Origin of the sequence: Clostridium lapidicellarium, from assembly GCF_041224415.1 — a bacterium.
In the GTDB taxonomy this organism is placed as follows: Bacteria; Bacillota; Clostridia; order Clostridiales; family Clostridiaceae; genus Clostridium_B; species Clostridium_B lapidicellarium.
The window spans coordinates 1-57,671 of sequence record NZ_JBGFFE010000005.1 but is presented as its reverse complement, the minus strand read 5'-3'; the positions used below and the strand labels follow the sequence as shown (position 1 = coordinate 57,671).

Sequence of the window (57,671 nt, the reverse complement as noted above, 5' to 3'; positions counted from 1 at the left end):
CGAGCTCATGACTACAGGAGATCTTGGAGACAAAATAGGAAAAGACAAAGCTGCCGGTCTTATAAATGATATAAAAACTCAAGTGGTGAAAGAAAAACCCAGCACAGAAGAGGGAGTTAGAAAAATAGTTGAAAATGTGACAAATAATTATAATTTAAATTTAAGTACAGGAGATATTGATAAGATAACTACACTTATGACGAAAATAAATGGGCTGAATCTAAATTTCAACGATATAAAGGGACAGCTTGGAGGCGTGGCGGATCAGCTTAAAGGAAGCTTGTCTAGCAGCGAAACCCAGGGATTTTTTCAGAAAATAGCAAATGCAATTAAAGAGTTTTTCTCAAATCTTTTTTGATATAGAGTACAGGATCACAGAGGGGGAATTATTGTGAAGACAGAAAAACCAGTTATAGGATTTATTGGATTAGGAGTGATGGGAAACAGCATGGCTTCTAATATTTTAAAAGCTGGTTATGATTTGCTCGTATATAACAGGACAAAATCAAAGAGTGACAGCCTGGTTGCAAAAGGGGCAAAATGGAAGGACAGCCCGGCGGATATTGCCGTGAATTCGGATCTTGTTATTTCCATGGTAGGATATCCGGGAGATGTGGAAGAAATTTATTTTGGAGAATGTGGAATAATTGAGAATATGAAAAAAGGCGGTATAATAGTGGATATGACTACATCCAAACCTTCTCTTGCAGAGAAGATATATGATGAAGCCAAAAAGAGGGGTATATATTCACTGGATGCCCCCGTTTCAGGAGGTGATATAGGTGCAAGAGATGGAACCCTGTCTATTATGGCTGGAGGCGACAGGAAAGTATTTGAAGAGGTACTTCCTGTTTTCAAACTTATAGGGAAAAATATAGTCTGGCAGGGAAAAGCCGGCTCGGGGCAGCATACAAAGATGTGCAACCAGATAGCCATAGCGGGAAATATGATGGGAGTATGTGAAATGCTTGCCTATGCAGAAAAAGCCGGATTGGATCCCAAAAGGGTCCTTGAGAGCATAGAGACCGGGGCTGCAGGAAGCTGGTCCTTGAGCAACCTTACTCCAAGGATGATAGATGGAGATTTTAAACCGGGTTTTTATGTAAAGCATTTTATAAAGGACATGAACATAGCTCTGGAGGAAGCACGCAGTATGCAATTGAATACACCGGCATTAAAACTTGCAAAATCTCTCTATGATTTGTTGGAAAAAGAGGGAAAGGGAAACTGCGGAACCCAGGTACTGTATGAGTTGATAAGCAGATACTGATCTTGTGTTTTATTAAAACTATGTGGAGGTGGGATCTGGTGAACTATAAGGTGTTTAAAATAGAGACATTTATACCGGAAAATTATGTTGACAGACTTCGGGAGAGGCTTAATTCCATTGGAGCTCTCAGTATTGGGGGAAATTATGACAATTGTATGTCTGTTTCCAAAGTCATGGGATGCTGGCGTCCTCTAAAGGGTGCAAAACCTTTTCTGGGAAATGTAGGAGAGGTTAGCAGGGAAATGGAATGTAAAATGGAATTTTGCTGTAAAGGCGGCATTGTGAAAAGAGCTGTGGAAACCATAAAAGACGTACATCCTTATGAGGAGCCTGTTATAAATATAATTCCCCTCAGCAATTTCACATCTATGTGAAGTTATAATATGGACATTTATCCGAACGCTGCCAGTGCTAATACTCCCAGCTTCTCAAAGCGGGAGATAAGCGCTGCTGCGCGCCTGGATAAGTTTTCCCCATGGACATAAAAACCACTTTATGCATAACTTTGATTTTTAGTAAATTTTATGATAACATATGATCTGTAAAAATATCTATTATTAAAAGATAGATATTGTCAGACATATGTTACTGTAAAATTTGAACTTATGCAGAGGGGTGTATTTATGAGAAAAAAATTAAAATACAATGAATTGGGCAGGAGTTTTTTAAAATCCTATTTGCAGTTTTTTCTACTGATTGTTTTTTCTGTAGTTCTGATAGGATTTATTTCTTTTTTTAGTGCAAAAAGTGCATTGACTACATTGGGACAGACTGCCATAAAAAATAAAGTGCAAATGGGACTTGCCATGATGAATGGTCTGGAAAATCAAGTTAAGAAAGGCAAAATTACAAGGGCTGATGCACAGGAAGTATTTAGAAGCGAGATGCTTAACCCGAAGAAATCCGGCGGAAAGACGAGAGGGCTGAATTCAAAACTTGAACTGGACGTACAGGCGTACATGTATGCCATAAACAGCAAGGGTATAGAAACGATGCACCCTTATAAGGAAGGAGAGGATATTTCAAAGGTGAAGGATTCGGACGGCAACAATTTAATGCAGCTTGTGATTAATGAGGCCAGAAATCCTAAAAATGGAGGAATAATTCATTTTAATTGGAAAAATCCGGGGGAGTTCCATGAACGCCCCAAGGTAAATGCAGTGGCATATTTTCAGCCCTGGGACTGGTACATAAATGTGGGATGTTACGATGAAGATTTTTACAGACCCGTATATAAGGTTTTGGCTGTGATAATCGGAATATCTGCAGCTATTATATTGATTTCCATATTGTATATAATGAAACTCATGAAGAAAAAGGTAAATCCGTTAAGTGAGATAGTGAACTCCATGGGCATGGCGGCAAAGGGAGATATGTCTGTGAAAGTCGATGTTACCGGCACGGACGAGATAGGTTATATAGGCAGGACATTTAATAATATGATAGATGAGATACGGGGGCTGCTGGCAAATATAAAGAAACTGTCTGACGATATAGATGAAAGGACTGCACTTATAACTTCATCCACTACTACTGCTTTTGAGAATTCCGACGGGATAAAGGAGGCTGTGGAAGAGGTTTCCTCTGCCATAAATGACTCGGCAAAGGATATGCAAAATAGTGTTGATAATATGGATATTTTATCAAAAAATATAGACGAAGTGAAAAAAAGCGGCATAGATATGAAAAGCAGAGCTTCAAATGCAGGCAAGCTGAATTCAAATATTGTAGATGTACTCACAGAACTGGGGAACAAGAGCTCACAAAATATTGATGCGGCCCGGAAGACAAATAGCAACATAAAACAGTTGATAAAAAAGTCCAGTGATATAGTGGGCATAGTGGGCACCATAGAAGAAATATCAAATGAGATAAACCTGCTTTCACTGAATGCTTCCATAGAATCAGCCAGGGCGGGAGAAGCAGGCAGAGGATTTGCCGTGGTTGCAGAGCAGATCAAAGAACTTTCCAACCAGACTTCTGATTCCGTTAAGCAGATCAATTCGCTCATAGAGGATCTTACAGATACTGTGAATATCTCGGCAAATGACATGGAAGCTTACGGGAAAATTGCCAGGTCGCAGGTAGACACCATAAACAGGACAAAACGGATTTTGGATAATGTAGTTGAATTTATAGAAGGTATACCGAAGACAATTGAGAAAAATGTGGATAAAATAAACGAAGTATATAAGAACAAGGATGTGGTGAATTCATCCATGGATTCAATACTTTCTGTAACTGAGGAAATATCGGCTTCTTCGGAAGAAGTAACTGCTTCGACATCGGAAGTAAAACAAAAAATGGGAAGTGTAAAAGATCTAGTAAAGGAACTGGATCAGTCCTCAAGAGCTTTGAAGGAAATGATGGGCAAATTTTCTTTATAAATAAAAAAATTTTAAATATGNAAAGATCTAGTAAAGGAACTGGATCAGTCCTCAAGAGCTTTGAAGGAAATGATGGGCAAATTTTCTTTATAAATAAAAAAATTTTAAATATGTATTGACATTGAAAATAATCTATATTATACTTAATGATAATTTAAAGTTGATATAAAAACTGAGATAAGGAATAGTAAACATGTCATGTATTTTAGAGAGAGCGGGAGAAGGTGGAAGGACCGTAAATAATGCGTGTTGAACTCACCTTTGAGTTGCAGGCTGAAATAACAGTAGGCTGTGCCGACAAATGCCGTTAATGGATTGAGTACAAAATTGGGTGGTACCGCGAACAGATTTCTCGCCCCATAGAGAAATCTGTTTTTTTTATATTAACTTATATAGATATTGACAAGCTGTGAAGGGAAGCAGTAGGTATAATTTCTATTTCAAAGAGAGCAGGTTTTTTGGTGAAAGCCTGTAAGTAGAGTTTGCTGAACTCGTCCTGGAGCTGGAAGCTGAAATTACAAGTAGGCTTTACCGGTTAAAAACCGTTATTTAATTGAGTATAAAATTGGGTGGTACCGCGAACAGACTTCTCGCCCCAAGGAGGAGCCTGTTTTTTTATTCCCTAATTTTAAATTAGAGAATATTGGGAATATTATAAAAATTATAGAAAATTTCAATTGGCCAGTTGAGATAATTCCAAGAAAATTATGAAAATAAAGTAGAGGAGAAATTATTATGAAAAATAATAAAATATATATTTTTGATACTACATTGAGAGATGGAGAACAGACACCCAGGGTAAGCTTGAATATGAATGACAAACTCAATATTGCAAGGCAGCTTGAAAAGCTGAATGTAGATGTTATAGAAGCTGGATTTCCAGCAGCTTCCAATGGAGATTTTGAGGCGGTTGAAGCTGTGGCAAGGGAAATTAGATCGCCATATATAGTAGCTCTTGCCAGAGCTTTGAAAGGTGATATAGAATCCGCTTGGAATGCAATCAAGGATGCTGAAAAACCGAGGATTCACGTTTTTATTGCCACTTCAGATCTTCACATGAAATATAAATTGAAAATGAAGCCGGAAGAGGTTTTGAAGAGGACGGTGGATATGGTCAAATATGCGAAAAGCTTGTGTCCAAGTGTAGAATTTTCACCGGAGGATGCCACGAGGACGAGGCCGGAGTTTCTGTATCAGGTCCTGGAAGCTGCAATAGATGCCGGTGCCGATATAGTGAATATACCTGATACCGTCGGATATTCCATGCCCCAGCAGTTCGGCACATTCATAGGGAAAATTAAAGATAATGTGTCCAATATAGACAGGGCGGTTATAAGTGTCCATTGCCATGACGATCTTGGCATGGCGGTGGCAAACTCGCTGGCAGCTGTGGAAAACGGCGCCAGGCAAGTGGAATGCGCTATGAACGGACTTGGTGAAAGAGCGGGGAATGCGGCCCTTGAAGAAGTGGTAATGGCAATTAAGACCAGGTCTGATATTTTTAGTTGCAGCACGGAAATTGTAACCGAGGAACTGACGAGAACCAGCAAGCTTGTAAGTCATATAACAGGAATGCAAGTTCAGAACAATAAAGCAGTAGTGGGTGCCAATGCCTTTGCACATGAATCCGGCATACACCAGCACGGGGTTTTAAACTGCAGGGAAACTTATGAAATTATGACTCCTGAATCCGTGGGGTTAAAAAAGAGTTTTATAGTACTTGGGAAACATTCCGGAAGACATGCTTTTGTCAAACGCCTTGAGGAACTTGGATATAAAAATTTGAATCAGGACAAGATAAATCAAATCTTTGAGGAATTTAAAGATCTTGCAGACAAGAAAAAAACTGTCTCTGATGAGGATATAGAAAGTCTTGCAAAAAATGAAATATTTAAAGTACCCGAAGTGTTCAAATTGAAATATTACCAGGTGTCTACGGGAAATACCACAGTGTCTACGTCTACTGTGAGATTGGAACGTGAAGGTAAAAGTGTAAGTGAAGCTTCCTGCGGCGACGGGCCTGTGGATGCCACTTTTAAAGCTATTGAAAAGGCTTCTGGAATTGAAGTGAAATTAAATGATTATTTTATAAAATCAGTGGGATACGGCAAGGATGCGCTGGGTGAAGCTACTGTAAAGGTGGAGAGGGACAATAAGATTTTTTCAGCCAAGGGATTGAGTACCGATATAGTAGAGGCCAGTGCAAGAGCCTTTATAAATGCAATGAACAAGATGTACCATGAAATTTCTTTGAAAAAGGCAGTTTCCTATTAAAACTTTAAAGGAGGTATATGTATGGGTATGACGATGACGCAGAAAATACTGGCCTGCCATGCGGGGGAGGATTCCGTAAAAGCCGGGCAATTGATAAAGGCCAAATTGGATCTTGTACTTGGAAATGACATAACTACGCCGGTAGCTATAAATGAATTTAATAAAATTGGAGTTGGCAGAGTTTTTGACAGAGGCAAGATAGCTATTGTCCCGGATCATTTTACTCCCAACAAGGATATAAAGTCAGCACAGCAGTGCAAATGTGTAAGAAAGTTTGCACGGAATATGAAAATTGAAAATTATTTTGAAATAGGACAGATGGGAATTGAACATGCTCTTATTCCCGAAAAGGGTCTGGCGGTTTGTGGAGACGCAATAATAGGGGCGGATTCACACACCTGCACCTACGGAGCACTTGGTGCTTTTGCCACAGGTGTTGGGAGCACGGACATGGCCGCGGGAATGGCCAAAGGAGAGGCATGGTTCAAAGTTCCCGGTGCCATAAGATTTGTGCTTTACGGGAAGCTCCCTGAATGGGTGAGTGGAAAAGATGTCATTTTACACATCATAGGGATGATAGGTGTAGACGGAGCTCTTTACAAGTCCATGGAATTTACAGGCAGGGGTGTAGGCGAACTCTCCATGGACGATCGCTTTACCATCTCCAACATGGCAATAGAAGCAGGAGCCAAAAACGGCATTTTCCCCGTGGATGACAGGACCATAGATTACGTCGGGAAACATTCAAAGAGAAAGTACAGTATATATGAAGCGGACAGGGATGCTGAATATGAAAAATCAGTGGATATAGATTTAAGCAATATCCGCCCTACAGTGGCATTCCCGCATAGCCCTGAAAATACCAGGACTATTGACGAGGTGGGAAACATAAAAATAGATCAGGTAGTTATAGGATCCTGTACCAATGGGAGAATAAGCGACTTGAGATCTGCAGCCAGTGTTTTAAAGGGAAGGAAAGTGAATAAAAATGTAAGGGCAATCATATTTCCTGCAACACAGAGAATATATCTCCAGGCACTGCGGGAGGGAATTATAGAAACTTTCATAGAATCAGGGGCTGTGGTGAGCACTCCTACCTGCGGGCCTTGCCTCGGGGGACACATGGGGATACTTGCAGAAGGGGAGAGAGCCGTTTCAACTACAAATAGAAATTTTGTGGGAAGAATGGGACATGTTAAAAGCGAGGTATACCTTGCAAGCCCCGCTGTGGCTGCGGCTTCAGCTGTAACTGGCAGAATTTCCTCACCGGAGGAGGTGGTAAAATGATAGGTGGAAAAGTGATTAAATATGGAGATAATGTGGATACAGATGTCATAATACCTGCCAGATATTTAAATACAAGCGATGAAAAGGAACTTGCCTCTCACTGTATGGAAGATCTGGATAAGGGATTTTCCTCGAAAGTCAAAAACGGTTCTGTACTGGTGGCAGGCAGGAATTTCGGATGTGGATCTTCCAGGGAGCATGCACCTATAGCTATAAAAGCGTCAGGTATTTCCTGTGTAATAGCAGAGACCTTTGCCAGAATATTTTTCAGGAATTCCATAAATATAGGCCTTCCCATAATTGAATGCAGGAAGGCGGCCCGTGAAATAGAAGAAGGTGACGAAGTATCGGTGGATTTGACCTCTGGAATCATAAAAAATATTACAGGGGGAAAAACATACAGGGCAGTTCCTTTTCCGGATTTTATGCAGGAAATCATAGAATCCCGGGGACTTATAAATTATTTGAGAAAAGAGGGGGCGGACAAGTGAAGATAGCTGTTATACCAGGGGATGGAATAGGTAGTGAAATAACAAAACAGGGAAAAAAAGTGCTGAGGACTGTTGCTCATAAATATAAATTTGATCTTGAATATGAAGATGTGCTTCTTGGGGGGAGCGCACTTGATGAAAAGGGGACGCCGCTTCCCGAAGAAACTATAAGGATATGCCAAAACAGCGAAGCTGTACTTTTAGGTGCAGTAGGGGGACCCAAATGGGATCATTTTCCCGGTAATTTGAGACCGGAGGCTGGACTTTTAGGTATAAGAAAAGCTCTTGGCGTATTTGCAAACTTGAGGCCTGCCATATTGTTTCCTGAACTTAAATCCGCTTCAAATTTAAAAGATGAAGTTCTTGGAAAAGGGCTTGACATAATGATAGTCAGGGAATTGTTGGGCGGAGCTTATTTTGGAGAAAAGAATACGGTAAATATAAAAGGGGGGCAAAAAGCGTGGGATACTATAAGTTATTCCAGCTTTGAGATAGATAGAATAACGAGAAAATCTTTTGAAATTGCGAGAAAGAGAAATAAAAAACTCACTTTGGTGGATAAATCCAATGTGCTTGAAAGTTCAAAACTCTGGAGGAAAATCGTCGGTAAAATTTCAAGGGAATACAGTGATGTTGAAGTCAGCTGTATGTATGTTGACAATGCCGCAATGCAGCTTATAAGAGATCCCGCCCAGTTTGACGTGATCCTGACCGAGAACATGTTTGGCGACATTTTAAGCGATGAGGCTTCAATGCTGACAGGATCTCTCGGAATGCTGCCTTCAGCCAGTGTAAGGGGTGATTCTTTTGGACTTTATGAACCGGTACATGGTTCCGCACCGGATATTGCCGGCTGTAATAAAGCAAATCCCATTGGTACGATCATGAGTGCTGCAATGATGCTTAAATATAGTTTCAACAGGGCGGATATTGCAGAAAATATAAAAAATGCAGTATCTGAAGTCCTAAGTGGGGGCTACAGAACTCCGGATATTGCTGTAAAAAATTCAAAAATCGTTGGGACAGAAGAGATGGGAGACTTGATATGTAAAAAAATATAGCTGAAATTGAAAATCAGGAAATTTTTCTAATATTTTCAAAACTGCTATAACCTAAGTTTTTCTTGTTTACTATTAGATCCATAACCATCATTGCTGTTGAAACGGCATAGACTATATCCCTGAAATAGGATTTATTTTCCATACTGTATTTTTCATGCATGTGGTATATGATGTCAGGTATGCTTTTTTCGGAGACATTCTGTGTATCCATGGTAATCTTAGATCTTTTGAATATAAAAATATTTATGGATGCAAAATGAAGACGCACTTCATACATGAAATGTTCAAAAAGGCTTTTGTCTCTGTATTCTTTTGTATGGTATAGACAAAAATAATCACAGATCAAATGACACACGATACCTAGAGTAAGGGAGTATGTTTTTATTGACATTTTGGTGTTGATAAGCTGGCTGCAGTAATCACACACTACGTCCATGCTTTCGTCCATGCAATGGTGGTAATTGGATTTACCACTTGTAAAATCCGGTTTTATATTGCCGTATAGAAAATTAAATTTATTCAATTTAGTGTCCAATTTTTTTGAGCAGTACTTGAATAGTACACGGGACATCAATAAATGTGTATTTGTTATCATTTTAAAATCACCCTATTTGATTTTGTTATTTTTAACTCATCTATATTATAATATATACGCTTATAAAGTTAAAACAAGGTTAAAATGGGGTTAATCTTAGTGCGGTTTAAAAATTTTATCGATATATTTGCATAATCTCATCTATATATATATAATAATTTTGAAGTTTAAACTTTAAATCTTATACCTTCTCCGGTGTTTCAGAAGGCTTTTTTAAATTCTGTTGAAATTGCTGTCGGCAAATGGGAAGGAATTTGCTGGCTATTATTGGAATATTATATGGGAATACGGATAGAAGATAATTATTTTGGAGGAAACTGTATAGATGAAAAATATGGATGAGAAAAATGAAGTTTATGATGTAACTTCCCTGACCTCTTTGGAAAAACTGGAACCGGTTCGTGTTAGACCGGGTATGTATATAGGTTCCACGGGGAGCAGGGGTCTTCATCACTGTATATGGGAAATATTGGATAATTCTATAGATGAAATTTCCAATGGGTTTGGAGACAGGGCCTGTGTGACATTAAACGAAGATGGAAGTGTGTCTGTAGAGGATAATGGCCGGGGGATACCTACCGGCATTCACCCTGTAAAAAAAATAAACGGAGTGGAAATGGTGTTTACGGAGCTGCATACCGGAGGGAAGTTCAACAATAAGGTTTACAAGACCTCGGGGGGACTTCATGGTGTAGGTGCAGCTGTGGTTAATGCACTGTCCAGATGGATGGAAGTGGAAGTGAAAAGGGATGGACATATATATGCACAGAGATTTGAATATGCCTATGACAGGCATTTCAAAAAAAATATGCCGGGCACCCCTGTGACTGATCTCAAGATAGTGGGCGACACTGGTGAGACAGGTACCAAAGTCACATTCATGCCTGATGAAAGGGTGTTTTCCACGGTGGAGTTCAAGCCGGACGTTATAGAAGAGAGACTTAGAGAACTGGCTTTTCAAAATAAGGGTATAACTTTAAAACTTGTGTGCGGGCTCCGGGGAAATGAAATGCAGAGAGAATATCATTCTGAAAGGGGTCTTCTGGATTTTATAGAATATTTGAACGAGAGCAAGACACCCCTTCATAAGAAACCAATATTTTTTGCGGGAAAAAGACATGTAGGTGATTTGACAATGGAAGGAGAAGTGTGCATCCAGTTTACCGACTCGACTAACTACCATATAGCAAGCTATGTCAACAATATTCCCACAACTGAATCGGGAACCCATGAAAGCGGTTTTAAGGCAGGTATGACCAGGGCTTTTAAAGAAGGGGCGAGAAAACTGAATTTACTTAAGGAAAAGGACAGGGAATTTGACGGGGATGATCTTCGGGAAGGAATGACTGCCATAATTAAAATAAAGATAAACAATCCCATATTTGAGGGCCAGACCAAAACCAAACTGGGAAATACGGAAGCCTATACCATGATGAATGACATTTCCTATACAAAACTTTCTGAATGGATAGAAGATAACAGGGATGTGGCTTCGAATATAATAAACAATGCCCTCGATACTGCTTTGAGAAGGGAAAAAATAAGAAAAATAAATGATGCCGAAAAGAAGAAAGTGGGTAAGGGAACAGCACCTCTTGCAGGAAAAATTGCGGTGTGTACTTTAAAAGATCCGTCCGAATGTGAATTTATAGTGGTAGAAGGAGATTCGGCAGGAGGTTCTGCAAAGCAGGCCAGAGACAGACGATTCCAAACCATAATGCCATCTAAAGGCAAGATAATGAATACCGAAAAACAAAAGCTGGAAAACGTACTTGGAAGTGAGGAACTGAAGATATTCAACACGGCTATAGGTACTGGCATACTTAAAAACTACAGGGAGGAGGATTTGAAGTACAACAAGATCATAATACTCAGCGATGCAGATGTGGACGGATATCATATAAGGGCGTTGTGGATGACTTACATATACAGATATATGAGGCAGCTTATATCAAATGGACATCTGTATATAGCACTTCCGCCGCTTTACAAGGTCTATAGAAGTGTTAGGGGAAAAGATGTGACAAAATACGCTTACAGCGATGAACAGCTTTTGGGGGCCAAAAAGGAAATTGGATCCGGGGCACTTGTTCAAAGGTACAAGGGTTTGGGAGAGATGAATCCGGACCAGCTGTGGCAGACTACTTTAAATCCCGAAAGCAGGACACTTCAGCAGATAACCATAGAAGATGCCGTAAAAGCCGAAAAGATGATATCGCTGCTTATGGGCGACGTAGTGGCACCGAGGAAAAAATATATGTACAAATATGCGCAGTTTTAGGCAATTTACAGTGGACAATGGACAATTGACAATTGTGGTTGATTTTTCGTAGAAAAATCTTCATTAATTGTAAATTGTCAATTGTAAAAAGGAGGTTTTTTACGTGGCAACTAAAACAGTAATTCCACAAGATCACAATATAATAAAAATTCCAATAGAAGAAGCTATGCCGGATAATTATCTTCCCTATGCGGTTGAGGTGGCAAAAGACAGGGCGCTTCCAGACGTCAGGGATGGTCTAAAGCCTGTACATAGGAGAATAATATACGGGAGTTACAAATTGAAGGCATTTCCCGACAGACCTTATTACAAATCTGCCAGAATAGTGGGTGACATACTTGGAAAATATCATCCTCACGGTGATACTTCCGTATATGATGCCATGGTTATACTGGCCCAGGGTTTTACTACCAGGATGCCCCTCATAGACGGACATGGAAATTGGGGGAGCCAGGATGGAGACAGCGCTGCAGCTATGCGTTATACGGAGGCAAGGCTTACTCCTATCGCCATGGAGATGATGAGGGATATAGACAAAGATGTGGTAAACATGGTAGACAATTATTCGGGTTCCGAAAAAGAACCTGAAGTTCTTCCGGCAAGATATCCCAATCTGCTGGTAAATGGAGCTTTTGGAATAGCCGTAGGCCTTGCCACTAATATTCCACCACACAACTTGAGAGAAGTGATTGAGGCTGCAGCGGCCTATATAGATAACCCTCACATAACTACTGAAGAGCTTATGGACTATGTAAAAGGTCCTGATCTGCCTACCGGCGGAATAATAATAGGTAAGAAGTCCCTCCTTTCCGCCTATGAAACAGGTGAAGGAAGAGTGACATTGAGGGCCAGGACATCTATAGAAAAGCTGAAAAACGGTAAATTGGCCATAGTTATAACCCAATTTCCATACAGGAGGAGCAAAGCAAAGTTACTCCAGACTATTTCCGAGATGACTGCGGACAAGAGACATGCAAAGGTGTTCGAACCTATATCCGATATAAGGGATGAGTCCGACAGGAGAGGTATAAGGGCAGTAATAGAGTTTAAAAAATCGGCGGATGTTCCACTTGTAAGGAAGATTTTAAAATATCTTTTCAAAAAAACGGATCTGCAGTGTAACCTGTCCTTTAATATGGTGGCTTTGGCTAATGGAAAGCCCCAGACTATGGGACTTAAGACTATATTGGGCTACTATGTGGATTATCAGAAGGAAATTGTAAGGAGAAGAACGGAGAAAGAGCTGGATGCGGCAAAATCGAGGTTTCATATTGTAGAGGGATTTATAAAAGCCATAGGTATAATGGATGAGATCATAAAAACCATAAGGGCTTCCAAATCCAAGAAAAATGCCGCCTCCAATCTCATGAATAAATTTCAATTTACGGCCCCACAGGCGGAAGCTATACTGGAACTCATGCTGTATAGGCTTACAGGACTTGAAATAGCATCTTTTGAAAAAGAATACAATAAACTTTTAAAGGCCATAAAGAGGCTTACAAAAATATTGGGCAGTGAAAGGGAAATACTTAAAATAATAAAGAGGGAACTGAAGAAAATAAGCGAAAAGTACGGTGATAAAAGGAAAACCGCCATTATAGCAGAGGATAGCAAGGCCAAAATAGATGAAGAAGAGATTATGCTGGATGAAAACATAGTTGTGACGATGTCCAATGAAGCTTTTATAAAGAGAATTTCTGAAAAAAGCTACAGCAGATCCAGTGGAAAAATTGAAGATATAAAATACAGGGAGGGCGATTTTAACAGGTATCTTATAAATGCCAATACAAAAGATACATTTATGTTCTTTACAGACAAGGGCAATGTCTATAACTTGAAGGGAAGCGGCATTCCCGAATTTAAATGGAAGGAAAAGGGTCAGCGGCTTGACAGTATAATAAAAAACCTCGATTTATCTGAAGAGAACATAACTGCGGTCTATAATATTGGAAACTTGAATTCAAAACAGGATTTTGTATTTTTCACCACCGGTGGGGGAATAAAAAGGACCAAATTGGAATCCTTCATTACAAATTATGTCAGAATTATGGCCCTTAAATTGAAAAAGGGAGAGAAACTTTTACGGATGAAACTCTTGGACAGAAATTCTCATATAGGACTTATAGAGATATCTACGAAAATAGGACTTCATTTTAAGTTGAAAGTGCCTGAAATGGCACCTGGAGATAGAAATATAGTCACTACAAGCCTCTTTACGCTGCCGGAGGGGGATGCGGTATTGGATGTGAAGTCCTGCGGCAAATATAAATATGGGGAATTTTATATAAACATGAATAAATCGGGAATGATCAAAGTTTCAAATACCGGAAGGTCAAGCAAAAATGTACTTACCAATTCAAAATCTGCTGTGCTCATGTTTACTGCAGATGGAAGAGTGTTTTCAATACCTGCATATATGCTCCAGGATATGGGAAATGAGGGAATACATATTACAAAACTTATGGGGAAGATAGATGTGAAAGATGTGCTTGCATTGATTTCCATAGAAAATTTTGACTCGGGGTACATGTACTTTTTTACCGGCGGCGGAATAGTTAAAAAAACCCCTGCTGCTGAATTTAAAGATATAAATTTATGGGATAGGGCATATAAATTTAAAAACAGGGAAGATTTCCTGATAGATGTAAAGTACAGCAGGGCTAAAAATCCTCAGGTGCTTCTGGTAAATAACAGTGGTATGGCAATAAAATTCAGGGGGGACTCCATAAGTGCCATGGGAAGGCTGGCTTCAGGGGTAATAGGAATGAGCCTTAGAGATGATCAGAAAGTTGTATATTCTTTTTTGGCGGACAGTGAAGACAAGATGAATCATGTTTTTATTTTAAATTCAATTAATGGAAATAGTGCAAAGGTGAAATTAAAAGATATGGCTCTTCAGAACAGGGCCGGCAAGGGTAAAAGCGTTATTTCAATGGATTTGGACGACAGAGTGGAAAGTATACGTTAAAGGATGGATTTTAATAAGATTTGCAATAATTTATAATTGTGTTGTAATATTGTGATTATTATATTATAATGTGTATATGAAAATCAATAAAGGGCAGAGAAGGGAGAGCCGCTTAAAAAAAAGTCAATATGCTTGACTTCTTTTAAGCAGGCTTTTTTTCAGGATAAATATCTGGTTTTTAATCTGTAATCGGTTTATCATGTTTTTGTTTTACAATTGTGATGTTAATTTAAATTAACATAATTATTAAGTTAGGGGGAATAATAACATGTCACACGTATTAGCAGAATTTGTTGGAACTGCATTGATGGTCTATTTAGGAGATAGTATATGCGCCAACTGTACCCTTGATAAAACTAAAGGGCACAATGCAGGATGGATAGTTATAGCAGCAGGATGGGGTTTTGCAGTAGGGCTTCCTGCGTACTTGTTCTCAAATTTCAGTAATCAGTTTAATCCGGCACTTACCATAGGGCTGGCCGTTGCCGGCAAGTTTCCGTGGGCACAGGTTCCAGGCTATATTGTAGCCCAGATGCTTGGAGGAATAGTCGGAGGTGTTTTCGTATGGCTTACATATTTACCACATTGGGCAGTCACGGAAGATAAAGCTGCAAAATTGGGTATATTCTGTACAGCACCGGCTATAAGAAATTATCCTGCAAACTTTTTGACAGAGTTTTTGGCTACAGCTACTTTGGTGTTTTCTATAGCTGCAATGGGGGGCGTTAAAGTCGCCGATGGAATGGGTTCCATCGTTGTTGTAAGCGCACTCATCTTTGTCCTGGGCTGTGCTCTTGGCGGTCCCACTGGATATGCAATGAATCCTGCCAGGGATTTATCACCGAGAATTGCACACGCCATACTTCCAATAGCAGGTAAAGGCGGTTCGGACTGGTCGTATTCCTGGGTTCCTGTGTTTGGACCAGTGGCAGGGGGAATAGCCGGGGCATTGCTATTTGTGTTAGTATTTTAGTGATAGTTGTTCAGATTAATTAAAAAGGAAGTTTTTGTCAATGCCTAAATTTGAAAAAGAACTCATAGAGAACCCTATTATAGCAGCTGTTAGAAATGAAGAAGATTTGGATTTTGCTGTTTTGAGCAGGGCGGCTATAGTATTTGTTCTCTATGGAGACATATTGAACATTCCAGATATATGTTCTAAAATCAGGGAAAAGAATAAAATGACTTTTATTCACGTTGATTTAATAGACGGATTGAAAGGTGATTTTGCAGGAGTAAAATATATAAAGCACTGTGCAAAACCAACAGGGATAATAAGCACCAAATCCTCCACTATCAGATACGGAAATCAGCTGAATCTGCTTACTATACAGAGAATATTCATGCTGGATTCGCTTTCCCTTAAAACGGGAATAAAGAGCATACGTGAAAACAACCCTGATGCGCTGGAAGTTTTACCTGGTATAGCAAGCAAGATAATAGGAGTCCTCAAAAGAGAGACAAAAATTCCCATCATAGCAGGTGGGCTTATAAAAGAGAAAAGGGATATAATGGAATCTCTATCTGCAGGGGCCATAGCTATATCTTCTACTACTCGAAAATTGTGGAATTTATAAATGGGAACCGCAGGGACTGCGGGGGTAGCCTGGTAAACGAGAGAAACAGCTGCTTGTAGTGCATGCACTGTAAGTTAAGTATTTTCTCTGTTCCCGGGAAGCTCTGACTTTACGTAAAACTAAGTCGGAGCGGTCCACTAAAATTAAAAAGGAGGATGTAAGATGGCAGAATACATTATGGCGCTTGATCAGGGAACGACCAGCTCCAGATGCATATTATTTAATAAACAGGGCCTGCCCGTGAGTATGGCTCAAAAAGAATTCAAACAGATTTTTCCGGAAAATGGGTGGGTAGAACATGATCCCACGGAAATATGGGCAACCCAGTTTGGAGTGGCAACAGAAGCTCTTTTGAGGGGAAATATAAGTGCTGAAGATATCAAGGCAATAGGTATAACCAACCAGAGAGAGACCACCATAGTATGGGATAAGAGGACAGGACTTCCCATTTACAATGCCATAGTATGGCAGTGCAGGAGGACTGCCGCCATATGTGACAAGATAAGGGCAAAAGGTTTAGACAAGATGATAAAGGAAAAGACCGGACTCATTCTGGACGCATATTTTTCAGCCACAAAGATAAAATGGATTTTGGACAACGTACCTGGTGCGAGAAAAGAAGCCGAAAGGGGCAACCTGGCTTTTGGAAATGTTGATACCTGGCTTATATGGAACTTGACCAAAGGCAGGGTCCATGTAACTGATTACACGAATGCATCCAGGACCATGCTATTCAATATACATGAGCTAAAATGGGACAAAGATCTCCTGGATATGCTCGATATACCTGAATCGATGCTTCCTGAAGTGAAACCTTCCAGCTGCGTCTATGGAGAGACTGACAAGAGCCTGTTCGGGGTAAGCATTCCCATAGCGGGAGATGCAGGAGATCAACAGGCGGCTTTATTTGGACAGACCTGCTTCCAGCCCGGCACTGCAAAAAATACCTATGGTACCGGATGTTTTCTCCTTATGAATACTGGAGAAAAAGCAGTGGAATCTAAAAATGGACTTCTTACGACTATAGCAATTGGAATAGATGGCAAAGTGGACTATGCCCTTGAAGGAAGCATATTCGTAGGCGGGGCGGCTATACAGTGGATAAGAGACGAACTTAGAATGATAAAGACTTCCCCGGAATCTGAAAAATACTGTGTTGCCGTAGAGGACACCGGTGGAGTTTATCTGGTGCCGGCATTTGTGGGCCTCGGTGCGCCTTACTGGGATGCCTATGCCAGGGGGACAATGGTCGGAATTACCAGGGCGACTAAAAAGGAACATTTCATAAGAGCCACTGTTGAATCCCTTGCATATCAAACTTATGACGTGCTTAAGGCCATGGAAGAGGATTCGGGAATTGACCTTAAAGTTTTAAAAGTAGATGGTGGAGCTTGTGCCAATAATTTTCTGATGCAGTTTCAATCGGATATACTGAATGTTCAGGTTGACAGGCCTCAGGTCATAGAAACCACTGCCCTGGGGGCGGCTTATCTTGCAGGTATTGCGGTGGGTTACTGGAGCAGCAGGGAGGAAGTTTCCAAAAACTGGGCTGTATCTAGAACTTTCAAACCGAATATGGAAGATAAAAAAAGGAAAAAGCTTCTGGACGGATGGCATGAAGCTGTAAAAAGATCCATGGGGTGGGCAAAGGAATCAAGTGATTCCTAGGACCAATTTCAATCCTGAGATGATATTACTGTCGTCTTGGGATTTTTTTTATAATCGTACAGTTATGGTATAATTTATTAGAGGTGATTTATTATGAAAAAAGCTGTAGTTTTACTTGCAAGGGGTTTTGAGGAAGTGGAAGCCCTTACTTGTGTGGATGTATTGAGAAGGGGCGGAGTACACTGTGTAACCTGTTCCATAAGCTCGGATCGTGATGTAGCCAGCTGCCACGAAGTACATGTGAGAGCTGATAATTTGTTGAAAGACATGCACACGGACAAATATGATGTAATTATAATACCCGGGGGTATGCCCGGTGCGGAAAATCTCAAGGATGACGGTGAAGTTGTAAATCTGGTAAGGAAATTCTATAGTAATAATAAAATAGTGGCGGCAATATGTGCTGGACCAATAGTGCTTGGAAAAGCCGGGATAATTGAAGGCAAAAAGGTGACCTGCTATCCCGGATTCGAGAAAGATCTCGGATCTATTGACTTCAGTCGTGAAATTGTAGTTCAGGACGGTAATATAATAACCAGCAGGGGTCCTGCTACAGCTGTTTACTTTGCCTTTAGAATACTGCAGAATCTTGCAGATGGGAACACGGTGGAAAATTTGAAAAAGGATATGCTGTTGAATTTGATTTAGCTTCAGGGTTTACCTGTAGGAAGAGAGGGCAAAAAGTGAGAGAATATGTGCTTGAAAATGGAGTGAAGCTCTTATACAAATACAGATCGGGAGTACTTACTTCACTGTGTGTGGGATTTAATGCCGGAGCTCTGGAGGAAATCGGGCAGTTTGATTTTGGAACGGCCCACGCCCTGGAGCATGTCATATCCAAGGGGACCAGACATAGGAACGAGAAGCAGATAAACGATGAACTTGACAGTGTATTCGGATTTGAAAATGCCATGACAAATTATCCGTACACCATATATTACGGAACCTGTTTTTCGGAGGATTTTGAAAGGGCGCTGGAACTTTACAGCGATGTGCTCCTGAACCCGGTTTTCCCTGAAGAAGGGTTTGGGGAGGAAATGGATGTAATACTTCAGGAGCGCAAGGATTGGGAAGATGACTTATACAGAAGATGTGAAGATGTCCTCTTTGAGAATTCGTTTGAAAAGAGAAGAATAAGGGAGCTCATAGTGGGAAATGAAAAGAGCATAAAGAACATTGATCTGGAAGAAATAAAAAGATTTTACAGCACATTTTATTTCCCTGGAAACTGTACTATGTGTTTTTGTTCTTCTCTGGATTTTAAAAGTATAATTTCCATTGTGTGCAGGTATTTCGAAAAGTGGAAGGGCATGCCTTTGTCTTGCAGTGCAAAATTGCCTCTGTATGAAAAGAACAAGGCAGGGGTATTTGTGGAAAAAGTGCCCGGGGATGCTGGTGCCAAAATCCAGTATATATTTGACATTCATGATTTAGATGAAAGGGAATTCAAGGCACTTTGTCTTTTTAATGCTGTTTTTGGTCAGGGAAACGGAAGCCTTCTGTTCAGCAGGCTCAGAACCGATGAGGGCATTGCCTATGACCTGGGAAGCACTATAAGAGACGAAAGAGGTGTAAAACTTTTTTCTATAAGAATGAGTACTTTGCCCGAACATATAGATAGTGCACTTGACATTATAGATGGTGCCGTAGAAAAATCAAAAAGATTGAAGGGATATTTCAGCGGCGATAGAATAAAGAGGATTGGAAGAAGTCTAAAATTGAAAAGGGAAATCAAGAGGGAAAAGTCCGTTGAATACTGCAAGGAAATCGTGGAATGGGAACTTATGTACAGGAGGTTTCACGACTGCTGTAATTCCTGCAGTGAAGTTCGGTGGGATGAAATTGATGATGCGGATATAGTCAGAGCTGTGAATAAGGCCCTGCGAAATCCCTCTGTACAGATATTGAGCTCAATTGACGATTGACGATTTATAATTGTCAACTGTAAATTGTCAATTGTAAATTGCTATAAGGCTGGTGTTGTTTTTGAATGCAAAGTGGATGCTGAGAAGATGCGGTAAAAATATAAAAGCTATTTCCAGAAGGACGGGAATAAGTGAAACTATGGCACAAATTCTTGCCAATAGGGGAATAACCGGTGCAGATGATATAGAAAACTTTATAAATCCGTCTCTGAACAAACTGATTGATCCTGCTATTATGAAGGACATGAAAAAAGGTACTGAAATAATATACAGGGCTATAGAAAAAAATAAAAGCATAGCTGTATACGGCGACTATGACGTGGATGGAGTTGTAAGCACCTATATATTGTACAGTGGACTTTTGAGGTGCGGTGCAAGAGTAAAATACCACATACCCGACAGGGTTAAAGAAGGATACGGAATGAATATCCACAGTGTGGAGCAGCTGAAAAGTGAAGGAATTGAAGTTATAATAACCTGTGACAACGGTATTTCCGCCCTGGATCAGATCAAAAGGGCAAAAGAACTTGGAATGACCGTGGTAGTTACGGATCATCACGACATACCATTTGATTACTCGGATGAGGGCATCAGGAAATTTCTCATACCATCGGCAGATGCTGTCATTGATCCAAAACAGAAAGGCTGTCCTTATCCTTTTAAACAGCTCTGTGGTGCGGGAGTGGCCTTTAAATTTATCCAGATGCTCTACAGGAGATTTGGGATGAGAGAGGAAGAAGCCTTTGGATTTATAGAATATGCGGCCATAGGTACCATATGCGATGTGGTGGATTTACTTGGAGAGAATAGGAGCATAGCTAAAAACGGTCTCAGGATGTTGAATAATACCAAAAATATAGGCATGAGGGCATTGATATATGAAACTTCCCTGAACGGAAAAATTATAAATTCCTACCATGTAGGTTTTATTATAGGGCCCTGCATAAATGCTACAGGAAGACTTGACAGCGCGTCTGTGGCCCTTGAGCTTCTGCTGTGCAGAAATTCTGCCAGGGCACGGGAACTTGCCCGAAAACTTCATGAGCTGAACCTTAAGAGACAGCAGATGACCAATGAAGGGCTGGATAAGGCAATTGAAAAAGTGGAAAATTCTGATTTGAAAAAAGACAAGGTACTTGTGGTCCGGGAAGATGATATACACGAAAGTATAGCAGGTATAGTTGCAGGGAGGCTCAAGGAAAGGTACAATGTGCCTTCTATAGTTATAACCAAAAGTGCGGACCAGTCTAAAGGCTCGGGAAGATCCATAGAAGGATACAATATGTTTGAGGAACTTTTAAAATGTAAAAAATTGATGAACAATTTTGGAGGACATCCACTGGCGGCAGGGCTGTCTATAGATACTGAAAATATAGATAATCTGAGGAAAAAACTTAATGAAAACTGCAAACTTACAGATGATGATATTGTACCTAGAATTAGAATAGACAAAAGGCTTCCCCTGGAAGATATATCTTTTGGTATGCTTAGGGACATGGGAAAATTGCAACCTTTTGGAAAGGGAAATCCGGCACCTATTTTTGGTGAAAAAAATATAGAGGTATTCAGAGTATATTTTTTAGGAAAAGATAAAAATGTGCTGAAATTATTTTGCCGACTAAAAAGCAGCCTGAAAAAAATCGACGCGTTGGATTTTAACGGAGGTAAAAAATTCAGGGAATTGATTCTCAGGACATATGGAGACAGGAAGGGAAACGAAATTTTAAACAATAATTTCCACAGCATAAGAATGGATTTTATATTTTCACCATCTATAAATGAATTTAACGGAAATAAAAGCATTCAGATCATAGTGAAGGATTTTAGATTGACTTCTTGAATACTGGCATTATGAATATTATATTTTGTAAGGGGAGGAAGTACGCTTTGAAAAAGATAATTCTGACGGGCGGAGGTTCTGCAGGACATGTTACGCCTAATCTGGCACTTGTGCCCAAGTTAAGGGAACTGGGATATGAAATACAGTATATAGGAACTGAAAATGGAATCGAGAGAAAGATAGTTGGGGATGAGAAAATAAAATACCATGTCATTTCAAGCGGGAAACTGAGAAGGTATTTTGATATAAAAAATTTTACAGATCCTTTCAGGGTACTGAAGGGAATATTTCAGGCCGCAATTGTAATGAAGAGGGAAAAACCCAATATAGTATTTTCAAAGGGAGGGTTTGTTTCAGTGCCGGTTGTTATTGCTGCACATCTGAACAAGGTGCCCGTTATAATCCATGAATCGGACATTACACCTGGACTTGCAAACAGAATATCCATGCCCTATTGTACAAAAGTCTGTGTTACATTTCCGGAATCCCTGAAAAATATAAAGGGACACGATGCAGTCCTTACGGGAACTCCCATAAGGCAGGAGCTTTTAGATGGAAGCAGGATAATTGGCAGGAGATTGTGCGGTTTTACAAACGACAGGCCAATTCTTCTTATAATAGGCGGAAGTCTCGGCTCCAGGTTTATAAATAATATGGTTAGGAATTCCTTGAATGAACTCCTTAGAACATTTAACATAGTTCATATATGCGGGAAGGGGAATACAGACAAATCACTGAACGTGAGAAAGGGTTATATTCAATTTGAATACATAAGCAAAGAGCTTCCTCATATAATGAATGCGGCGGATATAGTTGTATCTAGGGCAGGTGCAAATGTCATATTCGAACTGCTTGCACTTAAAAAGCCCAATTTGCTTGTTCCGCTGTCCAAGGCATCCAGCAGGGGGGATCAGATTTTAAATGCGGCTTCCTTTGAAAAGAGCGGATACAGCATGGTGCTGCAGGAGGAGGGAATGACCCGGGAAATATTTTTGGACAGGATACAGAAACTTTATGATTCCAGAAATAAGTACATAAATAACATGAAAGCGAGTCCGGCCCGACATGGAGTGGATAAAATCGTAAATCTGATAGAAAAGTACAGTATATGATCAGTTGACTTTGTGAAAAAAGTATTTATATTTTTGATTTCTGGCAGGAAAAACGGATCATGGTGTAGAAATATAAATAATATAGACTGCTGTGGTGTACTTGCTTGATAATAAAAAAGGGGAGGTAATTATATGAAAAATATTGCTGTAATATATTGGAGCGACGGTGGAAATGTGGAAGTATTGGCAAATAGCATCATAAAAGGTGCGGAAGGTGAAGGTGCAAAAGTTGCGGCAAAGCATGTGCAGGACGCAAAAGTCGGGGATGTAACTTCCGCTGACGCCGTGGCCTTTGGAAGTCCGTCCCTTGACAATAACAAAATAGAACAGGATTATATGGCTCCTTTTATTAAGGAATTCAAACTTATTCCCCTGCAGGGAAAGAAAGTTGTACTTTTCGGCTCCTACGGCTGGGATGAAGGAAAATTTTTGAAAGACTGGAAGAAGACTGTAGAGGATTATGGATTCAAGGTTGTCGGAGAGTTGGCAGTTAAAGAAGCCCCTACCGACGATGAACTGAAAAAGGCTGAAGAACTGGGCAAACTGCTTGCAAAATAGTCCGGAAACCCGCCAGATGGGATAGGTGGACGGGCAACCCCCGGGGGTCATGAACAATTTGTAAACAATTGATGAATAATTTGTAAATTAAGATAGATTGTCTATTTGTTAACGAAAGGATGATCTTTTTTCATGCCCGGTGATTTATCAGGATTCGGGCACTGCCGCCGTGCACCTGGGTAGTAAAGCAGTGCCCGACCTTTCATATTGCCGCCCGAAAATTATTGTATACAGGCTGTATTTTAAAAAAATTATATCTGTAGTACAGCTAAATCAGTCGAATGATGGATAATCGTATACAAAAATTTTTTAAAAATTGTTTTTTGTATTTAAAATTTTGTCGTTTTGCTGTATAGTAAAACTGTAGGGTTAAATAAAAAATAAAAATAAAACTGGATTTTGTACTTTTTAATTAAAATTTTCACTTGCAGTGCAATTGCTGTACTAATTGTGATATAATTACTGTATTAGTTTAAATAAAATTAAAAAGCACAAATATTATTCAAAATTTACAATAGTTAAAAAGGAGAGGAATTTTTATGAGTAGAATGAAGACTATGGATGGAAATACAGCAGCAGCTTATATTTCCTATGCATTTACTGATGTAGCAGCTATCTATCCAATAACTCCTTCATCTCCAATGGCAGAACATGTGGATGAATGGGTAGCCCAGGGCAAGAAAAACTTATTCGGGCAGCAAGTGAGAGTTATGGAAATGCAGTCAGAAGCAGGAGCATCTGGAGCAGTTCACGGTTCGCTTCAGGCAGGAGCTTTAACTACAACTTATACTGCATCACAAGGTTTACTTCTTATGATACCTAATATGTATAAGATTGCAGGAGAATTGCTTCCAGGAGTATTCCAGGTAACAGCCAGGGCAGTTGCAGCTAATTCACTTAACATATTTGGCGACCACCAGGATGTTATGGCCTGCAGACAGACAGGTTTTGCACTACTTGCGGAGAGTTCGGTACAGCAAGTTATGGATCTTGCCGGAGTAGCACATTTATCTGCAATAAAAGGAAGAGTTCCATTTTTAAACTTCTTTGATGGTTTTAGAACTTCCCATGAAATTCAGAAAATTGAAATGCTGGAATATGAAGATCTGGCAAAATTGGTTGACTGGGATGCATTGAATGCATTTAGAAGAAGAGCTTTGAATCCGGATCACCCTGTAACTCGTGGTACAGCTCAAAACCCTGATATATACTTCCAGGAGAGAGAAGCACCTAACAAATATTATGATGCTCTACCTGACATAGTTGAAGGTTATATGGGAAAAATAAGCCAACTTACAGGAAGAGAATATCACCTGTTTAACTATTACGGAGCAAAAGATGCAGATAGAATTATAATAGCTATGGGTTCCGTCTGTGAAGCAGTAGAGGAAGTTGTGGACTATCTGACTGCAAAGGGTGAAAAAGTAGGAGTACTTACAGTTCATCTGTACAGGCCATTCTCAATAAAACATTTCTTTAAATATATACCAAAGACTGTTAAGAAAATTGCAGTTTTAGATAGAACAAAGGAACCAGGATCAATTGGAGAACCTCTTTATCTGGATGTTAAGAATGCATTCTATGGCAAAGAAGGACAACCTGTTATAGTTGGAGGAAGATACGGATTAGGTTCCAAAGATACACTGCCATCACATATTCTTCCGGTATTTGAAAACCTTAAATTAGATAATCCAAAGAACGGATTTACTATAGGAATAGTGGATGATGTTACAAATACATCCTTGAATGTAGGAGAAGATATAGAGACAACTCCAAAGGGAACTACAGCTTGTAAGTTCTGGGGACTTGGATCCGATGGTACTGTAGGAGCAAACAAGAGTGCAATAAAGATCATAGGAGACCACACAGACATGTATGCACAGGGATATTTCGCATATGACTCCAAGAAATCCGGAGGTATAACGGTTTCCCACTTGAGATTTGGTAAATCACCGATAAAATCACCTTATCTTATAGATAAAGCTGATTTCATTGCTGTTCACAACCAGTCCTACGTTCATAAATACAATGTACTTGAGGGACTTAAAAAAGGCGGCAGATTCCTGTTAAATACAATTTGGACTCCAGAAGAACTTGAAAAGGAATTGCCTGCTTCGGTAAAGAGATATATAGCAAATAATGATATCGAATTTTATACATTAAACGCTGTGAAAATTGCCAATGATATAGGACTTGGCAGAAGAATAAACATGATATGTCAGTCCGCTTTCTTCAAGATTACCAACATCATACCTATAGAGGATGCTGTTAAATACCTGAAAGAAGCAGTTGTTACATCTTACGGCAGAAAAGGACAAAAAATTGTTGACATGAACAATGCAGCTATAGATCAGGGTGTTAAATCTGTAGTCAAGGTAGACGTACCTGCTTCATGGAAGAATGCTTCAGAAGAAGCTGCCGCTACAAGAGAAGTTCCTGAATTTATCAAGAAGATAGCAGATCCTATGAACAGACAGGATGGAGACAAACTTCCGGTAAGCACTTTCGTAGGAATGGAAGATGGTACATTCCCTGCAGGAACTGCAGCTTATGAAAAGAGAGGAATAGCTACATTTGTTCCGGAATGGCAGGTAGATAAATGCATAGAATGCAACCAGTGCTCATTTGTATGTCCTCATGCAGCTATAAGACCTATACTTACTACTGAGGAAGAAGCTTCCAAAGCACCTAAGGGATTTGATCACAAGGATGCCAACGGAGCAAAGGGACTTAAATTTACCATAGCTGTTTCACCGCTTGACTGTCAGGGATGTGGAAACTGTGCAGACATATGTCCTGCAAAAGACAAAGCTCTTGTTATGAAGCCAATTGAAACTCAGTTGTATAAATCAAAAGCTTGGGATTACGCTATGTCCGTATCACCTAAGAAAAACCCTATGAACAAATTCAATGTAAGAGGAAGCCAGTTTGAACAGCCGCTGCTTGAGTTCTCAGGAGCCTGTGCAGGATGTGGAGAAACTCCTTACGTTAAACTTGCAACTCAGTTGTTCGGAGATACAATGATGATATCCAATGCAACAGGATGCTCATCAATCTGGGGAGCTTCTGCACCAACAACTCCATACACTACTAATTATAGAGGACATGGTCCATCTTGGGCTAACTCACTGTTTGAAGACAATGCTGAATATGGACTTGGTATGGTCTTAGGAGTAAAACAGATAAGAGAAAGACTTAAGCTGAACATGCAGAAAGCCATAGAGGGCAACATAAGCGGAGAGCTTAAAGCTGCTTTGAAAGACTGGATTGAAAATATGTATGAAGGTGAAGGCACAAGAGAAAGAGCTGACAAGATAACAGCCTTACTTGAAAAAGAAAAAGGAAACGACCCCGTACTCAACAAAATCTATGATAACAGAGATTTCTTAATCAAGAGATCTCACTGGGTAGTTGGTGGAGACGGCTGGGCTTATGATATAGGATACGGCGGTTTAGACCACGTACTTGCATCGGGAGAAGATATAAATGTACTTGTACTTGATACAGAAGTTTATTCAAATACAGGTGGACAATCATCAAAATCTACCCCTGCAGCTGCTGTAGCTAAATTTGCGGCAAGTGGTAAAAAGACAAAGAAGAAAGATCTTGGAAGAATGGCTATGACTTACGGATATGTATATGTAGCTCAGATTGCCATAGGTTCAGACAAAGCTCAGGCAGTTAAAGCAATGAAAGAGGCAGAAGCTTATAAAGGACCATCTCTCATAATAGCTTATGCTCCATGTATCAACCACGGACTGAGAGCCGGAATGGGCAAGAGCCAGAGAGAAATCAAGAAAGCCGTTGATTGTGGATACTGGTCACTTTACAGATACAATCCTCAGTTGAAGGAAGAGGGCAAGAAAGCATTCAGCCTTGATTCCAAAGAGCCAACTGGAGATTTCAAAGACTTCTTGATGGGCGAAGTTAGATACTCTTCACTTGTTAAACAGTCTCCTGAAAAAGCAGAAGCTCTGTTTGCAAAGACTAAGAAAGATGCATTCGAGAGAATTGAAGGATACAAAAAGCTTGCAAATGAACAATAATAGTATTTGAAAATATCGGGCAGGAAATGCCCGATATTTTTTTTACTTTTAACTAAAAAAGGCTTTTATTATACTGCAATTAAGGGTAGAATTAAAATATAACGATAAAAAAGGAGGTGAATATCCCCGGTAGGATTATAACTACAAATTATAGCTTTTAATATACATGCCGGAAGATTTTACAGAAATTCCGCTGCGGTGTGAGCCCAGAACGAGGTTATAATGTTGATAGGATATCCACCTTTAAGGTTAACCGGGTATATATCATGGATGAAGATGAATTAAACAAACAAGGCTGCAATTGCAGCAGTGAAGATGAAAATGTTAATGATTGCGGCTGTGGATGCAGCAGTTGTGGAGACCATGAACCGCTGATAGTGAACCTGGAAGATGAAGATGGAAATATGGTTCCCTGTGAAGTAGTTGACGGTTTTGAATTCAAGGAAAATGAATATGCCATAGTTAAAAATCCACAGGATAGCTCTGTTTATCTATTTAAAGTTGAAGGCAATGAATCAGCAGCTGAGCTCGTTATACCTGAGGAAGATGAATTCAAGGAAGTTTCAGCTTATTATCAGCAGTTATCGCAGGAATAAACTCATATGAAACTGTAAAGTTCAAATTTGGTGAATTTTCAATTGAAAGTCACCAATATTTGAACTTTTTTTTGCTGGGTTGGCGGAGCTTCTGGGTTGCAGAGTGGTTGGGTGGCTTGGATGGCTCGGATGGCTCGGGTGGCCAAGCTACCCCCGGGGGTCATGAACAAATTGTAAATGAATTATGAACAAACAATGAATATAAAAACTGTAAATTCACTCTTTACTTCCAATTCAGCACCTTTATGTTATACGGATTATTTTTCTTGTAATTTATCAGATATGGATTTCCCACTGCATTGAATAATGGAAGATCCGCCAGGGAGTCAGAGAACATATATGAATTTTTGAAATCAACTTTTATGCCATCATTTTTCAGGGATTCCTTGAGCCTCCTCACTTTTTCATCCCCTTTGCAGTTTTTACCTATGATTTTATTGTAGTGTTTACCATTTTTGATTAAAAATGTGGTACCTATTATTTTGTCCACTTCTTTTATTCTATAAAGTTCTCTCAGGTAAAATTCTGCAGATGCAGAGATGAGATATATTTTGTAGCCCTTATTTTTAAATTTTTTCATTGTATCAAGGGCATCGCTGTAGAATATTTTGCACATCCTCTTTTTATAAAATTCTGCTGTTAAATGTTTCATTTTTTCTTCATTTATTCCATTTATGAATGAAATAAAATTTTCCTTGGCTCTTTTTGCACTGAATAAACCAATTATAAATAAAAAGGCAGATATAATTCCAAAAGGTGCGTACAATATGAGTTTTGGATTTTTTTTCAACATGAATGTGTAAAATTCCACAAGGGTTTCCCGGTTTGTTAAAGTAAAGTCAACGTCGAATATGGCAAGTTTTGTCAAAGAATCACCTCATTTGTTTTTAAGCTTTGAATTTTGTTCTTTTCTATAATATCATATAGGCAGTTTAAAGTTCAAACTTCTATTTTCTGGAGGTTACCTGGCTGGACAGTGTTTCCCACTCATGTTTAGTTCAAAATTCGGGGATATTGCAAAAAACCCATAAGTTTTAGCTGTGATGTGAATGTTGTCCTCTTGTATCTTTGAGATTATTTACCTGAGAATATTCTCGCGTTGGTCATACATAAATTGCATGATGTCCTATTTTGTTTACAGTTTGTTAACAGCCCCCGGGGGCTGTTAACAAACTGTAAACAAGAAGTACTCCAATCTGCAGAGCAGCTTGTTTTGCCAATTCAACATTTATTTTCCGCCCGTTCACTCATTTATATGCCAGCTGCTGCTCTGCATATTTTGCAGTCTTGTTTCCTCTGCAGTGGCATGGAATGTCCACTCGAGCAATTATCCCTCCGATCAATTATCTCCTTGTGGAGTCCTCTATCTGTAAAGTAGCCGCCTATCCAGATAATCTACATCTCCTTGTTGAAAGTTCTTTCTCCATAAGGCAGTCTTTTCCCTGTGTGGTGGCATGTCCCTCCGGCTTAGTTCTCTTTTTGAGGGGTAGGCATGTCTCCCCAAGCAATTTTTTGAACAGTAAGCAGTCCATCCGGGCAATTTTCTCTACGATGACGTGTCCTTTCAGCTAGTTCCCTCTTTGAAACGTTAGATGTGCCCAACTGGCAATTTTCTCTGTATAATGGCATGTCCCTCCGGATGTTTCTCTCTTTGGGATGGTAGGCATATTCACCAAAGCAATTTTCTCTTTATGATGCATGCAGTGCATGTCCGCTTAAGTAATTTCCTATCCTATTCTATGGTGGCATGTCCATCCGGGCAATTCTATTACGATGCACTGCATGTCCACCCGAGCAATTCTCTTTTTATGATGCAGTGCATGCCTCCGGCTAGTTCTCCATCTATAAAAGACAAGCTTTGTCCGGGCAGTTCTCTCTCCCTGTAGTTTATCGATTACTTCCCTATATACCGTGCTATATATTGATTTGCCCTGCTGTAGGTGGCATACTTTGTGACGGGTCGGAATATTGATTTGCCCTGCCGTAAGTGGCACACTTCGGCGGCCAGGATCCTGTTTTCAGCTCATGGATTATTTGCACTTTCATTTGCAATACTCCCGCGGAACTAAGTGGGAAATTGTCCGGGATAATGATAAAATATAAGTTGATATTTGATTAAATTTTAAAGAAGGTATTTATAATGGATGAGTGTTTCAGTAAATTCTTTTTAGAAGACAATGAGGTGAAAAACAAGGAGAAATTTAACGATGATGTGTTGGAAAAGGGGAAATCTCTCTATGAAGTAATCCGTATAATAGATGGGAAGCCTTTATTTTTAAAAGCTCATTTGGATAGGCTGGATAATTCTTTTAATGTAACTGGACTTAAATTGTGGCTTGGCAGGAGAGAAATTGCAGATGAAATACTTAAATTGATAGATATAAATAAAATCTATGCCGGAAATGTGAAACTTATATTTAATTTCTATAGAGGCCGCAGATTTTTAGCTTATTTCGTAGAACACCATTATCCCGTTCCCGAAGATTATAAAACAGGAGTAAGAACTGACTTTTTTCAAGTTGAGAGGGAAAATCCGAATGCCAAGGTGATAAATCAGGAGTACAGGGCACGGGTTGGCAAAAAGATAAGGGAAAGCAATATATTTGAGGCGATTCTTGTAGACAATAGTGGAAATATAACCGAAGGAAGCAAGTCCAATATATTTATGATAAAAGATGAAAAGGTTATAACCCCGCCCCTCAAAAGAGTGCTGCCCGGGACTACGAGGAGCATTATAATTAAGATCTGCGGCAGACTCGGGCTGGATGTATTGGAGAAAGATGTGAGCTGTGAGGATATAGATAAATTTGATGCGGTGTTTATATCGGGTACTTCTCCTAAGGTACTTCCTGTAAAAAGTCTGGGAAATATTAAATTTAATTCTTCAAATAATGAAATACTTCTCAAGATAATGCAGGCATACGACGAGGAAATAAAAGGGGATATAAATAATTTTAAGAAGACGAAATATGTCAGATGAAGATCAGGACAATTCGGAATTGAGGAGTGCCGGTGAATTTTGTGTTTATGTTGAATGGGGAAGTGATTGATTTATATGAAGAAAATTTTTCGGGGAATTTCGCTGGAAGATTGTTTGAAATCTGCCAGTTATGAGCTGAATAAGCCCAAGGAACAGTTGAAATACAGAATATTGAAACAGAAAAAATCTTTTTTTAAGAAAAAAACTGTAATTGAGGTTTTTCTGGATGATGCTGAAAGGAATATGGCACCCTTGAATCCTGATGAAAGCAGCGGCACTGTCAGGGTGGAGCAGGGAAGGATAATTGTAAAGGATCCTGCGGCAAAGGGCAGGCCTGCGGTAATTTGCAGAAGCAAATACATGTCGATTTTTGTAGATGGAGCTGAAGTTGAAAAAGGATGTGAAGTTTTTTCAAACAGTGATATAAAAGTGGTCTTTCAGGAGGAAGAAGCTAAGAGAGAGTTCAGCATACATGTACCTCACGATAAAATGAAGGCCTATGCTGAAGTTAGGTATACGCCTAAAAATGAGTATGCATTGAAAGACACGCCTGAAAGCTCCAGATTAACTCTTGAAGCCGGGGTGGTGAAGAGCACGCAGCCGCCTGAATATACTGCCGAGGAAATTAAAGAAGAGTTATCCAATAATAAAATAGTTTATGGTATAATAGAAGAAAATTTGAAAAAAGTAGTAAAAACCAATAAAAAAATACTTGTGGCACAGGGGAAAAAGCCGGTAGATGGAGAAGATGATCGGATAGAGGCGAAATTTAAAACTTTTGCAGATTTAAAGGAAGATATGGTAGGTAATGTGGATTTTAAAAGCATAGGAGCTGTGAATGCGGTTAGAAAAGGGGACGTAATTGCAGTAAAACATGTTGGTACCGAAGGCGAAAATGGCTGCGATGTATACGGGAAGATTATAAAATGTCAAAAAGGCAAAAAATTGAAACTTAAAGCCGGTACGGGATGTATTCTCAAAGATAAAAACACAGTTGAGGCAATTATTGATGGCAAACCTTCCGTACAGGGAAACACCTTTTATGTTCACCAGGTTCATGAAATAAACGGCGATGTGGATTTAAGTACTGGAAACGTGAAATTTATAGGGGATGTAGTCATACATGGTGGCGTCAAAGAGAGAATGAAAGTAAAGTGCGGAAATGATCTTGTCATAGACAGGGAAGTTGAAAGGGCCGATATAAGTGCGGCAGGCAGCATAACCATAGGCGGCAGTATTGTAGCGTCCAAGATATACGGCGGCGGAGACAATGTAAAAAAACTTCATGCGGTGGAACACCTGAAAAAATTCAACCAAAATTTGGATAAATTGATGCAGGTTGTGGATGAAATAAAATCATATAACTTACTTGGGTGCAACAAAAGCGATGGAGAGATAATAAAAATACTTCTGGAAAATAAATTCAAAATTCTTCTGAGGCTCGGAATAAATATAATTGCCGATTTGAATGCCCAGAATGAAGAGGATAGTGAAGACGATATAGTCAGGTACATAAAGACCAGACTTATGGGAATGGGACCTGTGAGCATAAAAAATTATCTTGAGCTGAATGAGCTGATAGATGGGGTAAATGGCAAAATAAAATATTTTGAAAATACACTCGGGCTTCCTGTAAATGTAAATATATCCTACTGTCAGGATTCGAATATACAGAGTTCGGGGAGCGTGCTTATTACAGGAAAAGGAGAGTACGTATCAACTATTGCAGGAAGTGACTCTATTGAGTTTGAAAGGGAAGGAAGTGTGGCAAGGGGAGGAATTTTGAGTTCTCAAAAGGAAGTCAGATGCAAGATTGTCGGCAGTATGGCAGGTGTGTCTACGACACTTCAGGTGGGAAGCAAAGGCAGCATATGGGCCGATGTAGCCTACCACAATACCATATTTAAAGTGGGGGATAGGGAAAAGGTACTGGAGTCCCCGGGTAAAAATGTACATGCCTATTTAAAGGATGGAAATATAATGGTAGATAAATTTGTACTATGAAATTTAATTTATTTTAATAATTAAGGAGGATTTTATAATGGGCAATAAGGAGATAAAAGTGTTGATATTTAGTATAGGCGATGAATACTATGCCACGGATATTATGGAGATAGAGAGAATTTTAGGGTATAAAGAAACCACAAAGCTGCCCGACTCACCTGATTTTGTGGAAGGAGTTATAAACTACGAGGGAAATATACTCCCTATAATATCCCTCTCTAAAAGATTTAGACTTGGCGCAGATCAGAAGGGGGATCAGTCGAAAATCATAGTCACAAAGCAGGACGGAAATAAAATAGGGGTAATAGTCGATGAGGTATCTGAAGTAAGAGATGTAAAGGAAAGCGATATAGAAGTACCTCCGGAGATAATAGCGGGAATATCAAAGAGATATGTTAAGGGGCTCATAAAGATAGACGAGAAGATAGTGATATTTTTGAACATGGCAAAAATATTGACGGATAAGGAAAAGGAACTCATATGACTTATATAATTTGAATTGAGAGGTTGCATGTTTATGGAGGTAAGCGAAATAAAGGAAATAAAGGTGGGAATAGCAGATATGAATACTGCAGGCTCTCCAAACAGGATCATAACTATCGGTTTGGGTTCCTGTGTAGGTATAGCACTATATGACGATAAATCGAACATAGGGGGTCTGGCACATATAATGCTGCCGGACAGTACCCAGTTCAGCAATAAGAAAAATCCCTTGAAATTTGCTGATCTGGCTATTCCCCTGCTTATAGAAAAATTGGAGAAATTAGGTGTAAATAGAAGAAATTTAAAGGCAAAAATAGCTGGAGGAGCATCCATGTTTAACTTTCCGGACAAAAGTGTGATGATGGATATAGGAAACAGGAACGGAAAAGCCGTAAAACACATGCTGGAAAAATGTTCTATCTCCATATTGGCAGAAGATCTGGGCGGCAATAAGGGCAGAACTATGATACTTGATACTTCGGACGGATCAGTTAAAATAAAGACAGTGGGAATGGGAATAAGGGAAATTTAGAATTGATGGAGTGATGACATTTTGAGAAATATTAAAGTTTTAGTGGTAGATGATTCTGCGTTTATGAGAAAGATAATTTCGGATATGATAAATGACGATCCCTGTATGGAGGTCATTGGCACTGCCAGAAACGGCGAGGATTTTTTAAACAAGCTTTCCTCAAATTTCTGGAAAGTGTATCCCGATGTAGTGACTCTTGACGTGGAAATGCCCAGGATGGACGGCATAGCTGCCCTCCGTGAATTGAAAAGGAGGGGAATTTTTATACCTGTGATAGTTTTAAGCAGCATTTCAAAAGAAGGCACTAAACTTACTATGGAGTGTCTTGAAGCAGGTGCATTTGATTTTTTGCCCAAGCCATCCGGCACCATATCGCTGGATATAGAAAAAATAAAAATTAATCTGATAAAGAAAATAAGGGCGGCTTGTAGAAATGTGAAAAAGTCGGTGAATGTTTCTGATGCGGTACCGGTATCTGCAGTGCATGGGGAAAACGGTGAAATTGGGGGAACCAGAAAAAATATAGATGCGGTGGTAATAGGTGCATCCACCGGAGGACCCAAGGCATTGTATTCAGTTATAACAAAATTTCCCGAAGATATGGGAGTGCCCGTATTTGTTGTGCAGCACATGCCTTCGGGGTTTACAAAAGCCTTTGCGGAAAGACTCGATTCCAATTCTGACATAAAAGTTATGGAAGCACAGGACAGTATGAATGCGGTCAAAAATACTGTTTACATAGCTCCGGGCGGATTTCACATGGAAGTCTGGAGAGACAAAAAAATACATCTCAATAAGGAACCTGCAATCTGGGGCGTAAGGCCTTCTGTGGATAAACTGTTTTTATCTGCTTCCAGGGTGTATGGAGGAAATATCATAAGTGCGGTTCTGACGGGCATGGGACGAGATGGTGCAAATGGAACCGTGGAGATCAAAAAAGGCGGTGGAATTACCATATCGGAAGCTGAATCCACCTGCACTATTTATGGAATGCCCAAAGCGGCTTATGCCACCGGCAAAGTTGATCTGGTCCTTCCTGTGGACAAAATAGCCAGCGAAATTTTGAAGATAATAAAACTTGGCAGGAGGTAGATCTATGGATGCGGATATGGATTATTTTGAAAGATGGGTATTGAGGGAATTTAATATAAACCTTTCTGCCTACAAACCCAAACAGCTTCACAGGCGGATTAGAAGCCTCATGTCCAGAGTCGGGGTGAATACCATAGAGGAGTATATAGCACTTTTGAGAAAGGACGGGGGCCAGAGACAGAAGTTTCTGGATTTTATAACTATAAATGTATCCGAATTTTTTAGGAACCCGGAAATATTCGGGGAATTCAAGCTAAAGCTGAAAGAAGAACTGCTTTCCAGGAGCGATTCTCTAAAAATATGGAGTGCAGCCTGTTCAATTGGAGCCGAGCCATATTCGGTGGCCATATATTTATATGAGTTGAACCCCGGCGGGAAACATAAAATAATTGCAACCGACATAGACAGCACAATAATAGAGAGGGCCAGAAAAGGAGAATATGCTTTATCGGAAATAAAAAATGTAAAAAAGGAATATTTAAATAAGTATTTTATAATAAAAGACGATAAATATATTATAAGCGATAAAATAAAAAAATTGGTTACCTTCAAAAAACACGACTTGATATTGGACAGTTACGATGACAATTTTGACCTGATAATATGCAGAAACGTGGTGATATATTTTAATCAGGACATAAAGGATAAAATATATAAAAAATTTAGCCGGTCTTTAAAAAAGGGAGGGCTGCTGTTTGTCGGGGCCACCGAGAGCATTTACAATTACAAGGACTATGGTTTTGAGAAGGCATCTACCTTTATGTACAGAAAGCTATAAGGAGGGAGAAAATGGATACATCACAGTATATGGATATGTTTCTTGAAGAGGCAATGGATAATTTGCAGACGCTGAATGAGTCCTTGCTTCAGCTTGAACAGGAACCAGATAATATAGATAAGGTGAATGAAATTTTTAGAGTTGCACATACCATAAAGGGAATGGCAGCCACCATGGGATTTAACAAGGTGACGGAACTCACCCATAAAATGGAGGATGTATTATCTGAATTTAGGGATGGACAGCTTAAAGTTACACAGGACGTTGTGACAGTGCTGTTTAAATGTCTGGATACCCTTGAGAAGATGATAAAAAATATAGAGGACGGGGTAGATGAAGAAGTACCTATTGAAGGCATCATGGGGGAACTTGAAAAGATTTCCGGGAATCCCCAGGCAGCTTCCAAAGGACAGGAAAATGTAAAAAAGGAAACTGCGGCAAAGCCCGAGCCCGGTGACAAGGATATTGTCGATTCTTCCGTAAAATTAAACGAATATGACATAAATGTAGTCAAGCAGGCGAAGGACAAGGGTTTTAATGCCTTTGCAATAAAGATCAACCTCAGTGAAAGTACGCTGCTTAAGTCGGCCAGGGCCTTTCTCATATTCAAGAACCTGGAGGAGATCGGGGAGATAATAAAGTCAGTGCCGGGTACTGAAGACATAGAGAGCGAAAACTTTGAATTTGAGATACAGCTTGTTTTCTTGTCTAAAAGCAGCAGGGAAAAAGTGTACAATACCATAAACAATATATCTGAAATAGAGAAGGTTGAAGTAGAGGACGTGGATATCAAGTCCATAAAAGCCGAGATGATAAAGGAAGACGCGGATAAGGAAGGCCAGATAAAGGCCAAAGTTGAAAAGTCCAAGGCTGACAAGGAAACTGCTGCCGCCGCCAAAAAGGAAAATAAAAAACCTGCGGCCAAGAAAAAAAGAAGAAAGGTTCACCAGTCTGTGAGGGTTGATCTGGAGAAGCTGGATAAATTTATGAATATGGTTTCTGAGCTGGTTATAAACAGGACAAGACTTGAGCAGATAAGCAGCAACTATAAATTAACTGAATTAAACGAGACACTTGAGCAGGTAGCAAGGACTACTTCGGATCTCCAGGACCTGGTCATGAAAATCAGGATGCTGCCTCTTGATACCGTATTTAGCAGATTCCCCAGGATGGTAAGGGATTTGTCCGTAGAGCTGGACAAAAAAATGGAACTTATAATTCAGGGTGCGGACACAGAACTTGACAGGACGGTAATAGATGAAATTGGCGAACCGCTTATCCATTTAATCAGAAACGCCGCAGATCACGGCATAGAGCCCAATGAGGAGAGAATTGCAAAGGGCAAGGATCCTGTGGGAAAGATAAGGCTCATTGCCTACCAGGAAGGCACCAAGGCAGTTATAAAAGTTGAAGATGACGGCGGCGGAATACCTGTGGACAAAGTCCGTGAAAAAGCGGAGGACATGGGTATAAATACTGAAGGAATGTCAGAAAGCGATATAAAAAATCTCATATTCATGCAGGGATTCAGCACCAATAAAAAAGTAACCGACATTTCAGGCAGGGGAGTCGGCATGGATGTAGTAAAGACCAAGATATCTTCCCTGGGAGGAAGTGTGGATCTCATAAGTGAAAAGGACAGGGGATCTACCTTTATAATAAGGCTTCCGCTTACACTGCAGATAATTCAAGTTCTGCTCGTGGGGGCCGGAAATGAAACCATGGCCATATCCCTTGGATATGTGGACAGGGTCATAGATTACAGTGACGATTTAGTTAAAAGGACAAGCAATAAGGAAGTTATAATATACAACGGAGATGTCGTACCACTTGTAAGGCTGTATCAGAAACTGGGAATTGAAAAATCGGACAGCAGGAAAAAATACATCGTCATAGTAAAAGTAGGGGAGAAAACTGTAGGACTCATGGTGGACGCGCTTTTCGGACAGAGGGAGATTGTCATAAAGCCGCTTGGGAAAACTCTGCAGAATTTGAAAGAATACATGGGGGCAACAATACTTGGTGACGGACTCGTAACGCTTATATTGGATGTTGCCTACCTGGTATAAGGAGAGATTTGATATGGACTATAAGGAGCTTACTCCCATACAGCTGGATGCGCTAAAGGAAGTCTGCAACATAGGCACGGGAAACGCAGCTACAGCTCTTTCCCAGCTTTTAAACAGGAAAGTCGATATGACGGTACCTTCTATAAATATAGTGCCTTTTCAGGAGATTTTTGACAACATAGGCGAAGACGAGGTAGTTGTAGGGGTGATAGTGAGAATACTGGGAGATGCACCTGGAAATATACTATTTATATTTAAAAAGGAGACTGCATTGAATCTTATATACATGCTTTTGGGGGAAAGGAAGGAATTTCTAGATGACATGGGTAATTCAGCTGTATGTGAAGTGGGAAATATAATAGCCAGTTCCTACATGACATCCATGTCCAAGTTTACAGGGCTTAATGTCATACCTTCCGTACCTGCAGTTACATGTGACATGCTTGGGGCGATACTTTCGACCACCTTTATAGAATCAATGCAGTTTGACGACTATGTGATTGATATAGAAACATTGCTTATGCAGAATAAAAGCAAGCTGAGCGGGCATTTTTACTATATTCCTATGCCCGGATCTCTTGAGAAAATTTTAAATGCCTTGGGAATAGGCTAAATAACAGTAGTATATAATTATTGGAGGGAAAAAAATGGCTAAAATATTAATTGTAGATGACGCTGCCTTTATGAGGATGATGATAAAGGATATATTAGAAAAAAATGGATTCGAAGTAGTGGGAGAAGCAAGCAACGGTGTAAAAGCTGTGGAATTATACAAGAAGGAAAAACCCGATGTGGTCACAATGGATATAACGATGCCGGACATGGACGGCATAGAGGCGGTAAAGGAGATAAAATCTTTTGATTCAAGTGCCAAGATAATAATGTGTTCTGCAATGGGACAGCAGACCATGGTCATGGATGCAATAAAAGCCGGTGCAAGGGACTTTATTGTGAAGCCTTTCCAACCCGACAGAGTGCTGGAGGCAGTTAACAAAGTGGTTAATTCATAGTGAAATGTAAAATTGGAGTTAAAATTTTATAACCAATATAAAGCTGATATGATTTATGACGAAGTAATTGAATAGTGTTAAATTTAGTGCTAAACTTTGATAAAGATGCGTATAAAACTGTGAAGTACATAGTTTATATGTCCATATTCACATGGAGGTGTAAATATGCAGGTTGTTATATTTAGATTGAATAACGAGCTGTTTGCCGTGGAAACGGCTAAAGTTCAGAGTATAAATAATGCCATGGGGATAACGAAAGTTCCCAAGGCACCAGCTTATATAAAAGGGCTTGTAAATTTAAGGGGAAATGTAATATCACTTTTGGACATAAATCTTTTGATGGATATTCCCAAAAGCGGCAAAAGTGAAAACAGTATAATAATACTTGAAATGGAAGATGAACTGGTAGGTGTTACTGTAGATCAGGTGGATGAAGTTTTGGATCTGGATGAAAATATTATTGAAAAGGTAAATGACGAGAAGAAAAAAGCTTATATAGAGGGAATAATAAATCTCGACAACAGAGTGGTTACGTTAATCAATATAGACAAACTTCTTTCAAATTAGAATTTTCGTGAGAAATGAGGGAATAGAATGGCAGATGTATTATCACAGAATGAAATAGATGACCTTTTAGCTGCCTTGTCTGCAGGAGAGCTTACTCCTGATGAAGTGCCCAAGGAAGATGAAAAACAAAAAGTAAAACCCTATGATTTTAGGAGCCCCCAGAAATTTTCTAAAGATCATATAAGAACTTTGGAACTTATCCATGACAATTATGCCAGGATAATCTCGAATTATTTAACCGCCCAGGTGAGGAGCAATGTCAAGGTAAAATTGGAATCGGTGCAGCAGATAACCTATGAGGAATTTATTCACTCTGTACCAAATCCAACTGTGCTTACCATATTTAAAATGCCGCCTTTAAGCGGTTCTGTACTGTTTGAAATAAATCCACAGTTTGTGTTTGAAATAATAGATCTCCTTTTGGGGGGAAGTGGAACGGGAAAGTATAGACCCAGGGAGTTTACGGATATAGATAAAAATATTATAAAAGTGATGAGCACGGGACTCATATCCAATTTGAAACTTGCCTGGGAAGATGTGATGCCGGTGGAGACGGAAGTTGAGAGCATTGAGACAAATCCTGCATTGAATCAGACTCTTGCCCCAAATGATCCTGTGGCCCTTATAACTTTTTCAGTAGAAATGGGTAAAAACAATACTTTTATAAATATATGCATTCCATACCTGAGCATAGAGAAAGTTTTAGATAAGCTGGTGGTGCAGTACTGGTTCCAGGACAATAACGAGAATACGGTAAATGAATCCAAGGAAAGACTCAGAGAAAGGCTGAATATAGTGGAAATGCAGCTTTCTGCCGTGCTTGGAACTACCAATCTTACGGTAGAGGAATTTTTAAACCTGAACATAGGGGATGTGATTACCTTGGATGAAAGTACTAAAAGCCCTGTGAAACTGATGGTGGAAAACAAGGTGTACTGTTATGGAAAGCCTGGTGTGATAGGAAAAAACATGGGCGTTGAGATACTAGATATTATAAATAAGGATGTGGAAAATGATGAATGATGGGAATGGTTTTCTTTCACAGGAAGAAATAGATGCACTTTTAAACGGCGGAGGGAATGAAGAGGGAAAAAAAGATGAGAATAAGGAAGACAAAAAGGAAGAAGAAAAGAAGACAGGATCTCAGGATGCCTCTGAGTTGTCGGATGTAGAAAAGGACCTGCTTGGGGAAATCGGGAATATATCCATGGGCTCCGCATCCACGGCACTTTCTACAATAATAAACCAGCAGGTGAACATAACTACCCCCGTAGTGACTCTGACCACTTTGAAAAAACTGAGAAATGAGTTTGAAATTCCAAACATTGCCCTTGAAGTCCAGTATACCAGGGGAATAATGGGTGAAAATCTTTTTCTGATGAAAGTTACCGATGGGGCTGTCATAGCAGATCTCATGATGGGAGGAAGCGGCGAGCCCAAGGAAGAAAAGCCCAAACTCAGCAAGATAGAAATGAGTGCGGTATCTGAGGCCATGAACCAGATGATAGGTTCTGCAGCTACTTCCATGGCTACCATGTTTATGAGGGAGGTAAATATATCCCCGCCCAAGTCAAAGATATGGACGGATCTTACAGAGCCCCTGTCGGAGCAGATAAGCGAAGAGGAACCTGTGGTGAAAGTATCCTTCTCACTTAAAATAGGCAGCCTGGTTGACAGCCATATGATGCAGCTGTTTCCACTGGCGACTGCAAAGAAAATAGTTTCCATAATGATGGGCCAGGAGGAAGGTGAGGAAAAAGTGGCAGATGAACCTAAAGACGAGGAAAACAAGAGTGAAGTACCTTCCAAAAAAGAGAGTGAAGCTGCTTCACAGACGGCAGCGGCTTCTTCAGCTCCGCAGCAGCAAAAACCGAAAGCTTCCGGCGGCATAAATGAAAAGCCCATAGAGACAAATGCCCATAAGAAGCAGGTACCGGTACATCAGGCAACTTTTCAACCTCTCGGTAAATCTAAAGCTGTGGAAAGCGTACCTAAAAATATAGACCTTATATTGGATGTGCCCCTTGAAATATCAGTGGTACTTGGAAGGACCAAGAAGAGTATCAAGGACATATTAAATCTTGGCACAGGCTCTTTGGTGGAACTGGATAAGCTTGCTGAAGAACCGGTTGAAATACTGGTAAACGGAAAAAAAGTGGCTTATGGAGAAGTTGTAGTTGTAGATGAAAACTTCGGAGTCAGGATAACGGGTATCGTGAGCAGCGAGGAGAGGATAAAATCCCTGAGATAGACTTTTTTAAAATTGAGAGCTGACAGTTGAGAGTTAATAGTTGTGGCTGATTTTTGGCAGGACACCGGAAATCTTCATTTGCTATTAACTTTTTGCTTTAAATCATGTAATTTCAAATACGCTTTTAATAGCGGTTATAATTGAATTGATATGTGCCGTTAAAGTAGGAATTTAGCGGGACTTTGGGCCTAAAATAACCTGCTTATCTTTTGATTGAAGTATAAATATTGGGTGTATGTACCCGATAATGTTAGTAATGGAAGGGAACATTGGATCTATTGATTTAAGGGAGTGTATTTATATGAAAATTAATGGGATCATTTTAAACCAGATAATAAATGTTTATGGAGGGAATAAAAAAGAGCATGAATCAGTTAAAGATGTAGATAAGAAAGATTCCATTGAAATTTCATCTACAGGAAAAAGTTTATACTCTTATTCCCCGGACGACAAATTCATAAATTCTAAGGAAAAAATAGAAAGCATAAAAAAAGCTGTGGAAAATGGCACTTATAATGTGGATAAAAAATTGGTGGCAGCTAAGATTTTAGATGCCATGAAGGGAAAAATTTGAGGTGATGTGTTGTGTCACTTGAGTTAAAAGGCATAATGGAAAAAGAATATTCAGTATTGCAGGAGCTTTTTAAGGTGCTGGTGGATCAAAACCATTATCTCCTGAAAAGAGATGCATTTAAATTGGACAGTGTGGTAAAGTCACTGGAAGAAAAGAGCAAAACCGTAGCCTTGCTGGAGATAAAAAGGAGAAAGCTGACTTCAAAAAGGCCAATGAGAGAAATCATAGCAGAAGAAAAAGATGAAAGCATGAAGATTCTCTACGACAATATAGTGGAAATACTGGGAAAGATACGGTTTCAGAGGGATACAAATGATGCGCTTATAAAGCAGGGACTTGTTTTTACAAATCAGATGCTGAGGGCCATTGCCCCCAGAAACAATACCTCTGCCGGTACCTATAATTCACTTGGAAAGAGCAGATAGTTAGGCAGTTGACAGTTGATAATGGACAATTGCAGATAGAAATTTTTAATGGAATTAAAAATTTTATCATTAATTGAAAACTGTAAATTGTCAATTGTAAATTGAAAAAAGGGGTTGATTAAATGCCAGGATTGTTTTCAATATTCAATACAGCAAAGAGCGGGCTTTTTTCACAGCAGACCGCAGTAAATGTGACGTCGCACAATATAGCAAATGCAAATACGGACGGCTACTCCAGACAGAGGGCGAACATGGTGACCACCACTCCATACAGCATTCCCAGCATGGATAATGCGGCAGGGGCAGGACAGCTCGGGACAGGTGTGGTTGTGGATTCCATAGACAGAATAAGAGATGCTTTTCTGGACTACCAGGTGAGAGTGGAAATGGGTGTAAACGGTCAGTACACAGCTAGGGACAAATATCTGACGCAGGTGGAAAATGCACTAAACGAACCTAGCGACAGTGCAATCTCTTCACTTATAGGGAAGTTTTTCAACTCCTGGCAGGATTTGTCCAAAAACACTCAAAACACCAGCGCCGTTGCCCAGCAGGCTTACCAGCTCACCAACAATATAAACAACACTTATTCAAAGCTTACGAGTATAAAGGAAAATACAAATACTGAAATAAAAAGCCTGGTTGTCAATGTAAACGGGATTCTCTCCCAGATATCCAAGCTAAACCAGCAGATAAAGGATATAAAGAGTTCGGGCCAGAACCCCAACGATCTTCTGGACAGCAGGGACGAACTTCTGGATAAGCTGAGCAGCGAGTTTGGCATAACCGTTACCCAGAAGGATCTGGACGGAATTGATGTCACTACTTCAGATAATGCACCTATTGGAACTGATGGAAAACCGCTTAATGTAGTCCAGTCTGCAGATCCAGACAGCCCTGACGTAGCCACTTTTTCTTATGTAAACAGCATAACACCTAAGGAAGTTGATAAAGACGGTAAAGGAACTTATACTGTTGTTTATTATAAAAAGGGTGACACACTCACCGATGCCAATAAAGTTACTCTTACGGTGAATATGACGGCAGAACAGGCAAAGGAGCTTGATGAAAGCAGAGTGATCTGGGCTGACAGCACGGGTATGGCTTACAAAGATACAAATAAAAATAATACAATTGATGGAAGCGGCAAAAAACTTGATGGTACTGAAACTGTGGATTTTGAACAACTTATGATTTTCAAACCGTCCAAGGGTGAGCTGAAAGGCTATATGTCAGTTCAGCAGGATGTAGACAATTATCAGGACACACTGAATAAATTTGCAAAGGCACTGGCACTTTCCGTAAATGCCATAATAAGCCAGAGCAGCAGCTGGGTTGCGGATGGCAGCGGCTCTCCCGAGGGCGGCATAAATAATTTCTTTGTCAATTCGACACCTGAGAAAGAAGGTGCCTATACTGAGAAAGACGAAAATAACATAAATGCAGCGAACATAACGGTAAATGTGGCCATTTTAAATGACTCTTCAAAGATAAAAACCGCCACCAAGTACGATTCAAAGGGGAATTCCCTAAATGATGCCACCGATGGAAACAGGGCCGCGGCAATAGCCCAGCTGGCGGATAGCCTTATGGACATACAGAGTGTAAATACGGATGCAGATACAAATACAGTTGATGGAAATGGTAAAGACGGCAGAGATGATAGAAGTACTTTGGTTAAAAATATATTTTCCCCAGATGGCAAATTGAATAATGTATATTCCGTAGGAAGCTCAGTAGGTGGTTCAACTATTGACAATTACTTTGACGATTTTGTAAACAAGGTTGGTATGCAAGAACAGGAAGCAGAGACTCAAGTAGGGAATGAAGCCAGACAGCTTTCCTATTATACCCAATCGAGAGAATCCACTTCGGGGGTTTCCATAGATGAAGAGGTTACAAATCTCATACAGTTCCAGCACTGCTATCAGGCAAATGCCAAGATGATATCCACGGTAGACGATTTACTGGATGTAGTAATAAACGGACTTAAAAAATAGTTACGCAGATGACAGTTGAAAATTTACAATGTACAGTTGACAATTGAAAACTATCAATTGTTAATTGAAGAAAGGATGGTGTGTTTTTTGAGAGTAACGAATAAATTGCTGTCAAATAATTTCCTGACAGATGTGCAGAGGAATCTTTTAAACCTGAATAAAATCCAGAGGCAGATGTCCTCAATGAAAAATTTTTCCAAACCTTCCGATGACCCTGTAAATGTACAGAGGTCAATGCAGCTCCAGAGTTCCATAGATTACAATGCTCAGTATGCAGTTAATATAAAAGCTGCCCAGGGGTGGATGAAAACCACGGATACATCTCTTATACAGTTGAATACCGTGCTTGGAAATATAAGAAACAACCTGGAAAAGGGCGGCGGCAACGGCGGTTATACACAGGATGAAATGGACAAGGTTAATGACGAGATAAATCAAGAAGTATCCCAGCTGGCACAGATTTTAAATACGAATTTTGAGGGAGAATATATATTCGGAGGTACCGCAGGACTTTCCAAACCTGTAAAAACTTCCATCTATGATATAACCCGCAGTGGTACGGATACCTATAAAAATTGTGTAAAATTAGAATATGCAGATAAAAACGGCAATACGGTAAATTATCTTCCAGATGTGGTGTCAAACGGGTTTGATATAAAAAATTGGACATCACATGGTATAACTTTTAATGTGAATGGGACTGATATATCTATAAATAATATATCAGGTTCAAACGTAGATGAGGTAGTAAAGAATCTGAATAGTAAAATACAAAATACCGATGGACTGGAAGATAAAATAAATGTAGTCAAGACCAATGATGGTAATATAAAATTTCTGGCTGTAGACAGCAATGATATTATTAAAATAAGTCATACTACTGTTAAAAATGATTTGACAGGAACAATTGGTAAGCAATTTTCGAGCATAGCTCAGGATAACATAGAAGCTTCCAAAAATATAGAAGTGTCCCAGGGAGTTGTACTTGATTACAATACAAATGCAGTGGATGTCATGAAATACGGCTCCGGAGATTATGATGACATAAGATTTTTAATGGACAGGATTGAGCACCATATGGCAGGACAGGTATTATCTGATAAGAAACAAGATGGTACTGCAGTTGTTTCTACAGATTCGGGTGCGATAAATATGCCGGATTCAGATGGAACAGCTCATTATTATGCGTGGATAAATAATCAGAGTGAGGCTAAAAAACAGCTTACAAATGAGGATATTACGGATATAGATGAGGCTTCAAAACAAGTGCTCAAAGCAGATTCCCAGATAGGTGCCAAGGAAACTAGAATGGATGGGCTGTCAAGTCAAAACTCCGCTTCTAAAGTGGATATGACCGACGTGCTTTCAAAGACGGAAGATATAGATATATCGGAGAAGACAATAGAATATGCTACTATGCTTACAGTTTACGAGGCTTGTCTTCAAACAGGAGGCAAGGTAATACAGCCTACACTTCTGGATTATGTTGATTAAGGTTTAAATTTTTAAACTCCGAACTTTGAAACAAAAGGTGGTAAATATGGAATTAAAAACGAAGTATCACGGCGTGAGGCATTATGATGAAAAAGATGTAATAATTTTTAAAAATGGCATTCCCGGACTGGAAAATTTAAAGAGATATATCATATTTCCCGCAGAAGAAAACAAATTATTTTATATACTCCAGTCTGTAGAAGATCTGTCTATAGGTCTTGTACTTGTTTCACCATTTAACATAATGAAAGATTATGAATTCAAGCTGGATGGTGATAAAGTCAAGGAGCTCGGCATAAATGATTCAAAGGATGTATTGGTGCTCAACACTGTGACGCTGAGTTCAAAAATAGAAAATATAACTGCAAATATGAAAGCCCCACTGGTTATAAATATAAATAAAAAGATTGGGGAACAGATAATACTGGATAATGAAAATTATCTTATAAAATACCCGCTTTTTAAGGAGGGAGCATAATTGCTGGTTATAAGCAGGAAAAAAGGAGAATCCTTTTTAATCGGCGACAATATAAAGGTTACCGTTTCAAAAATTGAAAATGGAACGGTCAAACTTTCTATATCTGCCCCCAGGGATGTAACTATACTCAGGAAAGAACTTTATGACGAAGTGAAAAATGAGAATAAAAATGCGGCAGCTTCAAATATGAATCTGCTTAAAAAATTTAAGAATAATTCTAATACTAAATAAATAAAGAGGTGTTTAGCATGGAAGTTGCAGGTATAAGTCAAGGAAGACAGATGCCTTTGAATTTAGATGTAAATGTATCTGATACAAAAGATGCAAGCAATATTATACAACCACTTCATAATTTGAAAAATCAGATAGCCAAGAGCAATCAGGATTTTAAAGATGCAAAAGATGCAGTGGATCAGGCAAATAAAATAATGGATGAAGCTAAAACCCACCTGAAGTTTGAAATTCACGGCAAATTCAAAGATATTGTAGTACAAGTACTTGACGATAATACTAATCAAGTTTTAAAAGAAGTTCCACCTACACAAATATTGGATATGGTAGAAAAGTTTTGTGAAATGGCAGGATTTTTTGTGAATGAAAAAGCTTGACTCAATGTAAAATTATCAATTGAAAATCGTAAATTGTAAATTGAATAAGGGGGTGTTGTCGTGGAATTCAGATTGAATAAAATAGACCCTGAAGTCAGACAGAGAGTTAGAGAAGCTACGAATGCCAATAAAGTTCATAATAAGAGAAAAATATTTGTAGATGGTAGTGATAATAAGAATAAAGAAAAAAAAGGCGGAGGAAGTTTTGAAACAGAACTTGGCAAATATAAACAGGAAAAAAGTAAAGAAGAAATAGTGGTGCAAGCCACCAGGACAGAAGAAGTAAAGGTCAATGCTTTCAGAGAGCAAGAGGGTTCAATTTCAATGACAGGCAGCAAGGGAAGTATTATAGATGTTAAAAAATGAATTGATAGTTAAGATGAGTTAAATCTATCCGGACTCTCAATTTTCAACTAGTAGAACAGGAGGGAATCTGTGTGTATACTGCTAATGCCTACAATATCTATAAAAACAACAGTATAAATTTTGCATCCAAGGACCAGCTGCTTTTGATGCTGGTAGACGGTGGAGATAGATTTGCGAAAATGGGAAAACAGGCAATACTGGATAAAGATATTAAAAAGGCACACGAAAATATAGTTAAAGCCGAGAATATATTCTACGAACTTATGGCGACACTTGATGTTTCAAAAGCCGGGAAATGGGGGAAATCCCTTATGGCCGTATATGATTTTATAGTGAGAAGACTTACGGATGCCAATTTGAAAAAAGATGCAGCAATAATGGACGAGGTAATTCCAATTATAGAAAATGTGAAAGACACTTGGGAACAGGCTTATAAGATTTCAAAGACAGGGAAAAACAATTCGCAATAGACAATTTACAGTTGACAATGGACAATTGACAACTAAAGGTTGAAATTTTTTAATTTTATTAAAAAATTTCCTTATAAACTGTCAGCTGTTAATTGAAAATTGTCAATTGAATAAAAGGAGGTATAAACATGGCAGATAGTACAAGCAGTATGCCTGTAGGGGCGACCGGTGCAGGCGGCGGGAACATGCTGAGGATTACAGGACTCAACACAGGGCTTGACATAGATGCAATGGTAAAAAAGATGCTGACGGCAGACCAGACGAAAGTGGATCAGGCAAAGCAGCAGCAGCAGCTTGTACAGTGGAGGCAGGAAGCCTACCAGAGCATAATAAAGGACGTAAAAGATCTGCAGAGTACTTATTTTGATATAACAAAAAGTGCAAGTTATCTGCTGTCTTCAGGAAGTTATAATAATATGGTAGCTGTAAGTGATAGCCCATCTGATATTTATGCAACGACTAATTCTAATGCTGTTGCAGGCAATTATAAGGTATTAGTTAAACAATTGGCAAGATCAGCGGCAGTAGCTGGTTCAGATATCGTTAAAACTTCATCAGGTGCCAATGCATCTACTTCTACTAAATTGACTGATATTGACTCAAGTTTATCGGGAGAAATAACATTACAGCTTAAATATAACGGCAATGAAAAAACAATAACTTTGAATAATTCAGGAAATGCGACGGTAAAAGATCTAATAGACAAAATAAAAAATGACACAAATGGAGCTGTTACTGCAAAACTTGACGATCTTACAGGTAAATTTGTAATTCAGACTTCAGATACGGGTGCTCAATCTACATTGGAAATTGAAAGCAGTGGTTCCAGCAGCAAGCTTCTTGAGAAATTTAATTTGACTTCACCTGATAAGATCGAGGGGCAAAATGCCATTGTTGGCATTAAAGAGCCGGGTTCAGACAGTTATGTTAAAACAGAGCAAAAATCAAATAGCTTTACCATAAATGGTGTGAATTACAATATATATTCAACTACCCCCAATACCGATATTGATACTTCTGATCCTACTAAGCTTGTAGGAGATAATCCTATTGGCATATCTGTTAACCAGGATACTTCAAAAATGCATGATCTTATTACAAGTTTCATTGACAAGTACAACAATCTGGTTGGAGAAATACAGGACAAGCTTAGTGAGAAGAAAGATTATGATTACTCGCCGCTTACAGATTCTCAAAAGAGCGGCATGAGTGATACGGACATAACAAATTGGGAAAACAAAGCCAAAGAGGGGATACTGGAAAATGACGATAATTTACAGCAGTTATTGGATGATCTAACCAGTGCATTTAATACTCCTGTGGTAGATGAAAATGGGAAAAGTGTATCCACAGTTTATTTTGGAAGCATAGGTTCAAGTGCTATAGGAATTGATACTTCAAATGATTATACGCAGGGTGGAAAACTCAGTATAACTGATGAACAGAAGTTTACGGATGCTCTCACAAATCATGCAGATGAGGTAATGAAACTCTTTACGACTACCTCTGACAGTACTAATTCAACAGATAAATTTAAACAGTCTGGTATATTTGAGAGGATAGATGATATATTAAACAAAAATGTTGGTATAGTAGGAAGTACTTCTTTAAATAGTGGTATACTTACGACATATACAAATTTCCAAGATGATTATACTGTAAACGGTGGCGGAGGAACGGGAACCCTTCCTGATCAGATATATCAGAAACAACTTCTTATAAATACGTTGACGGACAGGATGAATGATGATCAGACAAAATATTACAATCAATTTACACAGCTGGAGGTAGCCATGGAGCAGTTAAATGCACAGCAGTCAACTCTTTCAATGTACCTTAGCTAAGGAGTATTAGATTAGAGAACTTTTTATGTTTTTGGCTAAAATAAGAGGTGGTTCTGATATGAAAAGAAATGTGGAAGGGATATTGACGGATTATAAAAAATGTACGGAGAATATTATAGAAATACTTAAAAAAAGTGATTTTGATTCTCTTCAGAATGAAATGAAAATAAGGCAGTGTATTTTAGATAAACTCATTTTTAACGATGATAAGAAGGCTGAAGCTCGAAATGTTTACAGAAAATTAGATATAGGAAAAGTTGAAAATGAAGCAGAAAGTCTTATGAAGGAAAAAACTTTATCAATAAAAGAAAAACTTAAAGATATATCTGTAAAAAAAACTGCCAGCAATGCTTATGGAAATATTGGAGGTTCAGCAAAAATATTTAGCAAAAAGATTTAGAAAACTATAAAGGTAGATAGTGTAAAGTCGATAATAAAATTGGTGATAGTAAGAAGTAACTATAAATAAAATGGACAAGGATGTCCAATAAAAATCAAGGAGGAATAAAACATGATAATCAACCATAATCTTATGGCAAACAATGCACTTAGAAATATCAACATCAATTCAAACGGTGCAGCTAAAGCAATGGAAAAACTTTCTTCAGGTCTCAGAATAAACAGGGCAGGAGACGATGCAGCAGGTCTTGCAATATCTGAAAAAATGAGAGGCCAGATAAATGGATTAAACCAGGCTTCCACAAATGCTCAGGATGGTATATCACTTATACAGACAGGTGAAGGTGCATTAAATGAAACTACTGCAATACTTCAAAGAATGAGGACTCTTGCAGTACAAGCAGCAAATGATACAGAGACAACTGCTGACAGGGGTCAGATAGACAAAGAAATGCAACAACTTAAATCTGAGATAGATAGAATATCAAGTACTACTCAGTTTAACACTAAAAATTTGTTGGATGGGACGGCTAGTGGTTTGAAATTCCAGATCGGAGCCAATGCGCGCCAGATGATATCTTTAACTATAGCTACAATGAATACCACTGCATTATCATTAACTGCTATTTCTGTAAGTGGTAAAGGCGCTAGTGCAATAAGTTCAATGGTTACAACTATTAACAATGCCATAGATACAGTATCTACTGAAAGAGCTAAGCTTGGTGCTGTCCAGAACAGATTGGAACATACTATAAACAACTTGGGTGTTGCATCTGAAAATTTGACAACAGCTGAATCCAGAATCAGAGATGTAGATATGGCTTCAGAAATGTCCGAGTACTCTAAAGAAAACATACTTTCTCAGGCAGCTCAGGCTATGCTTGCACAGGCTAATCAGCAGCCGCAGCAGGTACTTCAGTTATTGAGATAGTAATGTATATGTGTGAAATAAAGAGTAGATAAATGTCTACTCTTTATTTTGTAGTAACAAACTATTTTAAAGAGGTTGGATTATGAATTCTATAACTGAAAATACTGTAGATCTGGTGAACAATTACAATCTAAGTTCTAGCCAGGCAAATTGTAAAATTGAGATCAGCAAAGATAATAAAAAAATTATAAGGGTATGTAAAAATGGGAAATGGATTTATCTTGGAAGTAAATACAATGTGACTAGGGATATAAATAATATTTTAAATAAAATTAAAGATACAGATTCAAAAACTTTGATAGTAATATTTGGGTTGGCTTCTGGTGAGTATATAAATGAACTAGTTAAATATATAAAAGAAGACAATAAAGTTTTAATTGTAGAACCAAGCATTGAGATAATAAAATTGTTTTTGAAAGAGAACGATCGAAATTTACTTGAGGATGAAAGAATATACTTGGTTAATTTTAGTAAAAAGTTAAGGGATCTATTAAGTGGTATTATTAAAATAGAAAATTTGTATGATATGGTTCCTATTATATATCCGGTTTACGATAGAATTTTCTCAAATGAATGTATTGAATTTCTAAAATATTTAAATAGTGCTAGAAATGATTTGATGATAGAATTTAATACTACCTTGGCAATTTCGAAGAATATTTTTTATTCAACTATAAGAAATATAAGATCTATTTCAAATTCTTTACCTGTTAATAAATTTAAAAATAAATTTAAAGGAATGTCTGCGATAGTAGTGTCAGCAGGGCCTTCACTTGAAAAAAATATAGATTATTTAAAGAAAATTCAAGATGATTTTATAATTATTTCAGGACTTAGAAATTTGAAAGGACTTTTGAAAATAGGAATTGTACCTGATTTTTTGTGTATTTTAGATACATTAGACATAAATTATAGGTTTATTGAAGGGTGCACTAATATTAATATACCTATAGTATTTCATGAAGCTTCCAGTTATAAGGTAATTGATAAATATACAGGACCTAAGATCTTATTTTTGCGTAATCCCAAATTTTCTGAATTTTTGGGAAAACAAGTAGATGGTCTATATCAAGGGGGTTCTGTGGCCCATATATGCACATCTTTTGCTGTCTATATAGGATGCAGTACTATAATATTTGTAGGGCAGGATTTAGCTTATACGAATGATAAATTTCATGCTAAATCTGCAAGTTTTGAGGATGAAGTAGAGGTACATGAAGATGAAAAAAAGTATGATTTAGTTGATGATATATATGGCAATAAGATAAAAACAGACAGTGTGTTTAATATGTTCAGAGAAAAATTAGAAGACTTTATAAAACATAATAAGAATATAAAATTTATAAATAGTACCGAGGGCGGAGCAGATATAAAGGGTACTTCGGTAATGTCATTGAAGAAATCGGCCTCGATGTATGGTATAAAAGGAAAACGTGCTATTTTATCTAATACGAAAGATCTATATAAAAATGAATTTGATAAATTGAAGTTAAAGGAATCCATCTTAAAAAATAAGAAAGACCTTGAAAATATCAGAAGTTATATAGATAAGAATGAACAAAATATAAATAAATTTCAATTGTATTATAATGGGGCTACCAGTTTGAATATAAATAAAATAATGAATAATTTAGATAAACTTGATAAGTTTATAGAGAAAAGTTGTAGTGAATTTGTCCTGATAAATGATTTGTTGGCACCTATAACACTGGAAGCCATGTACAGGAGAGATTTAAGTGTTTATTCGGAAGATAGTGATAAGGATAAAGGAAGGAAAATAGCTAAAAAATACAAAATACTGTACAGCAATATTAAAAATGGAATAGATCTTGCTGTTCCATTATTTGAGAATGCAGCAAATGGCTTGGATTAAAGGTGGTGAATTTATATTATGAATGAAAAGATTGATGCTTTAAAAACTGCTGATGAGTACATGTATAATCTTAAAAGGGGTATAAAATCTGTGGTTGATAAGTTTCAGAGCGGTAAGGAAAATGATGCATTAAATTTATTGCCACTTGTAATTGACGGATTACAGTGGATGGCTCAGATTATAGTTCTTACCAAAGATGTTCAAAAGAGGGAAATAAATTTATCTAAATTTAATTGTAAATTAAAAGAAACTGTAAAAGCTATAGAAAATGAGGATTATGTACTGATAAGTGATATTTTTGATTATGAAATAATTCCGATCCTTGAGGATACACATAAGGTTATTAAGAACAGTATTGCTCTGTATGGTTGTAAGGATATTAAATATGAGAAAAATTAATGTAATTAAAAGTAAAAATGGTGCAAGATCAATTTCTGTAAATGGGATATTATTACACAGTAGATATGATCCTTATAGAGCAGCAGAGGCATTTGCAGAAAGCAATATTGAACTTTTAAAGAATGGAGTTGTGATCTTGTATGGAGCAGCTTTTGCATATCACATTAAGTCCATGTTAAATTTTATGGATAAATATAGTAAGTTATATGTTTTTGATATGGATGAGGAAATAGTAAAAGTAGCAAATAAATTTAAAATGTATGAAAATATAAAGAAAGATCCAAGGGTAGAATTTAATTTTGGGTGTTCCTATAAATTAATGAAAAAATTTACGAAATTAATTGATCATGTAGAAGATATTATAATATATAGACCTTCTTTAAAAGTACTTCCCAATCGTTATGATAAATTTAAACAGATATTGGTAAATTATGATATAGCTAGAATTGGCATAAATAAAATGGCGCCTATAATGAGTGAGAATGCTAGAATAAACTTGAGTAAAAATTATCCTTTTATTGATGAGTTTTTTAATAAATATAATTTTAATGGAAAACCGATTGTTGTCACTGCTTCTGGTCCATCATTAGATTATGATTTGAATAATTTGAAAAAGTATAGAAAATATGTCAGTATATTTTGCGTAGGAAGTTCGCTGAGAACATTAATGGATGAAGATATAGTTCCAGATGCCATATTTTTAATAGATGGTGGTGAAATTGTAAAATATCAATTGCAGGGTTTTGAAAATTTAGATATACCGTTATGTTTCTTAAATACGGCTTCAAGATGGGCAGTTTCCAGTTATAGGGGCCCTAAATATGTTTTTTTTAATGAAGCTTCAAGTAAAAGTGAATTTATAATAAATACAGGTGGAACTGTAGCACTTGCTGCAATTGATATTGCAGTAAAATCACTTGCCAGAGAAATTATTATGTTAGGTCAGGATCTGGCTTTTATAGGTAATAAAAATCATACAGATGGTTTTAATAAAATTTACAATAAATTACATACAAATAATAAAATAGATAATAATAAAACTTTGTATAAAAAAGTTAAAAGTATAGACGATAAAATATTATATACTACATCTGGATATTTAAGATTTAAGTATTATATAGAAAGAGAAATCAAATGTAATAAATCGGTAAGATTTATAAACTGCAGTAAAGGCGCTAAGATATTAGGTGCTGAATGTATGACTTTTGAAGAATGGGTTAAAAAGTATGTCAAAATTAATATATAGATTATTATTTTTTATAAAGAAAAGTTTAGGGAAAATTATAAAATTAATAACTATAAAGGATCATGTTTATAGTGCTGATTTGCTTAAATATGAGATTAGCCCTATACTGGGAAAATGGAAGGATATGCCTAATTTATAAAAATCTAATGAAACCTAAATAATTATAAATATTATAGAAAGGTGAAATAATATGAAGCATTTAGAACAATCTCATAATAATATTAATATTATGAAATATTTTAGGAAAATTAATAAAACTAATTCAAATAGTCTTGAAGCAATTTTATATTCATATGATTTACAAGCCGGAAGTTATAGAAATAATTATTATAATAAAATTTTAGATCGTATGCATGTAAATGGCAAAAAGATTACAATACAAGCAAAAAAATTTTATGAAGAGTATGGAAAAGAAATAGCTAATGTTTTTGATAAGCTGAATTACTCAAGTATATTAGAAGTAGGGGTTGGAGAGGCCACTACTTTAAGTAATGTAATTAAAAATATTAATAATAAATATGCAAAAATTAAGGGTATTGATATATCATTTTCAAGAATAGGATATGGAAATATATTTTTAAAAGAGCAATTAATAGATAATGCATCTCTTGGTGTAGCTGATATGTTTAATTTGCCTTTTAAAGATGAAGCTTTTGATATAGTATATACATCTCATTGTATAGAACCTAATACAGATGGTGCAGAAAATGCTATAAAAGAGTTATATAGGGTAACTAACAAGTGGTTAATTCTTATAGAACCAGCTTTTGATTTAGCCAACGAAGAAAGTAAGAATCATATGATAGAACATGCATATTGTATAAATTTGATTGATATTATAAAAAATATGAATTTGAATATAGTTGAGCATAGTTTATTTAAACTTGGAACATATAATAACCAAGCTGCAATTACAATTATAAGAAAAGATTCAAGTAGTAATTCTAATGTAAATTGGTGTTGTCCTATATGCAAAGATGAATTAATAAGGGAAGATGGAAACTATTTTTGTAAAAAATGTTCTTTTATATTCCCCATTATAAAAAAGATTCCATGTTTGAATCAAAATTATGCAATTTTAGGTAGTAAATATTTATTATTCTAGAATAGACATATGATACAAGGTTTTAAACTAATAATTGAATATTAGTTAATACTTAATTATTTAAGAAATGAAAATAATCTATGAGTGATAGAAAAATGGACAGCTGAATTTGGTAAAGAATATACAGATAGAAATGTCTATGATCCAGGAGAATTAGATGAATTCTATAAAACCAATATGGAATTACAAGAACTGAAATGAACGAAGAATTTCTAAGTATATACCTAGACAAAAATTCTAAAATACTTGAAGTTGGCTGTAATGTAGGTAATCAATTAAGGTTATTACAAGAAAGAGGATATAGTAATTTATAAGGCATAGAAATTCAAGATTATGCGGTAGAGATGGCTAAAAAATTTACTGATGGTATAAATATTATAAGGGGAACCGCAGATGATATACCATTCAGAGACGGGTATTTTGATTTAGTTTTTACTAGTGGTGTTTTAATACATATAAATTCGCAATCTATAGGTAAAGTTTTAAGAGAGATTTATAGGTGCAGTAATAGTTTATATTTGGGGTATGGAGTATTATTCAGATGGTTATGAAAAGGTAATTTATAGAGGAAATGATAATTTATTGTGGAAAGCTGATTTTTCTAAAATGTATCTAAATGAATTTGAAGATTTAAAGAGTTTAAAATATAAAAGGTATAAATGTATTGATAATTTTAATGAAGATTTGATGTTTTTGTTAAAAAAGATAATTTAGTATTTATTAAGATTTGAATATTTTAAAAGTCAAAAATTATATATCGGTTAAAAAATGAGGATGATTTATATGAATATAGTATGTATAGTACAAGCAAGAACAGGCTCTACAAGATTGCCGGGGAAAGTATTAAAAAAAATATGTGGTAAGACAATTTTAGAACATGATATTGATAGATTAAAAAGATCTAATGGTATAGACAAAATTGTAATTGCAACGACAACTAAGGAGCAGGATGATATTATAGTTGAAATTGCTGAAAAAGCCTTGGTTGGTTATTTCAGAGGTTCGGAACAAGATGTTCTGTCAAGATATTATTATGCGGCAAAACAGTATGATGCGGATATAGTAATAAGAGTTACAAGTGACTGTCCTCTTATTGATCCAAAAATTATAGATAATATGGTAGAAAAATTTAAGAGATTAAATAAAACAGAAAATATAGATTATTTGAGTAATAAGATAAAGCCAACATATCCAAGAGGTCTTGATGTAGAAATTTTTACATTTAAAGCATTAGAAAAATGTTTTAAAGAAGCAGATAAAGATTATGAAAAGGAACATGTTACTCCTTATATTTATTTAAATCCTGATAAATTTAAATTTAAAAATTATGAGAATAAAAAAGATTATTCCAAATTTCGCTGGACTTTGGATACTAAAGAGGATTTAGAACTTATAGAAATAATATACAATAATTTGTATAAAGAAAATAGCTTTTTTTATTTTGAAGATATTCTAAAATTTGTATTGGATAATCCAGAAGTTTCAATAGTAAATGAAAATGTTAGACAAAAAGAACTTGCAGATTAGTAAAGTAATTGAGTAAATACAAGTATTAAATAATATAGTCTGCAATGAGGTGAATTTAATGGAATAGGTAATAAGTAGAACAATTAGTAATTCAAAAGACAACAGAAATGAACAATGGATATATAAAGATTCCGAAATAGAGAAAAGTTTCAAAGTTGAAGTTAATTATGGAAAACCTATAAATATTGATGCTAGAATAAAAATAGTACAAAATAAATTGAGAAAGTTCC

The 57,671-nt window shown here is 37.8% G+C and carries 55 protein-coding genes and 2 other annotated features (1 of these 57 running past the window's edge); of the genes, 51 read left to right on the top strand and 4 right to left on the bottom strand.

The features are described from left to right. The 8 genes from AB8S09_RS05460 to leuB form a co-directional block, all read left to right on the top strand. On the top strand, nt 1–358 hold the end of the coding sequence (locus tag AB8S09_RS05460) for a DUF1002 domain-containing protein (RefSeq protein WP_294181908.1). Its footprint begins 512 nt before the window's first position; the window shows 358 of its 870 coding nt (coding positions 513–870); the start codon falls outside the window, past its left edge; it ends in the stop codon at nt 356–358. A gap of 27 nt (nt 359–385) precedes the next feature. Beyond that, nucleotides 386–1,270, top strand: coding sequence for an NAD(P)-dependent oxidoreductase (locus AB8S09_RS05455; protein ID WP_369868667.1), 885 nt, complete (start codon nt 386–388; stop codon nt 1,268–1,270). A gap of 38 nt (nt 1,271–1,308) precedes the next feature. Continuing rightward, nucleotides 1,309–1,644, top strand: a complete 336-nt coding sequence (locus tag AB8S09_RS05450; protein WP_294181910.1) for a YqfO family protein — start codon at nt 1,309–1,311, stop codon at nt 1,642–1,644. Between the two features lie 249 nt (nt 1,645–1,893). Then, nucleotides 1,894–3,657 carry a methyl-accepting chemotaxis protein gene (locus tag AB8S09_RS05445; RefSeq protein WP_369868626.1) on the top strand — a complete coding sequence of 588 codons (1,764 nt, stop codon included), beginning with the start codon at nt 1,894–1,896 and terminating at the stop codon, nt 3,655–3,657. 165 nt (nt 3,658–3,822) lie between these two features. Then, nucleotides 3,823–4,020: a binding site (T-box leader), on the top strand. Nucleotides 4,021–4,057: 37 nt separating this feature from the next. Next, nucleotides 4,058–4,258 (top strand) — a binding site (T-box leader). Nucleotides 4,259–4,392: 134 nt separating this feature from the next. Further along, complete coding sequence (locus tag AB8S09_RS05440; RefSeq protein ID WP_294181915.1) at nt 4,393–5,931, top strand: 2-isopropylmalate synthase; 1,539 nt, start codon at nt 4,393–4,395, stop codon at nt 5,929–5,931. Nucleotides 5,932–5,952: 21 nt separating this feature from the next. Then, nucleotides 5,953–7,218, top strand: coding sequence for a 3-isopropylmalate dehydratase large subunit (gene leuC, locus AB8S09_RS05435; protein WP_294181917.1), 1,266 nt, complete (start codon nt 5,953–5,955; stop codon nt 7,216–7,218). Further along, the gene (gene leuD / locus AB8S09_RS05430) at nt 7,215–7,709 is read left to right on the top strand and encodes a 3-isopropylmalate dehydratase small subunit (protein ID WP_294181919.1); all 495 of its coding nucleotides are present in this window, start codon (nt 7,215–7,217) and stop codon (nt 7,707–7,709) included. The genes leuC and leuD overlap by 4 nt, the downstream gene beginning before the upstream one ends. Further along, nucleotides 7,706–8,770, top strand: coding sequence for a 3-isopropylmalate dehydrogenase (leuB, locus tag AB8S09_RS05425; RefSeq protein WP_294181920.1), 1,065 nt, complete (start codon nt 7,706–7,708; stop codon nt 8,768–8,770). The genes leuD and leuB overlap by 4 nt, the downstream gene beginning before the upstream one ends. A gap of 13 nt (nt 8,771–8,783) precedes the next feature. Here the strand turns inward: leuB and AB8S09_RS05420 are convergent, their stop codons facing one another. Further along, entirely contained in the window at nt 8,784–9,365 is a 582-nt protein-coding gene (locus AB8S09_RS05420) for a zinc dependent phospholipase C family protein (protein ID WP_294181922.1), read from the bottom strand. Between the two features lie 334 nt (nt 9,366–9,699). On the opposite strand from AB8S09_RS05420, the gene AB8S09_RS05415 reads away from it, so the two are divergent. The 12 genes from AB8S09_RS05415 (at nt 9,700) to AB8S09_RS05360 (ending at nt 27,936) form a co-directional block, all read left to right on the top strand. Continuing rightward, nucleotides 9,700–11,646 carry a DNA gyrase/topoisomerase IV subunit B gene (locus AB8S09_RS05415; protein ID WP_294182024.1) on the top strand — a complete coding sequence of 649 codons (1,947 nt, stop codon included), beginning with the start codon at nt 9,700–9,702 and terminating at the stop codon, nt 11,644–11,646. A gap of 103 nt (nt 11,647–11,749) precedes the next feature. Next, nucleotides 11,750–14,614 carry a DNA topoisomerase IV subunit A gene (locus AB8S09_RS05410; RefSeq protein ID WP_369868625.1) on the top strand — a complete coding sequence of 955 codons (2,865 nt, stop codon included), beginning with the start codon at nt 11,750–11,752 and terminating at the stop codon, nt 14,612–14,614. A gap of 268 nt (nt 14,615–14,882) precedes the next feature. Then, nucleotides 14,883–15,587, top strand: coding sequence for an MIP/aquaporin family protein (locus tag AB8S09_RS05405; RefSeq protein ID WP_294181927.1), 705 nt, complete (start codon nt 14,883–14,885; stop codon nt 15,585–15,587). Nucleotides 15,588–15,627: 40 nt separating this feature from the next. Continuing rightward, nucleotides 15,628–16,191, top strand: coding sequence for a glycerol-3-phosphate responsive antiterminator (locus AB8S09_RS05400; protein ID WP_294181929.1), 564 nt, complete (start codon nt 15,628–15,630; stop codon nt 16,189–16,191). 162 nt (nt 16,192–16,353) lie between these two features. Further along, a complete protein-coding gene (gene glpK, locus AB8S09_RS05395) occupies nt 16,354–17,859 on the top strand; it encodes a glycerol kinase GlpK (protein ID WP_294181931.1) in 1,506 nt (501 codons plus the stop codon). 93 nt (nt 17,860–17,952) lie between these two features. Beyond that, nucleotides 17,953–18,507 carry a DJ-1 family glyoxalase III gene (locus AB8S09_RS05390; protein ID WP_294181933.1) on the top strand — a complete coding sequence of 185 codons (555 nt, stop codon included), beginning with the start codon at nt 17,953–17,955 and terminating at the stop codon, nt 18,505–18,507. Nucleotides 18,508–18,542: 35 nt separating this feature from the next. Then, complete coding sequence (locus AB8S09_RS05385; RefSeq protein ID WP_294181935.1) at nt 18,543–19,784, top strand: M16 family metallopeptidase; 1,242 nt, start codon at nt 18,543–18,545, stop codon at nt 19,782–19,784. 61 nt (nt 19,785–19,845) lie between these two features. Then, complete coding sequence (gene recJ, locus AB8S09_RS05380; RefSeq protein ID WP_294181937.1) at nt 19,846–21,624, top strand: single-stranded-DNA-specific exonuclease RecJ; 1,779 nt, start codon at nt 19,846–19,848, stop codon at nt 21,622–21,624. An 11-nt stretch (nt 21,625–21,635) separates the two neighbouring features. Next, the gene (gene murG / locus AB8S09_RS05375) at nt 21,636–22,736 is read left to right on the top strand and encodes an undecaprenyldiphospho-muramoylpentapeptide beta-N-acetylglucosaminyltransferase (protein WP_369868624.1); all 1,101 of its coding nucleotides are present in this window, start codon (nt 21,636–21,638) and stop codon (nt 22,734–22,736) included. Between the two features lie 132 nt (nt 22,737–22,868). Next, complete coding sequence (locus tag AB8S09_RS05370) at nt 22,869–23,294, top strand: flavodoxin (RefSeq protein WP_294181942.1); 426 nt, start codon at nt 22,869–22,871, stop codon at nt 23,292–23,294. Nucleotides 23,295–23,833: 539 nt separating this feature from the next. Continuing rightward, complete coding sequence (gene nifJ, locus AB8S09_RS05365) at nt 23,834–27,340, top strand: pyruvate:ferredoxin (flavodoxin) oxidoreductase (protein ID WP_294181944.1); 3,507 nt, start codon at nt 23,834–23,836, stop codon at nt 27,338–27,340. Nucleotides 27,341–27,606: 266 nt separating this feature from the next. Continuing rightward, nucleotides 27,607–27,936 (top strand): DUF1292 domain-containing protein, encoded by a 330-nt coding sequence (locus tag AB8S09_RS05360; RefSeq protein WP_294181945.1) that lies wholly within the window; start codon nt 27,607–27,609, stop codon nt 27,934–27,936. Between the two features lie 223 nt (nt 27,937–28,159). Here AB8S09_RS05360 and AB8S09_RS05355 read toward each other — a convergent pair whose 3' ends face one another. Together AB8S09_RS05355 and AB8S09_RS05350 are read right to left on the bottom strand one after the other, a co-directional pair. After that, entirely contained in the window at nt 28,160–28,804 is a 645-nt protein-coding gene (locus AB8S09_RS05355) for an HAD-IB family hydrolase (RefSeq protein WP_294181948.1), read from the bottom strand. A 514-nt stretch (nt 28,805–29,318) separates the two neighbouring features. Beyond that, entirely contained in the window at nt 29,319–29,468 is a 150-nt protein-coding gene (locus tag AB8S09_RS05350) for a hypothetical protein (RefSeq protein ID WP_294181949.1), read from the bottom strand. A 159-nt stretch (nt 29,469–29,627) separates the two neighbouring features. Between AB8S09_RS05350 and AB8S09_RS05345 the strand changes: the two genes are divergently transcribed. After that, nucleotides 29,628–29,822: a hypothetical protein gene (locus tag AB8S09_RS05345; RefSeq protein ID WP_294181951.1), complete on the top strand. Its 195-nt coding sequence runs from the start codon at nt 29,628–29,630 to the stop codon at nt 29,820–29,822. Between the two features lie 28 nt (nt 29,823–29,850). Here the strand turns inward: AB8S09_RS05345 and AB8S09_RS05340 are convergent, their stop codons facing one another. Beyond that, on the bottom strand, nt 29,851–29,982 hold the full coding sequence (locus AB8S09_RS05340; protein WP_294181953.1) for a hypothetical protein: 132 nt from the start codon (nt 29,980–29,982) through the stop codon (nt 29,851–29,853). A gap of 94 nt (nt 29,983–30,076) precedes the next feature. Between AB8S09_RS05340 and AB8S09_RS05335 the strand changes: the two genes are divergently transcribed. The 30 genes from AB8S09_RS05335 to AB8S09_RS05190 all read left to right on the top strand — a co-directional run bounded on the left by AB8S09_RS05335 (nt 30,077) and on the right by AB8S09_RS05190 (nt 57,441). Continuing rightward, complete coding sequence (locus tag AB8S09_RS05335; RefSeq protein ID WP_294181955.1) at nt 30,077–30,916, top strand: aminotransferase class IV; 840 nt, start codon at nt 30,077–30,079, stop codon at nt 30,914–30,916. A 75-nt stretch (nt 30,917–30,991) separates the two neighbouring features. Further along, the gene (locus AB8S09_RS05330) at nt 30,992–32,920 is read left to right on the top strand and encodes a flagellar assembly protein A (RefSeq protein WP_369868623.1); all 1,929 of its coding nucleotides are present in this window, start codon (nt 30,992–30,994) and stop codon (nt 32,918–32,920) included. Nucleotides 32,921–32,957: 37 nt separating this feature from the next. Further along, the gene (locus tag AB8S09_RS05325) at nt 32,958–33,404 is read left to right on the top strand and encodes a chemotaxis protein CheW (protein WP_294181958.1); all 447 of its coding nucleotides are present in this window, start codon (nt 32,958–32,960) and stop codon (nt 33,402–33,404) included. 33 nt (nt 33,405–33,437) lie between these two features. After that, entirely contained in the window at nt 33,438–33,935 is a 498-nt protein-coding gene (locus AB8S09_RS05320; RefSeq protein ID WP_294181960.1) for a chemotaxis protein CheD, read from the top strand. 21 nt (nt 33,936–33,956) lie between these two features. Beyond that, nucleotides 33,957–35,027, top strand: coding sequence for a protein-glutamate methylesterase/protein-glutamine glutaminase (locus AB8S09_RS05315; protein ID WP_294181962.1), 1,071 nt, complete (start codon nt 33,957–33,959; stop codon nt 35,025–35,027). 4 nt (nt 35,028–35,031) lie between these two features. Further along, nucleotides 35,032–35,805, top strand: a complete 774-nt coding sequence (locus AB8S09_RS05310; protein WP_294181964.1) for a CheR family methyltransferase — start codon at nt 35,032–35,034, stop codon at nt 35,803–35,805. Nucleotides 35,806–35,816: 11 nt separating this feature from the next. Continuing rightward, nucleotides 35,817–37,874 (top strand): chemotaxis protein CheA, encoded by a 2,058-nt coding sequence (locus tag AB8S09_RS05305; RefSeq protein WP_294181966.1) that lies wholly within the window; start codon nt 35,817–35,819, stop codon nt 37,872–37,874. A 13-nt stretch (nt 37,875–37,887) separates the two neighbouring features. Next, entirely contained in the window at nt 37,888–38,487 is a 600-nt protein-coding gene (locus AB8S09_RS05300) for a chemotaxis protein CheC (RefSeq protein WP_294181969.1), read from the top strand. A 34-nt stretch (nt 38,488–38,521) separates the two neighbouring features. Next, nucleotides 38,522–38,884, top strand: a complete 363-nt coding sequence (locus AB8S09_RS05295; protein ID WP_294181972.1) for a response regulator — start codon at nt 38,522–38,524, stop codon at nt 38,882–38,884. A 165-nt stretch (nt 38,885–39,049) separates the two neighbouring features. Continuing rightward, nucleotides 39,050–39,451, top strand: a complete 402-nt coding sequence (locus AB8S09_RS05290; RefSeq protein WP_294181974.1) for a chemotaxis protein CheW — start codon at nt 39,050–39,052, stop codon at nt 39,449–39,451. 27 nt (nt 39,452–39,478) lie between these two features. Continuing rightward, on the top strand, nt 39,479–40,474 hold the full coding sequence (gene fliM / locus AB8S09_RS05285; RefSeq protein ID WP_294181976.1) for a flagellar motor switch protein FliM: 996 nt from the start codon (nt 39,479–39,481) through the stop codon (nt 40,472–40,474). Then, nucleotides 40,464–41,702: a flagellar motor switch phosphatase FliY gene (fliY, locus tag AB8S09_RS05280; RefSeq protein WP_369868622.1), complete on the top strand. Its 1,239-nt coding sequence runs from the start codon at nt 40,464–40,466 to the stop codon at nt 41,700–41,702. The genes fliM and fliY overlap by 11 nt, the downstream gene beginning before the upstream one ends. A gap of 301 nt (nt 41,703–42,003) precedes the next feature. Continuing rightward, nucleotides 42,004–42,276, top strand: coding sequence for a flagellar biosynthesis anti-sigma factor FlgM (gene flgM, locus AB8S09_RS05275; RefSeq protein WP_294181978.1), 273 nt, complete (start codon nt 42,004–42,006; stop codon nt 42,274–42,276). Nucleotides 42,277–42,287: 11 nt separating this feature from the next. After that, nucleotides 42,288–42,701: a flagellar protein FlgN gene (locus tag AB8S09_RS05270; RefSeq protein WP_294181981.1), complete on the top strand. Its 414-nt coding sequence runs from the start codon at nt 42,288–42,290 to the stop codon at nt 42,699–42,701. Between the two features lie 122 nt (nt 42,702–42,823). Further along, nucleotides 42,824–44,701, top strand: coding sequence for a flagellar hook-associated protein FlgK (flgK, locus tag AB8S09_RS05265; protein ID WP_369868620.1), 1,878 nt, complete (start codon nt 42,824–42,826; stop codon nt 44,699–44,701). Between the two features lie 87 nt (nt 44,702–44,788). Continuing rightward, entirely contained in the window at nt 44,789–46,195 is a 1,407-nt protein-coding gene (gene flgL, locus AB8S09_RS05260) for a flagellar hook-associated protein FlgL (RefSeq protein WP_369868619.1), read from the top strand. Nucleotides 46,196–46,241: 46 nt separating this feature from the next. Then, entirely contained in the window at nt 46,242–46,673 is a 432-nt protein-coding gene (fliW, locus tag AB8S09_RS05255) for a flagellar assembly protein FliW (protein WP_369868618.1), read from the top strand. Next, entirely contained in the window at nt 46,674–46,904 is a 231-nt protein-coding gene (gene csrA, locus AB8S09_RS05250; protein WP_294181993.1) for a carbon storage regulator CsrA, read from the top strand. It abuts the gene before it with no gap. Nucleotides 46,905–46,921: 17 nt separating this feature from the next. Next, nucleotides 46,922–47,281 (top strand): flagellar protein FlaG, encoded by a 360-nt coding sequence (locus AB8S09_RS05245; protein ID WP_294181995.1) that lies wholly within the window; start codon nt 46,922–46,924, stop codon nt 47,279–47,281. A gap of 60 nt (nt 47,282–47,341) precedes the next feature. After that, a complete protein-coding gene (locus tag AB8S09_RS05240; RefSeq protein WP_294181997.1) occupies nt 47,342–47,647 on the top strand; it encodes a hypothetical protein in 306 nt (101 codons plus the stop codon). A gap of 71 nt (nt 47,648–47,718) precedes the next feature. Continuing rightward, nucleotides 47,719–48,117 carry a flagellar export chaperone FliS gene (fliS, locus tag AB8S09_RS05235; RefSeq protein WP_294181999.1) on the top strand — a complete coding sequence of 133 codons (399 nt, stop codon included), beginning with the start codon at nt 47,719–47,721 and terminating at the stop codon, nt 48,115–48,117. Nucleotides 48,118–48,245: 128 nt separating this feature from the next. Continuing rightward, entirely contained in the window at nt 48,246–49,961 is a 1,716-nt protein-coding gene (gene fliD, locus AB8S09_RS05230; RefSeq protein WP_369868616.1) for a flagellar filament capping protein FliD, read from the top strand. A gap of 58 nt (nt 49,962–50,019) precedes the next feature. Beyond that, a complete protein-coding gene (gene fliT, locus AB8S09_RS05225) occupies nt 50,020–50,361 on the top strand; it encodes a flagellar protein FliT (protein ID WP_369868615.1) in 342 nt (113 codons plus the stop codon). A 111-nt stretch (nt 50,362–50,472) separates the two neighbouring features. After that, nucleotides 50,473–51,291, top strand: coding sequence for a flagellin N-terminal helical domain-containing protein (locus tag AB8S09_RS05220; RefSeq protein WP_369868614.1), 819 nt, complete (start codon nt 50,473–50,475; stop codon nt 51,289–51,291). 82 nt (nt 51,292–51,373) lie between these two features. Next, nucleotides 51,374–53,164, top strand: coding sequence for a motility associated factor glycosyltransferase family protein (locus tag AB8S09_RS05215; RefSeq protein ID WP_369868613.1), 1,791 nt, complete (start codon nt 51,374–51,376; stop codon nt 53,162–53,164). A gap of 18 nt (nt 53,165–53,182) precedes the next feature. Beyond that, nucleotides 53,183–53,563, top strand: coding sequence for a DUF8042 domain-containing protein (locus AB8S09_RS05210; RefSeq protein WP_369868612.1), 381 nt, complete (start codon nt 53,183–53,185; stop codon nt 53,561–53,563). Beyond that, complete coding sequence (locus AB8S09_RS05205; protein WP_369868611.1) at nt 53,550–54,809, top strand: motility associated factor glycosyltransferase family protein; 1,260 nt, start codon at nt 53,550–53,552, stop codon at nt 54,807–54,809. Before AB8S09_RS05210 ends, AB8S09_RS05205 begins: the two co-directional genes overlap by 14 nt. A gap of 190 nt (nt 54,810–54,999) precedes the next feature. Then, nucleotides 55,000–55,914: a methyltransferase domain-containing protein gene (locus AB8S09_RS05200; protein WP_369868610.1), complete on the top strand. Its 915-nt coding sequence runs from the start codon at nt 55,000–55,002 to the stop codon at nt 55,912–55,914. A gap of 344 nt (nt 55,915–56,258) precedes the next feature. Beyond that, a complete protein-coding gene (locus AB8S09_RS05195) occupies nt 56,259–56,465 on the top strand; it encodes a methyltransferase domain-containing protein (RefSeq protein WP_369868609.1) in 207 nt (68 codons plus the stop codon). A 232-nt stretch (nt 56,466–56,697) separates the two neighbouring features. Further along, nucleotides 56,698–57,441: a cytidylyltransferase domain-containing protein gene (locus AB8S09_RS05190; RefSeq protein WP_369868608.1), complete on the top strand. Its 744-nt coding sequence runs from the start codon at nt 56,698–56,700 to the stop codon at nt 57,439–57,441. Nucleotides 57,442–57,671: the final 230 nt, after the last annotated feature.

Coding starts and splice junctions, on each gene's coding strand:
- AB8S09_RS05445 (WP_369868626.1), top strand. CDS start 1,894: ATGAGAAAAAAATTAAAATACAATGAATTGGGCAGGAGTTTTTTAAAA.
- AB8S09_RS05440 (WP_294181915.1), top strand. CDS start 4,393: ATGAAAAATAATAAAATATATATTTTTGATACTACATTGAGAGATGGA.
- leuC (WP_294181917.1), top strand. CDS start 5,953: ATGGGTATGACGATGACGCAGAAAATACTGGCCTGCCATGCGGGGGAG.
- leuD (WP_294181919.1), top strand. CDS start 7,215: ATGATAGGTGGAAAAGTGATTAAATATGGAGATAATGTGGATACAGAT.
- AB8S09_RS05420 (WP_294181922.1), bottom strand. CDS start 9,365: ATGATAACAAATACACATTTATTGATGTCCCGTGTACTATTCAAGTAC.
- AB8S09_RS05415 (WP_294182024.1), top strand. CDS start 9,700: ATGGATGAGAAAAATGAAGTTTATGATGTAACTTCCCTGACCTCTTTG.
- AB8S09_RS05405 (WP_294181927.1), top strand. CDS start 14,883: ATGTCACACGTATTAGCAGAATTTGTTGGAACTGCATTGATGGTCTAT.
- AB8S09_RS05400 (WP_294181929.1), top strand. CDS start 15,628: ATGCCTAAATTTGAAAAAGAACTCATAGAGAACCCTATTATAGCAGCT.
- glpK (WP_294181931.1), top strand. CDS start 16,354: ATGGCAGAATACATTATGGCGCTTGATCAGGGAACGACCAGCTCCAGA.
- AB8S09_RS05390 (WP_294181933.1), top strand. CDS start 17,953: ATGAAAAAAGCTGTAGTTTTACTTGCAAGGGGTTTTGAGGAAGTGGAA.
- murG (WP_369868624.1), top strand. CDS start 21,636: ATGAATATTATATTTTGTAAGGGGAGGAAGTACGCTTTGAAAAAGATA.
- AB8S09_RS05370 (WP_294181942.1), top strand. CDS start 22,869: ATGAAAAATATTGCTGTAATATATTGGAGCGACGGTGGAAATGTGGAA.
- nifJ (WP_294181944.1), top strand. CDS start 23,834: ATGAGTAGAATGAAGACTATGGATGGAAATACAGCAGCAGCTTATATT.
- AB8S09_RS05360 (WP_294181945.1), top strand. CDS start 27,607: ATGGATGAAGATGAATTAAACAAACAAGGCTGCAATTGCAGCAGTGAA.
- AB8S09_RS05350 (WP_294181949.1), bottom strand. CDS start 29,468: ATGGACTGCTTACTGTTCAAAAAATTGCTTGGGGAGACATGCCTACCC.
- AB8S09_RS05345 (WP_294181951.1), top strand. CDS start 29,628: ATGATGCATGCAGTGCATGTCCGCTTAAGTAATTTCCTATCCTATTCT.
- AB8S09_RS05340 (WP_294181953.1), bottom strand. CDS start 29,982: ATGAAAGTGCAAATAATCCATGAGCTGAAAACAGGATCCTGGCCGCCG.
- AB8S09_RS05335 (WP_294181955.1), top strand. CDS start 30,077: ATGGATGAGTGTTTCAGTAAATTCTTTTTAGAAGACAATGAGGTGAAA.
- AB8S09_RS05330 (WP_369868623.1), top strand. CDS start 30,992: ATGAAGAAAATTTTTCGGGGAATTTCGCTGGAAGATTGTTTGAAATCT.
- AB8S09_RS05325 (WP_294181958.1), top strand. CDS start 32,958: ATGGGCAATAAGGAGATAAAAGTGTTGATATTTAGTATAGGCGATGAA.
- AB8S09_RS05320 (WP_294181960.1), top strand. CDS start 33,438: ATGGAGGTAAGCGAAATAAAGGAAATAAAGGTGGGAATAGCAGATATG.
- AB8S09_RS05310 (WP_294181964.1), top strand. CDS start 35,032: ATGGATGCGGATATGGATTATTTTGAAAGATGGGTATTGAGGGAATTT.
- AB8S09_RS05305 (WP_294181966.1), top strand. CDS start 35,817: ATGGATACATCACAGTATATGGATATGTTTCTTGAAGAGGCAATGGAT.
- AB8S09_RS05300 (WP_294181969.1), top strand. CDS start 37,888: ATGGACTATAAGGAGCTTACTCCCATACAGCTGGATGCGCTAAAGGAA.
- AB8S09_RS05295 (WP_294181972.1), top strand. CDS start 38,522: ATGGCTAAAATATTAATTGTAGATGACGCTGCCTTTATGAGGATGATG.
- AB8S09_RS05290 (WP_294181974.1), top strand. CDS start 39,050: ATGCAGGTTGTTATATTTAGATTGAATAACGAGCTGTTTGCCGTGGAA.
- fliM (WP_294181976.1), top strand. CDS start 39,479: ATGGCAGATGTATTATCACAGAATGAAATAGATGACCTTTTAGCTGCC.
- fliY (WP_369868622.1), top strand. CDS start 40,464: ATGATGAATGATGGGAATGGTTTTCTTTCACAGGAAGAAATAGATGCA.
- flgM (WP_294181978.1), top strand. CDS start 42,004: ATGAAAATTAATGGGATCATTTTAAACCAGATAATAAATGTTTATGGA.
- flgK (WP_369868620.1), top strand. CDS start 42,824: ATGCCAGGATTGTTTTCAATATTCAATACAGCAAAGAGCGGGCTTTTT.
- fliW (WP_369868618.1), top strand. CDS start 46,242: ATGGAATTAAAAACGAAGTATCACGGCGTGAGGCATTATGATGAAAAA.
- AB8S09_RS05245 (WP_294181995.1), top strand. CDS start 46,922: ATGGAAGTTGCAGGTATAAGTCAAGGAAGACAGATGCCTTTGAATTTA.
- fliD (WP_369868616.1), top strand. CDS start 48,246: ATGGCAGATAGTACAAGCAGTATGCCTGTAGGGGCGACCGGTGCAGGC.
- fliT (WP_369868615.1), top strand. CDS start 50,020: ATGAAAAGAAATGTGGAAGGGATATTGACGGATTATAAAAAATGTACG.
- AB8S09_RS05220 (WP_369868614.1), top strand. CDS start 50,473: ATGATAATCAACCATAATCTTATGGCAAACAATGCACTTAGAAATATC.
- AB8S09_RS05215 (WP_369868613.1), top strand. CDS start 51,374: ATGAATTCTATAACTGAAAATACTGTAGATCTGGTGAACAATTACAAT.
- AB8S09_RS05210 (WP_369868612.1), top strand. CDS start 53,183: ATGAATGAAAAGATTGATGCTTTAAAAACTGCTGATGAGTACATGTAT.
- AB8S09_RS05205 (WP_369868611.1), top strand. CDS start 53,550: ATGAGAAAAATTAATGTAATTAAAAGTAAAAATGGTGCAAGATCAATT.
- AB8S09_RS05200 (WP_369868610.1), top strand. CDS start 55,000: ATGAAGCATTTAGAACAATCTCATAATAATATTAATATTATGAAATAT.
- AB8S09_RS05195 (WP_369868609.1), top strand. CDS start 56,259: ATGGCTAAAAAATTTACTGATGGTATAAATATTATAAGGGGAACCGCA.
- AB8S09_RS05190 (WP_369868608.1), top strand. CDS start 56,698: ATGAATATAGTATGTATAGTACAAGCAAGAACAGGCTCTACAAGATTG.